This window comes from Spirosoma gilvum, assembly GCF_054776815.1.
Genome location: NZ_BAAHBH010000001.1, coordinates 288358 through 346028, shown reverse-complemented (window position 1 = coordinate 346028; position 57671 = coordinate 288358). Strand labels below are relative to the sequence as shown.

42 protein-coding genes (2 of these 42 only partly in view) are annotated in these 57671 nt (G+C 50.0%); 30 read left to right on the top strand and 12 right to left on the bottom strand.

The features are described 5' to 3' along the window. The 3 genes from ppsA to ACYVFD_RS01280 form a co-directional block, all read left to right on the top strand. Positions 1 to 2254, top strand: partial view of a phosphoenolpyruvate synthase gene (ppsA, locus tag ACYVFD_RS01290; RefSeq protein ID WP_461087738.1) — the 3' portion only. 377 nt of this gene lie to the left of the window's left edge; the window shows 2254 of its 2631 coding nt (coding positions 378-2631); the start codon falls outside the window, past its left edge; its stop codon occupies positions 2252 to 2254. A 245-nt stretch (positions 2255 to 2499) separates the two neighbouring features. Further along, positions 2500 to 4260 carry a CocE/NonD family hydrolase gene (locus ACYVFD_RS01285; RefSeq protein ID WP_461087736.1) on the top strand — a complete coding sequence of 587 codons (1761 nt, stop codon included), beginning with the start codon at positions 2500 to 2502 and terminating at the stop codon, positions 4258 to 4260. A 157-nt stretch (positions 4261 to 4417) separates the two neighbouring features. Continuing rightward, a complete protein-coding gene (locus ACYVFD_RS01280; RefSeq protein WP_461087734.1) occupies positions 4418 to 5638 on the top strand; it encodes a dipeptidase in 1221 nt (406 codons plus the stop codon). A 62-nt stretch (positions 5639 to 5700) separates the two neighbouring features. Here ACYVFD_RS01280 and ACYVFD_RS01275 read toward each other — a convergent pair whose 3' ends face one another. After that, on the bottom strand, positions 5701 to 6135 hold the full coding sequence (locus ACYVFD_RS01275) for a putative toxin-antitoxin system toxin component, PIN family (RefSeq protein ID WP_461087732.1): 435 nt from the start codon (positions 6133 to 6135) through the stop codon (positions 5701 to 5703). Next, on the bottom strand, positions 6132 to 6386 hold the full coding sequence (locus ACYVFD_RS01270; protein ID WP_461087730.1) for a hypothetical protein: 255 nt from the start codon (positions 6384 to 6386) through the stop codon (positions 6132 to 6134). Before ACYVFD_RS01270 ends, ACYVFD_RS01275 begins: the two co-directional genes overlap by 4 nt. Before the next feature lie 330 nt (positions 6387 to 6716). On the opposite strand from ACYVFD_RS01270, the gene ACYVFD_RS01265 reads away from it, so the two are divergent. From ACYVFD_RS01265 to ACYVFD_RS01245, 5 genes are read left to right on the top strand one after another with little or no spacing between them, the layout of a single operon-like run. Continuing rightward, positions 6717 to 7040 (top strand): ArsR/SmtB family transcription factor, encoded by a 324-nt coding sequence (locus ACYVFD_RS01265; protein WP_461087728.1) that lies wholly within the window; start codon positions 6717 to 6719, stop codon positions 7038 to 7040. Positions 7041 to 7046: 6 nt separating this feature from the next. After that, on the top strand, positions 7047 to 7529 hold the full coding sequence (locus ACYVFD_RS01260) for an SRPBCC domain-containing protein (protein WP_461087726.1): 483 nt from the start codon (positions 7047 to 7049) through the stop codon (positions 7527 to 7529). Next, on the top strand, positions 7513 to 7905 hold the full coding sequence (locus ACYVFD_RS01255; protein WP_461087724.1) for a DoxX family protein: 393 nt from the start codon (positions 7513 to 7515) through the stop codon (positions 7903 to 7905). The genes ACYVFD_RS01260 and ACYVFD_RS01255 overlap by 17 nt, the downstream gene beginning before the upstream one ends. A 9-nt stretch (positions 7906 to 7914) precedes the next feature. Continuing rightward, positions 7915 to 8493: a YdeI/OmpD-associated family protein gene (locus tag ACYVFD_RS01250; RefSeq protein WP_461087722.1), complete on the top strand. Its 579-nt coding sequence runs from the start codon at positions 7915 to 7917 to the stop codon at positions 8491 to 8493. Between the two features lie 35 nt (positions 8494 to 8528). Further along, the gene (locus tag ACYVFD_RS01245) at positions 8529 to 9095 is read left to right on the top strand and encodes a DUF4256 domain-containing protein (protein ID WP_461087720.1); all 567 of its coding nucleotides are present in this window, start codon (positions 8529 to 8531) and stop codon (positions 9093 to 9095) included. 211 nt (positions 9096 to 9306) lie between these two features. Here the strand turns inward: ACYVFD_RS01245 and ACYVFD_RS01240 are convergent, their stop codons facing one another. The 3 genes from ACYVFD_RS01240 to ACYVFD_RS01230 form a co-directional block, all read right to left on the bottom strand. After that, positions 9307 to 9513, bottom strand: a complete 207-nt coding sequence (locus tag ACYVFD_RS01240; RefSeq protein WP_461087719.1) for a hypothetical protein — start codon at positions 9511 to 9513, stop codon at positions 9307 to 9309. A 29-nt stretch (positions 9514 to 9542) separates the two neighbouring features. Continuing rightward, positions 9543 to 9833 (bottom strand): hypothetical protein, encoded by a 291-nt coding sequence (locus ACYVFD_RS01235; protein ID WP_461087717.1) that lies wholly within the window; start codon positions 9831 to 9833, stop codon positions 9543 to 9545. Between the two features lie 130 nt (positions 9834 to 9963). After that, entirely contained in the window at positions 9964 to 10767 is an 804-nt protein-coding gene (locus tag ACYVFD_RS01230) for an RpnC/YadD family protein (protein ID WP_461087715.1), read from the bottom strand. 149 nt (positions 10768 to 10916) lie between these two features. Here ACYVFD_RS01230 and ACYVFD_RS01225 point away from each other — a divergent pair, with 149 nt between their 5' ends. From ACYVFD_RS01225 to ACYVFD_RS01200, 6 genes are all read left to right on the top strand, one after another. Then, positions 10917 to 12953 carry an aceric acid hydrolase gene (locus ACYVFD_RS01225; protein WP_461087713.1) on the top strand — a complete coding sequence of 679 codons (2037 nt, stop codon included), beginning with the start codon at positions 10917 to 10919 and terminating at the stop codon, positions 12951 to 12953. A 6-nt stretch (positions 12954 to 12959) separates the two neighbouring features. Next, on the top strand, positions 12960 to 14276 hold the full coding sequence (locus ACYVFD_RS01220) for a ribulose-bisphosphate carboxylase large subunit family protein (protein WP_461088600.1): 1317 nt from the start codon (positions 12960 to 12962) through the stop codon (positions 14274 to 14276). Between the two features lie 59 nt (positions 14277 to 14335). Next, the gene (locus tag ACYVFD_RS01215) at positions 14336 to 15670 is read left to right on the top strand and encodes a four-carbon acid sugar kinase family protein (protein WP_461087711.1); all 1335 of its coding nucleotides are present in this window, start codon (positions 14336 to 14338) and stop codon (positions 15668 to 15670) included. A 162-nt stretch (positions 15671 to 15832) separates the two neighbouring features. Beyond that, a complete protein-coding gene (locus tag ACYVFD_RS01210; RefSeq protein WP_461087709.1) occupies positions 15833 to 16495 on the top strand; it encodes an aspartate/glutamate racemase family protein in 663 nt (220 codons plus the stop codon). Positions 16496 to 16518: 23 nt separating this feature from the next. Continuing rightward, complete coding sequence (locus ACYVFD_RS01205) at positions 16519 to 17829, top strand: bile acid:sodium symporter family protein (protein ID WP_461087707.1); 1311 nt, start codon at positions 16519 to 16521, stop codon at positions 17827 to 17829. 140 nt (positions 17830 to 17969) lie between these two features. Beyond that, the gene (locus tag ACYVFD_RS01200) at positions 17970 to 18650 is read left to right on the top strand and encodes a GNAT family N-acetyltransferase (RefSeq protein WP_461087705.1); all 681 of its coding nucleotides are present in this window, start codon (positions 17970 to 17972) and stop codon (positions 18648 to 18650) included. A gap of 175 nt (positions 18651 to 18825) precedes the next feature. Here the strand turns inward: ACYVFD_RS01200 and ACYVFD_RS01195 are convergent, their stop codons facing one another. Further along, positions 18826 to 19908, bottom strand: coding sequence for an endonuclease/exonuclease/phosphatase family protein (locus ACYVFD_RS01195; protein WP_461087703.1), 1083 nt, complete (start codon positions 19906 to 19908; stop codon positions 18826 to 18828). 384 nt (positions 19909 to 20292) lie between these two features. Between ACYVFD_RS01195 and ACYVFD_RS01190 the strand changes: the two genes are divergently transcribed. The 3 genes from ACYVFD_RS01190 (at position 20293) to ACYVFD_RS01180 (ending at position 28092) form a co-directional block, all read left to right on the top strand. After that, positions 20293 to 23373: a SusC/RagA family TonB-linked outer membrane protein gene (locus ACYVFD_RS01190; RefSeq protein ID WP_461087701.1), complete on the top strand. Its 3081-nt coding sequence runs from the start codon at positions 20293 to 20295 to the stop codon at positions 23371 to 23373. A 99-nt stretch (positions 23374 to 23472) separates the two neighbouring features. After that, positions 23473 to 25113: a RagB/SusD family nutrient uptake outer membrane protein gene (locus ACYVFD_RS01185; RefSeq protein ID WP_461087699.1), complete on the top strand. Its 1641-nt coding sequence runs from the start codon at positions 23473 to 23475 to the stop codon at positions 25111 to 25113. A 234-nt stretch (positions 25114 to 25347) separates the two neighbouring features. Then, positions 25348 to 28092, top strand: a complete 2745-nt coding sequence (locus tag ACYVFD_RS01180; protein WP_461087697.1) for an alpha-d-galacturonidase — start codon at positions 25348 to 25350, stop codon at positions 28090 to 28092. Between the two features lie 110 nt (positions 28093 to 28202). On the opposite strand, the gene ACYVFD_RS01175 is transcribed toward ACYVFD_RS01180, so the two are convergent. Then, the gene (locus ACYVFD_RS01175; protein ID WP_461088599.1) at positions 28203 to 28967 is read right to left on the bottom strand and encodes a DeoR/GlpR family DNA-binding transcription regulator; all 765 of its coding nucleotides are present in this window, start codon (positions 28965 to 28967) and stop codon (positions 28203 to 28205) included. A 383-nt stretch (positions 28968 to 29350) separates the two neighbouring features. Between ACYVFD_RS01175 and ACYVFD_RS01170 the strand changes: the two genes are divergently transcribed. The 9 genes from ACYVFD_RS01170 to ACYVFD_RS01130 all read left to right on the top strand — a co-directional run bounded on the left by ACYVFD_RS01170 (position 29351) and on the right by ACYVFD_RS01130 (position 48212). Beyond that, positions 29351 to 32518 carry a SusC/RagA family TonB-linked outer membrane protein gene (locus ACYVFD_RS01170; protein ID WP_461087695.1) on the top strand — a complete coding sequence of 1056 codons (3168 nt, stop codon included), beginning with the start codon at positions 29351 to 29353 and terminating at the stop codon, positions 32516 to 32518. 225 nt (positions 32519 to 32743) lie between these two features. Beyond that, the gene (locus tag ACYVFD_RS01165; RefSeq protein ID WP_461087693.1) at positions 32744 to 34159 is read left to right on the top strand and encodes a RagB/SusD family nutrient uptake outer membrane protein; all 1416 of its coding nucleotides are present in this window, start codon (positions 32744 to 32746) and stop codon (positions 34157 to 34159) included. Between the two features lie 180 nt (positions 34160 to 34339). After that, the gene (locus ACYVFD_RS01160) at positions 34340 to 35752 is read left to right on the top strand and encodes a glycoside hydrolase family 140 protein (RefSeq protein WP_461087691.1); all 1413 of its coding nucleotides are present in this window, start codon (positions 34340 to 34342) and stop codon (positions 35750 to 35752) included. Then, positions 35749 to 36756, top strand: a complete 1008-nt coding sequence (locus ACYVFD_RS01155) for a glycoside hydrolase family 43 protein (RefSeq protein ID WP_461087689.1) — start codon at positions 35749 to 35751, stop codon at positions 36754 to 36756. The genes ACYVFD_RS01160 and ACYVFD_RS01155 overlap by 4 nt, the downstream gene beginning before the upstream one ends. Before the next feature lie 106 nt (positions 36757 to 36862). Continuing rightward, the gene (locus ACYVFD_RS01150; RefSeq protein ID WP_461087687.1) at positions 36863 to 39640 is read left to right on the top strand and encodes a glycoside hydrolase family 2 protein; all 2778 of its coding nucleotides are present in this window, start codon (positions 36863 to 36865) and stop codon (positions 39638 to 39640) included. A gap of 143 nt (positions 39641 to 39783) precedes the next feature. Then, complete coding sequence (locus ACYVFD_RS01145; protein WP_461087685.1) at positions 39784 to 42294, top strand: L-rhamnose mutarotase; 2511 nt, start codon at positions 39784 to 39786, stop codon at positions 42292 to 42294. A gap of 102 nt (positions 42295 to 42396) precedes the next feature. Further along, on the top strand, positions 42397 to 43458 hold the full coding sequence (locus ACYVFD_RS01140) for a Gfo/Idh/MocA family protein (RefSeq protein ID WP_461087683.1): 1062 nt from the start codon (positions 42397 to 42399) through the stop codon (positions 43456 to 43458). A 131-nt stretch (positions 43459 to 43589) separates the two neighbouring features. After that, on the top strand, positions 43590 to 45173 hold the full coding sequence (locus ACYVFD_RS01135; RefSeq protein ID WP_461087681.1) for a sodium:solute symporter family transporter: 1584 nt from the start codon (positions 43590 to 43592) through the stop codon (positions 45171 to 45173). 180 nt (positions 45174 to 45353) lie between these two features. Beyond that, the gene (locus ACYVFD_RS01130; RefSeq protein ID WP_461087679.1) at positions 45354 to 48212 is read left to right on the top strand and encodes a glycoside hydrolase family 95 protein; all 2859 of its coding nucleotides are present in this window, start codon (positions 45354 to 45356) and stop codon (positions 48210 to 48212) included. A 115-nt stretch (positions 48213 to 48327) separates the two neighbouring features. On the opposite strand, the gene ACYVFD_RS01125 is transcribed toward ACYVFD_RS01130, so the two are convergent. Next, positions 48328 to 49056, bottom strand: coding sequence for a 3-keto-disaccharide hydrolase (locus tag ACYVFD_RS01125; protein WP_461087677.1), 729 nt, complete (start codon positions 49054 to 49056; stop codon positions 48328 to 48330). A gap of 242 nt (positions 49057 to 49298) precedes the next feature. Here ACYVFD_RS01125 and ACYVFD_RS01120 point away from each other — a divergent pair, with 242 nt between their 5' ends. Further along, complete coding sequence (locus tag ACYVFD_RS01120) at positions 49299 to 49769, top strand: DoxX family protein (RefSeq protein WP_461087675.1); 471 nt, start codon at positions 49299 to 49301, stop codon at positions 49767 to 49769. Positions 49770 to 49903: 134 nt separating this feature from the next. Here the strand turns inward: ACYVFD_RS01120 and ACYVFD_RS01115 are convergent, their stop codons facing one another. Next, positions 49904 to 51190, bottom strand: coding sequence for an aspartyl protease family protein (locus ACYVFD_RS01115; protein WP_461087673.1), 1287 nt, complete (start codon positions 51188 to 51190; stop codon positions 49904 to 49906). A 135-nt stretch (positions 51191 to 51325) separates the two neighbouring features. Next, positions 51326 to 51856, bottom strand: a complete 531-nt coding sequence (locus ACYVFD_RS01110; RefSeq protein ID WP_461087671.1) for a GNAT family N-acetyltransferase — start codon at positions 51854 to 51856, stop codon at positions 51326 to 51328. A 516-nt stretch (positions 51857 to 52372) separates the two neighbouring features. Here ACYVFD_RS01110 and ACYVFD_RS01105 point away from each other — a divergent pair. After that, positions 52373 to 52915, top strand: coding sequence for an NADH-quinone oxidoreductase subunit B (locus tag ACYVFD_RS01105; RefSeq protein ID WP_461087669.1), 543 nt, complete (start codon positions 52373 to 52375; stop codon positions 52913 to 52915). A gap of 93 nt (positions 52916 to 53008) precedes the next feature. Here the strand turns inward: ACYVFD_RS01105 and tpx are convergent, their stop codons facing one another. Continuing rightward, on the bottom strand, positions 53009 to 53602 hold the full coding sequence (gene tpx / locus ACYVFD_RS01100) for a thiol peroxidase (RefSeq protein ID WP_461087667.1): 594 nt from the start codon (positions 53600 to 53602) through the stop codon (positions 53009 to 53011). 450 nt (positions 53603 to 54052) lie between these two features. Between tpx and ACYVFD_RS01095 the strand changes: the two genes are divergently transcribed. Together ACYVFD_RS01095 and ACYVFD_RS01090 are read left to right on the top strand one after the other, a co-directional pair. Continuing rightward, on the top strand, positions 54053 to 56035 hold the full coding sequence (locus ACYVFD_RS01095) for a PAS domain-containing sensor histidine kinase (protein ID WP_461087665.1): 1983 nt from the start codon (positions 54053 to 54055) through the stop codon (positions 56033 to 56035). Between the two features lie 18 nt (positions 56036 to 56053). Continuing rightward, entirely contained in the window at positions 56054 to 56440 is a 387-nt protein-coding gene (locus ACYVFD_RS01090; protein ID WP_461087663.1) for a response regulator, read from the top strand. Between the two features lie 336 nt (positions 56441 to 56776). Here ACYVFD_RS01090 and ACYVFD_RS01085 read toward each other — a convergent pair whose 3' ends face one another. Next, positions 56777 to 57671, bottom strand: partial view of a sulfatase family protein gene (locus tag ACYVFD_RS01085; protein ID WP_461087661.1) — the 3' portion only. The gene runs 506 nt beyond the window's last position; only the last 895 of its 1401 coding nucleotides appear in the window; its start codon lies beyond the right edge, outside the window; the stop codon is at positions 56777 to 56779.

Genomic DNA, 57671 nt, shown 5'->3' with positions numbered 1-57671 from the left:
GGCTTCCTTTGCCGGTCAGCAGGATACGTATCTGAACGTCGTCGGACCAGAAGCCATTCTACAGCACATCAGTAAGTGCTGGGCATCGCTGTTTACCGAGCGGGCCGTAATTTATCGTATCCAAAATCGCTTCGACCATCGTAGGGTACGGCTGGCAGTGGTGGTTCAGAAAATGGTGTTTCCGCAGGTAGCAGGTATTTTGTTCACGGCCGATCCCATCACAGGTAACCGAAAGGTGGTGTCTATTGATGCCAGCTTTGGGCTAGGTGAGGCTCTGGTTTCGGGGCTGGTCAATGCCGATACCTATAAAGTCCGGAATGGCGCAATAATCGATAAGAAGATTTCTGCCAAGAAACTGGCTATTTATGCCGTCAAAGCGGGCGGTACGGTGGAACAGGCCATTGGACCTGAACAGCAGAACACGCAGGCCCTGATGGATAAGCAGATTTTGCAACTGGAACGCATCGGCCGGACAATCGAAGCGCATTTCGGCCAGCCGCAGGACATCGAATGGTGTCTGGCCGACGATACACTATACATTGTCCAGAGTCGCCCCATTACGACCTTGTTTCCGATTCCAGAAGCGGCCGATGGAGAACCCCACGTTTATGTATCGGTTGGTCACCAGCAAATGATGACCGATGCCATGAAGCCCCTGGGTATAGCGATGTGGCAGCTAACGGCGGGCCGCCCCATGCCCACGGCGGGCGGACGGATATTTGTGGATGTCGCCGATGATCTGGCTTCACCCATTAAACGACACATGCTCATCAATGTGCTGGGTAAATCGGACCCGCTCATTCGAGACGCATTTACCACCATTTTAGAACGTGGAGATTTTATCAAATCGTTACCGGATGATCAGCCGGAACCAACTCCCGGCAAAAGTAGCCAGGGGCCTCCGCCGGTCGATTATCAAATCCTGGCCGACTATGATCCGGCTATCGTTTCGGAATTGATCGAGCGGAGTGAAACGTCGATAGCGGAGTTAAAACAGGCCATCGAGTCGAAATCAGGCATCGACCTGATTGATTTTATCCGGGAAGCGACTCAACAATCAAAAAGAGGAGCTGGTGATCCACAAAGTTTCGGTGTCATTATGACGGGCATGAATGCGGCCTCATGGCTCAACGAACACATAGAGCAGTGGCTGGGCGAAAAGGCCATGGCCGACACGCTTACGCAATCAGTGCCTAACAACATAACCTCGGAAATGGGGCTGGCATTGCTGGATGTTGCCGATGCGATTCGTCCTTATCCGGAAGTGGTGGCGTTGTTACAACAGGGCGGTCTTTCGCAGGAAAAAGAGGGTAACTTTTTGGACAAACTGACTACGGTCAACGGCGGGCAGAAAGCCCGCGAGGCTATCGAAGCTTTTCTGGCCAAATACGGCATGCGTTGTGCCGGAGAAATCGACATCACCAGAACCCGTTGGAGCGAAAATCCGGCTACGCTAATCCCCATCATTCTGACCAACATTAAAAATTTTGAACCCGGCGAAAGTGCTCGAAAATTTAATCGGGGGTTGCAGGAAGCACTGGCGAAGAAACAGGAGATTTTAGCCCGTTTGCGGCAACGGCCGGGTGGCGACGAAAAAGCACAAGAAACGAACCGAATGATCGACCTGGTTCGTAACCTCGCCGGTTATCGCGAGTATCCCAAATACGGCATCGTTAGCCGCTACTTCATCTATAAGCAGGCACTACTGGCTGAAGCGGAACGGCTCGTTCAGGCCGCTGTTATTTGCGAAAAAGAAGATATGTACTACCTCACGTTCGACGAACTACGCGAAGTTATCCGTACTCATACACTGGATTACGACCTGATCAGCCGCCGAAAAGAGGAGTACAAACGATTTGAAAAATTAACTCCACCCCGTGTGATGACATCAGACGGTGAAATTATTACGGGTCAATATAAACGGGAAAATCTCCCGGCTGGGGCTATTGTTGGTCTGCCCGTTTCGGCGGGTGTTGTTGAAGGACGGGCGCGGGTCATTCTGAACATGGCAGACGCCGATCTGGAAGAAGGCGATATATTGGTCACCTCCTTTACCGACCCTAGCTGGACACCCTTGTTTGTCGCCATAAAAGGGCTGATCACCGAAGTTGGTGGACTGATGACGCACGGAGCCGTTATCGCCCGTGAATATGGTTTGCCAGCCGTTGTCGGCGTAGACAAGGCAACGAAGTTGATCAAAGACGGGCAGCGAATCCGGGTGAACGGAACGGACGGGTATGTCGAAATCCTGTAAACCAGAAATAGTATAAGTTTTTTCGTCATCCCGACGCAGGAGGGATCTTCGGAAGTAAATAGGCTTTTTAAGGCATCTACCGAAGATCCCTCCTGCGTCGGGATGACAAAAAGGCGATTGATGCAAATATTTTAGCGGCTTCATTCCTTTTGCCCGTGCTTGCAGCTTGTTATCAGAAAAATGCGTCCTTGTTTGGTGGAATTGGCTGGCAGCGGCCAATTCCACCAAACAACTGATCGCCAATTATGCTCACAATAAGTAAACGCATTTTCTATCTCTCGCTTCTGTTTCTATCGTCACTTACCAGCTATGCCCAACAAACTGCCAGTACAAAAGCTGCCGACGCAACCAGCCCTTACAACATACAGGACAGTGTACTGATTACAACTCAGGATGGAGCCACCTTATCGGCTATAGTAGTCCGAAAGAAAGGCGAAACGAAACCGCTGCCCGTCATTCTACAGTTTACCATTTATGTACGCGACAAAGGGCGAGATTTAAAGTCATTGAAAGAATCGGCCGACAACGGGTATGTGGGTGTTATTGTCTATACACGAGGAAAACGGTTTAGTCCTAACGCGATCTATCCCTATGAACATGAAGCAACCGACACCTATGATGTGATCGACTGGATCAGCAAACAACCGTGGTGCAATGGAAGCGTTGGGATGTTTGGCGGAAGCTATAATGGTTTCTCACAATGGGCTGCCTGTAAAAAGCTTCATCCTGCCCTTAAAACCATCGTGCCGTATGTAGCCAACCGGCCAGGCATGGGGTTGCCCATGGAGAACAACGTGTTTGTCAATCCGAATTACGAATGGTCGTTCTATGTCGGCAACAACAAATACCTCGATACCCTTGTCGGCAATGACCGGAAGCGGTTCCGAAAACTAATGTTCGACTGGTGGCAAAGTGGAGTTGCTTACAACAAGATGGACAGCCTCGACGGAACGCCCAACCCGTGGTTTCAGCGCTGGATCAGCCACCCCAACTTCGACCGGTACTGGCAGAAGATGGCTCCTTACGAACAGGACTTTGCCCAGATCAATATTCCTCTTCTGGCTTTTGACGGCTATTACAACGACTCTCAAAATTCGAGCCTGTATTACCTCAGAGAGTTGCAGAAGTATAGTCCCAAAACGCCCTGGTTTCTGGTGATTGGCCCATACGGGCACTTTGGAACGCAGATTGGTGGCGAACGCGTGATCAATGGGTATTCAGTCGATTCGGTTGCCCTGTTCGACATCAAAAAAATAACCTATCAATGGTTTGATTATATCCTGAAGGCTGGTAAAAAACCTGATATTCTGAAAGATAAAATCAATTACGAAGTTATGGGAGCCAATAGATGGCGCAGCGCCCCATCGCTTGATAACATGCATAATGGCTATTTAACGTTTTACCTGACCGACCAAAAAATAGACACGGTTTATGCGTTAAGTTCTAAAAAGCCATCCAAAACAGGCTATTTATCGCAACAGGTCGATTTCGCAGACCGACAAACCAGCAATAACAACTACTATCCTGACCCCATCGCGCGAAAAGAGATTGACACCAGCAATGGCTTTGTCTTCATCAGCGAACCCCTGTCCGAATCGATGCTCGTGAACGGTTCTTTTCTGGGCCAACTGACCATCAGCATCAATAAAAAAGATGTTGACCTTGGCGTCACGCTCTACGAACTGACACCAGCCGGCGATTATTTTCACCTCTCTTACTACATCGGCCGGGCGAGCTATGCGAACGACATCACGAAACGAACCCTACTGAAGCCGGACGAACGGACGACCATAAATTTTTCAAATACACATCTGGTCAGTAAACAGCTTAGTAAAGGCAGTCGGCTGGTGGTAGCTGTTAACGTCAATAAAAACCCGTTCTCCCAACTGAATTATGGAACCGGTAACGACGTAAGTAATGAATCCATCCTGGATGCCAGCCTACCCCTGCAATTAAGATGGTACACAAACAGCTACATCCGTGTACCCGTTTGGCGCTACCGGTAGCATGCCCAATCCGCACTTTTTAATACTCGGTGAGTCCGAAGGCATTACGTTGGTTCTCTTTAGTAGAGCATTGCCACATTAGGAAGCAAACAGACGTATTCGTAGTAACTTACATTCATCTGCCTCTTTCATTGGCAACTCACCTAACTAATTACGCATGAACACATCTTACCTGGCATGGTCGCGCCGGAAATTTATTACAACCTTAACCGGAGCCGGGGCAGGCATTTTATTGAACCCGCAATTATCGTGGGCTCTTGACGATATTGATCCTCGTGTGGCGGCTATCGTAGCGAACACCATTGGAGTCGATACGCACAACCATATTGATGTTCCGATCAGGGAAGCCGAGTTACCCGGCCCCACCGTCGACCTTGCTGGCGAGATGAAGAAATCAGGCTTATCGGCTATCTGTATGACCTTCGCCGTCGACTATCAACGGCTTGTTAATCCGGGTGATGCCTATGAGCGGTTCATAAACGGCCTGAAGGCCATGGACAAGGTACTGGAAAAGAACAACATGAAGCGCTCGTTGAACATGGCTGACCTGCGTGCAGCTCATAAAAAACACCAGCCAACCGTTATTCAGTCGGTAGAAGGCGGCCACTTTCTGGAAGGGCAACTGGACCGACTTACCGAAGCCTATACTCGAGGATTACGGCACCTCGGACTCCTCCACGACAACGACGCGGCCACTCCTCTGGGCGATGTCTATACCAGCCAACCCAAATTCGGAGGACTGACTGAATTCGGAGCAAACGTCATCAAAGAGTGCAATCGGCTCGGCATTCTGATCGATCTTACCCATGCGAGCAATACAACGATTGATGCGGCCCTGAAAATCACCACCAAGCCCGTTCTGATTACCCACACCGGTCTGGATACCCAATTAGGCATGAATCAGATGATGGCCAAAATGATGCGCCCAAGACTGATTAGCAAGGAGCAGGCTAAAATCGTTGCCGACGCGGGGGGCGTTATTGGCGTATGGACTCATCTGGCAGACTCGCCACTGGAATACGCCCAGAATATTAAGGTCATGGCAGATATTGTCGGCGTTGACCATGTTTGTATCGGCACTGATACAAAATTAACCCCATCTTACCGATCACCTAACGCCGGACCTCGACCGGGCGGTCCCGGACCACAACCCGGTGGTAATCCGCAGGGAGGCCCTCCCCGCGATACTAACGATCCCGGCCCTAACCGCCCTAGAGTGGGAGAGCGCACCAACGATGCCTGGCAAGACCAGAAGGTCGGTTTCTATTTCGCCGTTGTGGATGCGCTGCTAAAGACTGGTTTTACAGAAGCTGAAATTGGCAAGATCGGCAGCGGTAATTTTTGTCGGGTATTCGATACTGCCACAACCGGCCATTAAATGGTTCGAGCTAATGTTCGTCCGCGATTGTATCGCGGACGAACATTAGCTCGAAGTTGCCTCTAAAAATCGTTTCGGCGAATTGATGCTAATAAGTTGCGGAACTCGGCCGGATTAAGTATTGGCAAAGGAGGAAAAAGATTCTTGATTTTTCTGAGATCAAGAATATGTTTGTCAGCCGTTACGAGGCAATCAACATTTGCACCAATGGCGCAGTCCACAAACTTGTTATCATCAGGATCAGCTTCAATTAGCTGGTACTTGTACGTTGGTTCAAAGCGTCGTGTATTTTCTGCAATCAGGAGTACAGATGTGACGATTTCAGCAGTTCGTTCGCTATACTTCCAACAGAGCATCTCCGTGTATTCTGTCAAGATTTCGTTACTGAATACCCAACTGAATTCTTCATTAGCGAAGCTATCGTAAACCCAGCGGGTTTCACCAACTTTTGCAATGGAAGACAGCAACACATTGGTGTCAATGACCGCCTGAATCATGAATTAGTACGAAGCTGTTGACGGTGCTCTGTCCGATTTTCAAAGTGGGCGTCTAAAGTTACATCATTAGCTGTTATTCCTTTCTCCTCAACTACCTTGTTTACTTCACTATCTAACTCCGCGTTCAGGTGCCGAACCAACGTTCTTTTTAGCGACGATAATTCCTCGGGGCTCATCGTGCGATGCTGGAAAAGCTCCAGTAACGCCATTTGGGCTTCGTTTAGTTTAGCTGGCTGTTTTGCTGTTTGCATAGTACCTAATAATTAGAGGGGCGGTATTCAAAGATTCACCATTTGTTACAATTTACAAAAAACGTTGCAACAAACCGTCCTGAACGTCATCCTGATTCTCTGAAAACCATACCAGCTCGTCCGCGATTGTATCGCGGATGCGCGAGGTCCGCGTCTGTGACGCGATAAAAACTCTATTGATTTTCGTTTCTTGGATGGCTTATTTCTGCGCGTAGCAGACGCAGTTCTCAGTCATCCGCAATGCAATCGCGGACGAGTCGTGTAAAATATTGCCTGAAAATTTGCGTAGTCAAATAACTACACGTATATTTGTAGTCAAATAGCTACATAATGAATTTACGACGAGATGTATTTCAGGCTATAGCCGATCCAACCCGACGGGCTATCCTGCTATTGGTAGCTTCGCAAGCCATGACAGCCGGAGCCATAGCCGCCAACTTCGACACCGCCCGACCGACCGTTTCCAAACACCTGCACATCCTCACCGAGTGTGAATTGCTGAAACAGGAGCAGACCGGTCGGGAGATCTACTATCACATCAATGCCCAAAAGATGAAGGAAGTCGCCGACTTTATCGAGCCATTCCGCCAGATGTGGGATGACCGGTTCAATAAACTGGAAGCCATCATGAAGAACTATCAAGCCAAACAGTAGAACCACATGGAACGGAAAACCAGAGTCCATGCCGAAGATGGAAAGCAGGATTTAGTAATCACGCGGGAGTTCGACCTGCCGCTGGACCTGCTGTTTAAAGCGTATGTGGAGCCCGACATTGTGGAGCAGTGGATGGGCACAAAAGTGTTGAAACTCGAAAACCAAAAGCACGGTAGCTGGCAATTTGAAACTACCGATCCGAAGGGAAATAAGCACGGGTTCAACGGGGTTATCCATGAGTTTGTTCCGAACCAAAAAATCACCCGGACCTTCGAAATGGAGAATGCCTCCTTTGGTGTTCAGCTTGAGTTTCTGGAGTTTGAACCCCTCACCGACAACACCAGCAAACTGACGATGCAAGTCGTATATCGGTCCATCAGTATCAGAGATCAGGTGTTGCAACTACCCTTTGCCAAAGGCATCAATATGGCTCATAATCGTTTGCAGGAAACCGTAAGAAACTTATTTCATCATGACAAAGCGCAATAAAATCATTTACTGGATTGCCACCCTATGGCTCGCTCTGGGGATGCTGTCGACTGGAGTGGCTCAGTTAGTAAAAGCGAAAGATGGGCAGGGCGGTGTCGATATGATCACGCATGAGGGCTATCCGGTGTATCTGCTGTCTTTGCTGGGCGTTTGCAAAGTTCTGGGTGTTGTTGCCATACTTATTCCCAACTTCCCTCTGGTAAAAGAATGGGCGTATGCCGGTTTTTTCTTCCTCATGTCGGGGGCTATATTTTCGCACATCGCGTCAGGGGATTCGATCAGTTCAGCACTGCCTGCCTTGTTACTTCTTGTCCTGACGGTGGTATCCTGGTATTTCAGACCCGCTGACAGAAAAATTAGTTTCGCTCACTCCTAAACGAATAGCATGAATCCTACGGTTGACTGGTACTTTACGAAAGCTGAAAAGTGGCAGAAAGAAGTCGAACAATTGCGAACTATCCTTCTCTACTGTGGACTAACGGAAGAGTTGAAATGGGGTTGTCCCTGTTACACATTTCAGAAACGTAACATTGTTCTCATTCATCATTTTAAAGAATACTGTGCACTTCTGTTCTTCAAAGGTGCCTTACTACACGATACGCATGGTATTCTCATTCAGCAAACCGAAAATGTGCAGGCTGCTCGTCAGGTTCGGTTTACTAATGTTCGCCAAATTGTCGAGATGATCCCTACATTAAGGGCCTATATCTACGAAGCCATCGAAGTAGAAAAAGCGGGTTTGAAAGTTCCGCTCAAAACAACGGCAGACTTTGCAATTCCTGACGAGTTTCAACACAAACTAGACGAAAACCCAACCTTAAAAACGGCTTTCGATGCATTAACTCCTGGGCGACAACGAGCCTATCTATTTCATTTTTCCCAGCCCAAACAAGCCAAAACCCGCGAGGCCCGTATTGAAAAATATAGCCAGCAAATTCTCGATGGTAAAGGCTTAACTGATTAGTCTATTCAACAGACCCCAGAAAATAGATAAACAACATGAACAACATTAGAAAGCAACTGTCGCCCGAGCAGCAGGCCGACCTACTCAGCATATTGAAAGTTCGTTTCGAGAAAAACAGCAACCGGCACACCGGTATTGACTGGGCAGCTGTGCAGGCCCGGCTGGAAGCGAATCCGGAAAAAATCTGGTCGCTTCAGGAAATGGAAGGCACAGGTGGAGAACCCGATGTGGTTGGTCACGATGCCAGTACGGGCGAATACTTGTTTTACGATTGTTCGGCCGAAACGCCTAAAGGCCGTCGAAGTATTTGCTTCGACCGGGAAGCGTTGGAGTCCCGAAAAGAAAACAAACCGGCCAATAACGCCCTGGATATGGCGGCTGCTATGGGCGTTGAGCTGCTGACGGAAGAACAGTATCGGGAGCTACAGACACTTGGAAAATTCGATCTGAAAACGTCGAGCTGGATTAGTACTCCTTCGGCCATCCGTAAGCTAGGTGGCGCCCTCTACTGCGACCGGCGCTACGACACGGTTTTTGTGTACCACAACGGCGCCGAATCCTACTATGGCGTCAGGGGGTTCCGTGGCGCACTTAGGGTATAAGTCAAGAGTAAACTTTTCCTCATAGGAAATAGTAGTCTGCTTTTGTCATTTCGACGCAGGAGAAATCTCAAGCTTGATTAATGAGTAATCTTGAGATTTCTCCTGCGTCGAAATGACAAACAAACGATGAGTCTTAGCTGAATTTAGAAAGTTTAAACAGGTTCTTTACATGCTTAGCTTCGGGCAATCGGACTACTGATGTAGTTACCCGTCAGTATTTCTGCTTTTGGCTATAATTCTGCAATAGATTTCCCAAATACGCAAAGAATAACCCACTCAGGATTGACATAATGACTACTATTCCCGGAGCGAGTTCATCTTCGGGAGGAGTCGTATCGAGAATGAGCAGTTTAAATAGATACAGGAAGCCAGTCAGGCCCAGAACAAAACCAATGAGTTTACCTAGTATGTTTTTCATGCTGGATCTGTTTAATGTCTCCACGCCTTCTAGCTTCCGGCAATCGGACTACCGAAAATACCGACGGCCAGTTCTATCCAGATCAGAACCAGCGCCAGCAGAATAGCGCCTACGAGCGCAATTCGGTATTCTCTTTTACGCACTATTCTGAGAACAAACTCACACATCAGACCTGTACCGAGCAGCAAGGTGCCCGCTACGACAAAATCAAACAAGCTCCAGTTCACTTCAGTGGTGAACTGCATGGCTATAAATGGAATCGATAAGAGGATGGCAACTGCCAGCAAAATACCCGTAAGTCGTGTGTTCTGAGTGATCATACTTGTGCTGTTTAGATTGTGATGGCAAAATTATCAAAGAACTTTGTATTACAAAGTAAATAGATAAAAAAATAATTATCCAGCCCCGAAGCACATAAAACGTTGGTGATAAGGGCAAGGCTCCGTCTTGCTATTTAGCATCTTTAAGTTTTTGCTGCACATCCCTTACAAATTCGACGGAAACTCCTGCAACGTTGGCTATTTCCTCAGCCGTCCAGGATAACTTGGTAAGCAAATTTTTTACGATCCGCTCTTCGCCCTTATCGAATCCTCGCAGATAAAGCACATCTCTTTCTTCGCTGATAAATTTGGCAATACTATCCATGGTGTTCTTTAATGTCAGCTCTAAATTACGCAATTGGGCTAATACCCGCAATTGCCGGAAGTATCTCATTAACGAAAAATCGCCTTCCGTCGTTTCTTCAATTCGTTCAATGATCCTTTTTAAGACCTTTTCTGGATTAGTATTGTTAAAGTCAGCTAACACCGCTAAAAGAATTTCTTCCGGTTTACTCGCTTTAAGAAAAAGTTGGTAATCGAGCTGGTTAAATGAAATCAGAGGAAAACGGAACCGAAGAAAGTCGACATCAATTTGGGTTGGCATTTGTGGTTGATTTGCACCAAGAAAGATTACGAACTGGCGAACCGGGGTTTTATGCTTTCTTACCAGCATGATGAAATATTCAGCCATGCGGTAAACCATTTCTGGCTCATCCACTAACTGAAACTCGATGTGGAGTACGAATGTGGCTCCCTGTGCATCAGTGATTTTCTTTAATAAATCAGGCTTTCGTTCTTTAGTGTGCTGAACATCATCTGGTAACTCCTCCGACTCAATAGCCGTAATGCCCAGAATATTCTGCATCAAAATTGGCAGAACAGCTTCTATATTCTCTTTAAAAATTTTGTCATACTGACTAGCCTGTTTACTCATGTGACAAAATTAAGCAAAAAGAATAATTAGCTTTCTCTGAATAAGGTGCTATTTGCCCATATGCTAACATCCTACAATCAACGGAGAAAATTGCAGAGTTTGTAGGGGATTATTGCTATTAATTTTGACTTTTATGCTATTCGTTTGTCATGAACCTTGGCCGAACCCTCATCCGATATATCGTACTGGCCTCTGCCCTGACCTCATTCTCAACGGTTTGGGGCCAGACGAACGCCCTTGTCAATACCTCGAAAAGTAAGTATGCCCGGCTGGAGAGCACCGATCTGAACGCCGTTACATGGACGACCGGCTTCTGGGCCGACCGTTTTGCCGTTTGCCGCGATTCGATGGTACCGCACCTGTGGGACACCTACACCGATCCGAACGTAAGTCATGCCTTCCGTAACTTTGAGATAGCCGCCGGTCTGGAATCGGGAAATTTCAAAGGGCCTTCCTTTCACGATGGCGATTTCTACAAAACGCTGGAGTCGGTGGCGAGTATGTATGCGCTCACGAAAGATAAAAAGCTGGATGAGCAGATGGATAAAGCCATTGCGGTGATCGCCAAAGCGCAGGCTCCCGATGGCTACGTATACACAAAGGCGATCATCCAGCAGAAAAAAACGGGTGAGAAAAAAATGTTCGATGATAAGCTCAGCTTTGAAGCTTATAATTTCGGGCATTTGATGACGGCAGCCTGTGTGCATTACCGGGCAACGGGCAAAACATCCTTGCTGAACATCGCAAAAAAAGCCACCGATTTCCTGATTGGTTTTTATAACGCGGCTAGCCCTGAGCAGGCACGTAACGCCATCTGTCCGTCGCACTACATGGGCATTACGGAAATGTACCGCACGACCCACGATCCGAAATACCTGGCGCTGGCCCAAAAACTGATCGACATACGCGGGCTCTCGGAAGGGACAGATGACAACTCGGATCGCGTACCATTCCGGCAGATGAAAAAAGTGATTGGCCATGCAGTACGGGCGAATTACCTGTTTGCCGGTGCCGCCGATGTCTTTGCCGAAACCGGCGACAGTACACTATTGGCCACGCTCGATCTGATGTGGGATGACGTAATCAACCGCAAAATGTACGTGACGGGTGGCTGCGGTGCGTTGTACGATGGTGTTTCGCCGGAAGGGACGTCGTACAAACCCGATACGGTGCAGAAAATCCATCAGGCGTATGGCAAGGCGTATCAATTGCCCAATCATTCGGCCCATAACGAAACCTGCGCCAACATCGGCAACCTGCTCTGGAATTACCGAATGCTCCAGATTACGGGTCAGGCCAAATACGCCGACGTGATGGAGCTGGAATTGTACAATGCTATCCTGTCGGGCGTGAATCTGGGCGGCACGAAGTTTTTCTACACAAATCCGCTCAGCGCTTCCAACGATTACCCGTATCAGATGCGCTGGATGGGTGGCCGACAACCCTACATCCGGCTCTCGAACTGCTGCCCACCGAATACCGTACGGACGATGGCTGAGGTCAGCAGTTATGCGTATAGTATTTCGGATAAAGGGTTGTGGGTGAATCTGTTTGGTGGCAGTCAGTTGACTACCACACTCAAAGATGGCTCACCCGTTCGCCTGACACAAACGACAAATTATCCCTGGGATGGTGCCATTAGTCTTCAACTGGAACAGGCTCCGGCAAAACCTTTCTCGGTTTTTGTACGCATTCCGGGCTGGTGTCAGGGCGCAACAATCAAAGTAAATGGCGCGGCTGTATCGGCTCCTGTCCGGTCGGGTGAATATGTCGAAATCAATCGTACATGGAAGACAGGGGATAAGGTCGACATCAATCTGCCAATGCCCGTAAAATTGATCGAATCGAATCCGCTGGTCGAGGAAAATCGTAATCAGGTAGCCGTTAAACGCGGACCCCTTGTGTACTGTCTGGAATCGGTCGATAATCCGAAAACGAAGCTGACCAACGTGGCGCTATCGTCGAAAAACGACTTAAAACCTACGGCCGTTACGATTGATAACAGTTCATTGATGGCGCTGGAAGGTGACGCCAAACTGCTCAACGAGGGCAACTGGACCAACCAGCTTTACCGGGAAGTATCGGATAAAGCCCCAGCGTCAACGCGCGTGCGGCTGATTCCCTATTACGCCTGGGCCAACCGTGGGCATTCAGAAATGGAAGTCTGGATTCCGTTTATTCGATAAGAAGTTATCCGCTCAACTTCCCAAAGGCTACGCGCCCCAGCTCAAAGCTTTCGGGAAGTTAACTTAATCCATTCAATGGAACGCATCACTGCCACTTACTACATCGAAACCCCTTTTGATCCTGAATCGGCGGCTGCCGTACTGGCGGGCGAGCAGTCGTCCGGTACGTTCGTTGCGGTGCCGGGCGAAACAGAGGAACTGAAGCACCGTTTTGCCGCCCGCGTCGAGCATGTGGAACATCTGGAAACGGTTACCGAACCTGCTATTCCCGGGGCCGTCAGCGCATCAGGACAATACCACCGGGCCAGGGTAACGGTATCGTGGTCGGTTGAAAACTTCGGCTATAACCTGCCGGTTTTGATTTCAACCCTACAAGGTAACCTGTACGAAATTCGCCAGTTCACGGGGCTAAAACTCCTTGATATTCAGCTACCTCCCTCCTATGCCGATCACTACAAAGGGCCAGCGTTTGGGATTCCCGGCTGTCGCGAACTGACGGGTGTTCAGGGCCGACCGCTCATCGGAACCATCATTAAACCGAGTGTTGGACTGTCCCCCGAACAAACGGCGGATCTGGTCAAAACGCTGGCCGAAGCAGGAATTGATTTCGTGAAAGACGATGAGTTGATGGGATCAACGGCCAATTCTCCCTTCGAAAAACGGGTAGATGCGGTGATGGACGTCATCAATCGACACGCGGATAAAACAGGCAAAAAAGTAATGTATGCCTTCAACATCAGCGGAGAGATTGACGACATGATGCAACGCTACGAAAAGGTAGTAAACAGTGGCGGCACCTGCGCCATGGTTAGCCTGAACAGCGTAGGTATTTCGGCTACAAAGAAAATATGCGACCAGCGGGCTTTGGCGATTCACGGCCACCGGAATGGCTGGGGCATGATGACGCGCCACCCACTGCTCGGGATTGAGTTTCCAGCCTATCAAAAATTGTGGCGACTGGCGGGTGTCGATCAGATTCACGTGAATGGCATTCAGAATAAATTTTGGGAGTCTGACGACAGCGTCGTGCAATCCATTGAAGCCTGCCTGACTCCCTTATTTGGTGGCTACTCCATCTTGCCGGTGGTCTCATCGGGGCAGTGGGGTGGACAAGCTCCCGAGACCTACCGACGGACAAAAACCGTTGATTTACTGTACATGGCGGGGGGCGGTATTCTGGCTCACCCAATGGGTCCATCGGCGGGCGTCACGGCCTTGCAACAAGCCTGGCAAGCGGCCGTCGATGGCCTGACTGTGGCCGAAGCCGCTATCAAATACCCCGAGTTCGGGAAGTCAGTAGAGAAATTCGGCGGGAAAAATTAGTGTAGTACATTTTTGTCATCCCGACGAAGGAGGGATGACAAAAATACTTCAGCATTCTCATGAACAAGTCCCTTTTGCTGGCCTATTACGGCGATGATTTTACGGGTTCGACGGATGCGCTGGAATTTTTGAGTCGGGCGGGGGCGAAAACGGCGTTGTTTATCGAACCGCCAACGCCCGAGCGGCTGGCTACCTATGCCGACCTCGACGCCCTCGGTGTAGCCGGTTTAACCCGTTCGATGCCGCCCGATGCTATGGAAACTACGCTACGAGCTGCATTTACCGAATTGCGGAAGCTTGGCACCCGGCATGTGCATTACAAAGTGTGCTCCACCTTCGATTCGTCGCCAACCGTCGGTAGTATCGGCCGGGCGATTGATGTGGGGCAAGAGATTTTTCAAAAGAGCTTTATACCGCTGCTGGTAGCCGCTCCGTCGCTGGGTCGGTATTGCGTATTTGGCAACCTCTTTGCCCGTATGGGAATTGGCAGCCAGGGGACCATTTACCGACTCGACCGGCACCCGTCCATGAGCCAACACCCCGTTACTCCTGCTGACGAGAGCGATTTGCGGCTGCATCTGGCCAAACAGACAGCGAAGAAAATCGGCCTACTGGATATTCTGCAAGTGGCTAAAAGTCAAGAGGCTATTCAGAACAGCCTGACGGCTCTTCTTCAGGACAACGCTGAAATTGTTCTGTTCGATGCCCTGTACGAAGCACACCTGTTGCCCCTTGGCGAATTGATGGACTCATATGCGCATCCCGAACATCCCCTGTTCTCAGTCGGATCGTCGGGCGTTGAGATGGCCTTAGGAAACTACTGGAATCAGTATAAGGTACTGGAGCCGGTAACGGCATGGTCGGAACCGGGCCGGTCAGCGCCTTTGCTGGTTTTATCGGGAAGCTGTTCGCCCGTCACCTCCGGGCAAATTGCCTGGGCCAAAGCAAACGGATTTGCTGAAATCATACTCGATGCCCGCCAGATTCACGAACATGGGTTGGGCGCGTCGATGCTGACGGATGCGGTTGAGCAGACGCTGGTAGAAATTACTCAGCACCGAAGTGTGATTGTGCAGACGGGCGGCAATGCGGCCTCTGGCACGTCGTTGTCATCCGAAAAACTGGGAACGGCATTGGGGCAACTGGCGAAAGCGGTTGTCCGTCAGGTAGCCCTAAAACGGGTTGTTGTGGCGGGTGGTGATACGTCCAGCTATGCCGTCCGGGCAATGGGCATCGAGGCTGTCGAAATGATTGCCCCGCTGGTTCCCGGAGCCCCGTTGTGCCGAGCCACCGCACCCGGCTCACCATTCGACGGGGTTGAGGTGAACTTTAAAGGCGGGCAGGTAGGCTCCGAAAACTATTTCGGCGTACTGCTCGAAGGCAAGATTTTTTAAACGAAAGCAATTTGATTTTTTGTGAATAGATCAACTATGAGCGCTTTTGTCATGCTGAGAAACAAAGCATCTTAGAGATTAATAGCCTGAGCGTTAAGAAAACATAAGATGCTTCGTTCCTCATCATGACAAAAAACGGCTCATCGATTTTAAACTACAACTATGACTCCCAAAATCTTAGGACTAATTCATACGTCGGCCACGTTAGTACCTGTATTTCAGCAACTTTGCAGCGAATACCTGCCGGGTGTACAAACGTTCAATATTGTGGACGATAGCCTGATCAAGAACGTGATTAAATGTGGTGAACTGACCCCTGATACCGCTCGTCGGGTTGTCAACTACGTCGGTTCGGCCGATGCCGCCGGTGCCGATTACATCCTGGTTACCTGCTCGTCAATCGGCGCGGCTGTTGAAGCATCGGCGGCTCTTACCAAAGTACCCGTTCTGCGCGTCGATCAGCCGATGGCCGATCAGGCCGTTCGGACCGGCAAACGCATTGGTGTGATTGCTACCCTGCCCACAACCCTCGGCCCCACCAGCGATCTGGTACAGCGCCGGGCCGCCGTTGCCGGTAAAGAAATTGAACTGACATCGGTATTGTGCGAAGGCGCATTCGATGCGCTCATGAGTGGCAATGCGGCAAAGCATGACGGGATGGTGGCCTCGGCGCTGAAGGAGTTAAGCACCAAAGTCGATGTGATTTTACTGGCTCAGGCGTCGATGGCGCGGGTCGTAGATACGCTCGATGAGGCCGACAAAAAAGTACCCATACTGGCGAGTCCGCCCATTGCCATTCAGCACCTGGCCGAGCAGTTGTTGTAATTTTTTTGTCATCCCGAACCCTCATGAAACGACTTTCCTTACTCATTGCCGGCTTAGCGTTTATCGGATTGCTGATTGGCTTACTGCTGCAAAACCCGTCGATCTGGCAACCGACGGCGGTTGTGGCTGTGGTCAGTTTTGCGCTGGGCATGAAAGCCATTCCGGCCTTACGGACGTACCAGTACACCGCCTGGATTATTGTTGCTGTGGTGGCAGCAATGATCTACCCGGCTGCGTTTACCAGATGGGGAAGTTTCGATTTGCGGAATAAGTGGCTCATTCTACTGATTATCCAGTCGGTTATGTTCGGCATGGGAATTCAGATGAGTATTCGGGATTTTTCGGGACTGGGAAGTACGGGCAAAGGAGTGGCTATTGGGCTATTCTGTCATTTCACCGTCATGCCGCTCATGGGTTTGCTCCTGACAAAACTCTTTCAGTTCGATCCCGAAATTGCCGCCGGGGTAATTCTGATCGGCTCCTGTTCGAGCGGACTGGCGTCCAATGTCATGGTTTATCTGGCGAAGGCGAATCTGGTGCTGTCAGTTGTCGTAACGGCTATGGCCACGCTGGCGGCTCCGTTTCTTACCCCTTTACTCCTGAAACTGCTGGCCGGTACGCTCATCGACATCAAGTTCGTGACCATGATGATGGAGATTATCAAGATTGTGATCGTCCCTATTTTTGCGGCTCTCCTACACGACTACCTGAAAACAGCTTCCGCCACGGGCAAACGAATCGTTACGATCCTGGCTGTGCTTTCGCTGGGCTGGCTGGCCGGATTAGCGGCTGGAGGATGGTCCGTTCTTGAATCAGCCATATCCAACCCTGAAGCATTACAGGCGCTGGAGATTTTCAGCTTTTTGCTGGCGGCTCTGGTCGTAGGATGTATCTATCATGTACTCGCCACCCAAAATCCGAAACTGGACGAATGGATGCCGTATCTGTCTATGTTCGGCATCATCTATTTCACCGCCGTCACCACCGCAGCCGGACGCGATAACCTGCTGAAAGTGGGCTTTCTGCTGTTCCTCTGTTCGGTACTTCACAACGGAGCCGGGTACTTTTTTGGCTATTGGCTAAGTCGGCTGTTTGGTCTCGATAAGAATTCGGCCCGTACCGTGGCGTTTGAAGTAGGTTTGCAAAACGGTGGTATGGCGTCGGGACTGGCGGGTAGCATGGGCAAGCTCGGTACGGTGGGGCTACCTGCTGCCGTGTTTAGCCCGTGGATGAATATTTCAGGGTCGATTCTGGCCAATTACTGGCGTCGGCGGCCGGTAGAAGATGCTCCTGCACATGAGCCCATTGATCAACTAAGCACTGAAGCCAGCTAATCGTTCATCGTCTGAGGCTGGCTCGTCCGCGATACAATCGCGGACGAGCGACAGTGTGAAGAACTTCTGGCGAATTAATGCCTATCGGGAACATGTTGACGACTAAAATTGCTTAGCTCCTTACACAGCCGTAGCCATTGATGGAGCATATACTGGACAATCCAGCCTGGAACGCCTTCTTATCGGGCAACCAACAATTAAGTAATGGTACCGACAAGGTAAAGTATTTTATGCCGGAGGTATCTCCGTTCGTGGCACTACACGAAAACACAGACTATACCCTTCAGTTGCTTGATCAGGTTATTCCCTTTGACAGTCCGATTGGCGTAATTACGACCGTCCCCTTGTCCATTCCTGATCCCTGGACGCTTTTACAGCGGGTCGATGGGATTCAAATGGTCTACGAAGCCATCGCCGAGCAACCCTCCGATAATCTGGCCATCAAGCCGTTAACGAACGAACACATCCCCGAAATGGTTACGTTAACCCAATTGACCCGACCGGGGCCGTTTTCAACCAGAACAATAGAATTTGGGCATTACGAAGGCATATTTGATGACAACAAGCTGGTGGCCATGACGGGGCAGCGACTGCATGCCTCTCCTTATGCTGAAATCAGTGCCGTTTGTACGCATCCCGATCATCTCGGCAAAGGCTATGCCCGACAACTTATCGCCAATCAACTCTACCGAATCCAGCAGGCAGCCGGTATTCCTTTTCTGCATGTACGCTCCGATAACAAGCGGGCTATCCAGATTTATGAAGCAATGGACTTTAAGATCAGGACCGAAATCTATTTCTATTTCATCAAAAGAAAGTAACTTCTCAGATGAATCGCTGGCTCGTCCGCGATTGCATCGCGGATGATTGAGGCCCGCGTCTGCGACGCGAAACAATGGGCTATTTACTACCGAGATTATCGCTTCCTATTGTCGCGTCACAGACGCGAACCTCAGACATCCGCGATACAATCGCGGACGAGCGAGTCTGAAGACTTCATTTCGATTCGTTGATTTTTTCGTTGGCTTCTTCCAGGTCATTGCCCTCTGGCTGAGGTATTTCTACACCGTTTTTCGTCTGGTCACCTACGTAGCTGAGTGTTACCAGCATTGGAAAATGATCGGAGCCGCAGTTGGGCAATCGCCGGATGGTCTGTAACTGAAAATGATGGGAAACGAAGATGTGATCTAAGGGCCAGCGCAGGAAAAAATAGCGTGCATGAAATGTATTGTAAAGGCCCCGGCCAACACGAGGGTCTAACAAACCGCTGATCCGCTGGAACAAGCGCGTCGTGTGCGACCAGGCTACATCGTTCAGATCACCTGCGACAATGACCGGGCCGGATTGGGTCCGGGCTTCTTTTCCCACCAGAATCAGTTCGGCATCCCGTTCCGTCGAACGATAGTGCTCGGTAGGGCTTGGCGGCATCGGATGTACTCCGTAAAAATGGATCAACTGACCACTAGGCAATTCGAGCTGCGCATAGATTGAGGGAATATCATCCTGAATCAGAAATCGCAGTTCGTGAAAACGCATCGGAAAGCGGGAATAGAACAGTAATCCATACGTATTTTCCAGTGGATACAGGATTCTGTACGGATACGATTTCTCCAGATCGGCCAGCGCATCCTGCCATTTCTGATTGGCTTCCAGCACTAACACAATATCCGGTTTATGTTTCTCTGCCAGCGCTTTTACTTTAGGCATCTGTGTATTTTCCATGAAAACATTCGCTGTCAGTAGCCGAATCGTGTTACTGTTTTCTGACTTACCGCTCGCGCTAGTAGACCGGGAAAAGGAAAGGACCTGTTTTTTATGTAACGGAGTGAAGGGATAAATCAGCCAGAACTGATACATCAGCGTAGTCAGCAACCCAACAGGTATTATAAGCAAGATGCCATCCATGTGATGTCCCAGGACCAGCCAGCCCAGCAGTCCAAGCGCAGCCAGCACGGTCAGTTGCAAATGTGGAAAGTCCCACATACGAATCCACCAGTAATCGAGCCGGATCAGGTTAATAAACGAAGCAAATATGATACTGATCGAAGCAGTCAACAGCACTAAATCAAATGTAGGCATAGGTGAATGAGAAAAGGGATTGATTAGCTAACCGGAAAAAAGGGATGAGGGTTATAATAGCCCGTAGATAGCGTCAAATGCCAGCTGTTGGTACTGAAATAAGCTTGTCAATATCAGCTATTGATTCATTTACCTTCTATCAAAAGTTCAATAATTTCGAAAAGTTGTACCATGATAATATTGTATAATTTTTAGAGAAAATGATGCAAATTCAGGCTATTTTAATCCGCTAAGTTTGTCTATTCATTCAATTTGTTATACGTGCGGTTTTCAGAACATCGCTGAATACAATTATTTACCTTTAGCCGTCAAGCATCGCAAACCCCTATAAAACAGAGGGTTATGCGTAGCTATTCCTCAATCACCTTACTCACACTCATTCGTATGAAACACATTCATGCCTGGTCCTGGGGTATCCTGGGAATGATTCAGGTGGGCTTTTCAAGTGTAGCTTTCTCGCAAAGTCTGGTCAGCAATGAGACTAATCCGAATAAGCCTTCGGAAAGCTGGTTTGCTACAGTAACTCCCAAGTCTGTAGCTGCTGAATCAATAAGCCATAATTTCCTTGTCGACAGAGCCATTCGGGGTACGGTTAAGGACGAAACTGGGCAGGGATTGCCGGGGGTTAGTGTGGTTATTAAAAACTCGGGCAAAGGCACCACGACCGATGCCAACGGTAGTTATCAACTGACCGTGCCGGATGGAGCCGCAACGCTGGTTTTTAGTTTTGTGGGGTATCTGAATCAGGAAGTAGCGCTCGCCAGTCAAACCGAAGTAAATGTTACCATGCAGGTTGACAGCAAACAGCTCAACGAAGTTGTTGTCGTCGGCTATGGTACGGTACGCAAACGCGATCTGACCGGTTCGGTCGTAGCCATCAAAGGCGATGAGGTCACCAAAGTACCTGTTACCTCGCCCGTTGAAGCCCTTCAGGGGAAGATTCCGGGAGCCGATATTACCCGAACGAATGGGTATGCCGGGCAGGGTGCTTCGATCCGTATTCGGGGCAACCGTTCGATCGCTAACCCAAGCAACTCGAACAACGTGCTGTACATTGTGGATGGGGTTCAGGGCGTAGCCGCATCGGACATTAACCCCAATGATATTGCTACCATTGACGTACTGAAAGATGCCTCGTCGACGGCCATTTACGGGTCACGTGGGGCCAACGGGGTTATCATCATTACCACCAAACGCGGTTCTACCGGCAAAGCGAAACTGACTCTGAACTCCTATGCCGGTATCTCGGAAGTGGCGGGGTATGGTGCGTTTATGACCGGGCCCGAATACATCGCTTTCCGGCGCGAAGCCTACCGGGCGTCGGGCACCTGGAGCAGCCCGGCCGATGACCCAAAAATCTTCAATGCCCCTCAATTGGATGCCATTCAGAAGCAACAGTTCCCGGTCTGGCCCGATCTGCTGCTGCACAACGGATTTCAGCAAAACCACCAGATCGGTATTACGGGCGGTACCGATAAAACCAAGATTTATTTCTCGGCCGAATATTTCAACGAAAAGGGCCTGATGAAACTGGATGAGTACAACCGCTATTCAGCCCGGATCAACGTCGATCAGACCATCAACGACTGGGTGAAAGTCGGTATCCAAACCCAACTGGCTTATATCGACAACGACATCCGCCGGGACCCGTTCAACCGGGCATCGAGTATTCTGCCGCTCGGAACACCATACGACGAAAACGGAAATTTTATCCCGTTTCCACTAGGTGGCAGCATCATCAATCCACTGGCCGATGAGCAACCGAATGCCTACAAACGTAACACCAAAACCAATCGCGGAACACTATCGACCTACCTCGAACTGACGCCCTTCAATGGCTTTACATTCCGGTCGACGCTGGGCGCTATTTTCGCAACTTCTGAAGCAGGCAGTTATTATGGGGTGAACACCATCGACGGGGCTGGCAGCCGTTCGCAGGCATCCATCACCAACAACCAGAGCCGAAACCTGAGTTGGGAGAACGTCTTTACCTACAAACGCGCCATTCAGGATCACTCGTTTACCGTTACGGCCGTAAACAGCTACCTGACGTTCACGAACACGTCGAGCTTTGCGGGTGGCAATAACCAGTTGATCCCGGCACAGTATTTTTATAACCTGACTGCCGCCAATCAGAACCCGTTCTACGGCAGTGGTTACAGCCAGAATAAGCTCATTTCGTTTACCGGACGGATCAATTACAGCTTCAAAGACAAGTATCTGCTCACGGTTACGGGACGCTCTGATGGGTCGTCTAAGTTGGGCGAAGGTCACAAATGGGCCTTTTTCCCGTCGGTCGGGCTGGGCTGGCGCATCAGCGACGAAGCCTTTATGAAGAATCAGAACCTGGTGACCGATCTTAAACTACGGGCCAGCTACGGGAAGTCGGGCAACGACGTGATCAACCCCTATGCTACGCAAAATTCGCTATCGACGGTTTCGTTTTCGTACAACGACGCCAATGCCGCCAATGCCTATCTGATCAACCAGACCATTGGCAATCAGGATTTGCAATGGGAGCTGACCACCACGGCCGACGTGGGGCTAGACGTTGGCTTATGGAACAACCGCATTACTGCCAACATTGATTACTACGATGCGCGTACCAACGATCTGATTTTTCCGTACACGCTACCGCTGCTTACGGGCGTAACGACCGTAAACCGCAACATTGGCAAAACCCGCAACCGGGGACTTGAAATCGGCATCACCACGCAGAACATCAATAAAAAGGGGTTTAGCTGGTCGACCAACTTAACGTTTGCCCGCAACAAAGAGATGATAGTATCATTGCCCAACGGCAACGTTATCGCCGACGATTACCGCAACTCGCTCATCGAAGGGCAACCTTCGCAGGTTTATTACGACTACAAAAAACTGGGCATCTGGCAGTTGGGCGAAGAGTCGGAAGCGGCTAAGTACAACGCCATTCCGGGCGACATCAAGATTGCGGACCTGAACAACGATGGCAAAATCGACGGAACCGACAGGACGATTATCGGTTCGCGCGTACCGTCGTGGACAGGTGGTTTGAGCAACGACATTCGGTACAAAGGCTTCGACCTGAACGTGTTATTGATCGCTCGGGCAGGTCAGTGGATCAGCTCCGATTATTACGCCAAATATACCCGCAACGCCAGCAGCAACGGCGCCAGCATCGACTACTGGACACCCGAAAACCCAACCAACGATTACCCCCGCCCGAATGCGACCCGTAGTTCAACCTACGTCACGACGCTGACCGAACGGCAGGCTTCGTTTGCCAAAATTCGGAATATCACGCTGGGTTATACGATTCCCAAAGCCATCACCAGCAAAATCAAAGTAGACAACCTGCGGGTGTATGTATCGGGTAAAAACCTGCACACGTTCAGCAACTTGAAAGACTTCGATCCCGAAGGCGAGGGCGTCATCGACCGCCCGCTCAACCGGCTATATGTGTTCGGACTAAATCTAGGTTTTTAAAGAGCGAAAGAGTGAATGACCGGGCCGCCGGTGCGGTGAAAGAGCGGCTTACGCATCTTTTTTCGCTCATTCACTCTTTCACTCATTCACTCTTTGAACATGAAATCATACGTAAAATATATTTCATTCATCGCCCTGGCTGCTACGTTTCTGTCCTGCGAAAAACAGTTGGAGGAATACAACCCGGCGGGGTCTACAGCGCAAAGTTTGTTTACAACCCCTGAAGGTATTGAAGCGGGCGTAAACGGACTATATACCTACAACCGCTATTTCTACGGCAAGGAAGAAGGTCAGGCCCTGATGGAAATGGGTACCGACATCTGGACCAATGCAGCCAATGCCGGTAATTCGGGTAGCAACGGCGTGTTTCCGCAACCACCGCTAATGACGTATCAGGGTTTGACGACGGACAACGTCTGGGTAAAAAGCCGGATGTGGCAGCAATGCTACGCGGCTGTCAACCTCGCCAATAATGTCATGAAATACCTGCCTACTTCGGGCGCTACGGCAGCCCGGCAGAAAGAACTGGATGGGCAGGCCCGTTTTATGCGGGCATGGTACTACTATCATTTAGTTGAAAGTTTTGGCGCAATCCCTCTCCTACTGGAGCCCACGGAAACTATCGAAACCACCGCAACCCGCACGCCTGTTGATGCCGTATATGAGCAGATTCTGGCCGATTTACAGGTGGCCGTTACGACCATTCCGATCACAACTACGGATTACGGACGCATCACGCGACCAGCCGCCGAAGCGTTTCTGGCGAAAGTCTATCTGACACGGGGTAAAAATCAGGAAGCCAGTAACTATGCGAAAAAAGTAATTACGGGCTACACGTATAAACTGCTCCCCTCCTACGCCGACTTGTGGAAGACCACCAACCAGCAAAATTCGGAAATCCTGTGGGCCGTGAATTATTCGTCTAACCTGACCTTCAATGCGGGCAGCAACATCAACCACACACTGTTTCTGATGGAGTACAACACCCAGCCTGGCCTGAAGCGTGACGTGGCCAACGGTTTTCCGAATGTTCGTTACATGCCGACGCTGTTCCTGCTCGACCTGTTCAACGAACAGAATGACTCACGCTATGATGCGTCGTTTAAATCGGCCTGGTTTGCGAACGAAACGGATGCAACGAAACGGCCAGCCGGTATGAACGTGGGCGATACAGCCGTGCTAACCACCAAATACTCCGTTACAACCGCGTTCCGGCAATCGAAAAAATACCGGATTTACGATCGAAACGATATGTACAAAGCCGACGGGACGCCCAACGACCGCTTTCACTACGTATCGCTCCGCAAATTCGATGACCCCACCCGCGCAACGGATGCCACTACCGAAAGCTCAAGGGATGCATACATTCTGCGGCTTGGCGAGGTCTATCTGCTGGCGGCTGAAGCGCAGTTAAATCTGGGCAAGAAGGACTCAGCAGCGTACTACCTGAATGAGATACGCACACGTGCCGCTCAGCCAGGCAAACAGGCGAACATGCGCATAACCGCTGGCGACATTACCCTCGACTTTATTCTGGACGAACGGGCTCGTGAACTGGCGGGCGAACAGGTACGCTGGTTCGATCTGAAACGGACAAACAAGCTGATCGAGCGGGTGAAAGCGCATAACCCGGATGCCGCTCCCTATATTCAGCCGTATCACATGCTGCGTCCAATTCCGCAAAGTGAAATCGATGCAGTTACGAACAAAGCCGACTTCAAGCAGAATCCGGGGTATTAGCACGCTAACATGCTATAATTTTCAGAAAAAATGGTGGAGGTAGGCAAGTATCCGAATCAGTAAATTTGTCTGATTTCTGTTTGTTTTCACGATAGTTAACTTCCCGAAAGCTTCAAGCTTTCGGGAAGTTTTGTAAATGGGTCAGTGCGGGCGCGTGTTCAAAAGCAAACGTAATGTACCGTTTCTCCGTCAGATTGAAGAATCTGACAGCACCGAAAAGCATCCTAAGCTCCTATGAATCGATACAACACCCTCTTTCTTTTACAGGTATTGACCTTGCCTTCGATAGCGCAAACGCCCGGATCAAAGGGCCCGTCAATATCGCTTGTTATTCCTAAAGCGGCCCATGCCCGTATCGCGTTCGGTGCCGAAAAGTTGAAACAGGCGCTGACTAAAACGGGTTATCAGGCTACCATTGCTCAGGGGACACCAGCCAAAGATGGTCAGCAGATTGTCATCGGGCAATGGGCGGATAGCGGGGTGAAACAGGCTGCGGCTGTTTATGCACTTACAGGGCAGAAAGAAGCGGCAAAGGAAAGTTTTTTGATTCGGAAAGAGGGACCGAAACCCCTGCTTATTGTCGGAGCCGATCCGTCGGGGGCATTGTATGGCTGTCTGGAACTGGTAGATAAAGTAACCGAAACCGGTAAACTTCCCGAAGCGATCAACCTCAGTGACAAGCCGGAAATGGTGCTGCGGGGTACGTGCGTGGGCGTTCAAAAACCAACCTATCTACCCGGACGGCATGTGTATGAATACCCGTACACACCCGAAACGTTTCCGTGGTTGTACGATAAAGCGCTGTGGATCCGGTACCTGGACATGATGGTCGAGAATCGCTACAACTCGCTGTATTTGTGGAATGGACATCCGTTTGCCTCGCTGGTTCGGTTGAAGGAGTATCCGTATGCGGTAGAGGTCGATGATGTGACCTTTAAAAAGAACGAGGAGATGTTTCGGTTTCTGACCGAAGAAGCCGATAAACGCGGTATCTGGGTCATTCAGATGTTCTATAACATCATCGTCTCGAAACCCTTTGCCGAGCACCACAACATCAAAACGCAGGACCGAAACCGGCCGATCATTCCGCTCATCGCCGATTATACCCAAAAATCCATTGCGGCATTCGTGCAGAAATACCCCAACGTCGGTCTGCTCATTACACTGGGAGAAGCGATGGAGGGTGTCGGTCAGGACGATGTCGACTGGTTTACCAAAACGATTATACCCGGTGTCAAAGATGGGTTGAAAGCGCTGGGACAAACCACAGAACCGCCCATCGTGCTGCGCGCCCACGATACCGACGCTCCCCGTGTGATGAAAGCAGCTTTACCGCTGTACAAAAATTTGTACACCATGGCGAAGTTCAACGGTGAAGCCCTAACTACCTACACACCTCGTGGCAAATGGGCCGATCTGCACCGCACCCTCAGCAACATTGGTACGGTTCACGTAGAGAATGTGCATATTCTGGCTAATCTGGAGCCCTTCCGCTACGGTTCCGCCAATTTTATTCAGAAGTCGGTTCAGGCTATGCACAGCATCTATGGGGCCAACGGACTGCATCTCTACCCGGAAGCCTCCTACTGGGACTGGCCCTATACCGCCGACAAAACCAGTCCTCGCCAGCTCCAGCTCGACCGCGACTGGATGTGGTATAAAACCTGGGCTCGTTATGCCTGGAAAGCGAATCGAAATCGTTCGGAAGAAATCACCTACTGGGGAACCCAACTGGCCAATCAATACGGTTTGCCAGTAGACAAAGGCAAAGAGGTGCTGGAAGCCTATGAGCAAGCCGGGGAAATAGAGCCGAAACTATTGCGACGCTACGGCATCACCGATGGCAACCGCCAGACACTGACCCTGGGTATGCTCATGACGCAGCTGATTAACCCGTTCCGGTACGGTCTATTTACGCTCATGTACGAATCCGAAGCACCTGAAGGCGAGATGATTATCGACTACGCCGAAAAAGACTGGAAGCATGAAAAGCACATTGGTGAAACGCCCAATCAGGTAGCTGATGAGGTGATTGAGCATGGCAAAAAAGCCGTAGCCGCCATCCGCAAAGCGGCTGGTACTGTCACAAAAGACAAAGCCGAGTTCGACCGGCTGAAAAACGACGTGTACTGTCAGAATGCATTGGCCAATTTCTACGCGCAGAAAGCCCGAGCCGCTATTGCTGTACTGCGTTACAAATACTCGAACGATGTTCGCGATCTGGAAAAAGCTGTGCCACTGCTCGAAAGTAGCGTGAAGCATTTTACCGACCTGACCAATCTAACCAAAGATACCTATCTGTATGCCAATAGTATGCAGACCCAACAGCGTAAAATTCCGATGCGGGGTGTTGATGGGACGTATAAGACGTGGGAAGAGATGCTGCCCGTTTATCAGAAAGAGCTAACCCGTTTTAAACACGTGATCGACTCCCTAAAGTCCGCTCCGGCTGCCGCAGCTAAACAACCCATTCTGCTAAAACCGGCCACCGTAACCATTCAAAGTCCCAACGTGGAAACGTACGCCATCGAAAAAGGCCAGCGTGTGTTTGCCGATACAGCCGTTACCATCAGCGACGTTGCGCCGGAACTGAAGCAGTTGAAAGGCTTGAAGATGATAAAAGCTAAACAGCAATCAGAGCGGACCAGCCTGACGTTTACAGCCTCGCAATCGGTAAAGCTACTGGTTGGCTTTTTCAACGAGAAGAGTTCGAAATACCTGCCCGTTCCTGAACTGGAAACCGATGCCAGCGCCAACGATTACGGTCAGTCGGAAATCAAAATATCGAACGCAATTCTGGTCGATGGGTTGCCGCCGGTCAACGTACATACCTACTCGTTCAAAGCAGGTCAGCACACACTGAATTTTGGCAAAGGCACCTGCCTGCTTCTCGGCTTCATGGACGGCAATCAGGAAATCCCCCCTTTCGATGCTGGTCTTGCCGGAAATAGGAAGAATATCGACTGGCTGTTTGAATAGTCATTTGCTTCGCGTCATTAAGTGGTCATTTACATTGTGTCATTGATTGTAATAACTACAACCGAATGACAATCAATGACAATCAATGGCGTGAAGCGAAAGACAATTTATTACGTAGCAATGATCAGTTCGATCTCATTGTCGTGGAAAACCTGCTTGTGTTTTTCTTCGATACCTGCATCCGTAATGATGTAGTCGATCAGCGACAGGGCTCCCAGACTGGCAAAGGCGCTTCTGCCAATTTTGGTTGAATCAGCGACCAGATAGGTTGTATCTGCGGCATCGATCATGGCTTTTTTGACGACCAGATCGCTGATACTTGGGTAGGTTAAGCCCGATTTGAGGGATATGCCTGCCGTGGCCAGAAAAAGTTTCTGCACATTGATTCCCTTGAAGAAATCAGCCGCTTTCTGACCAGTTAGCGACAACGTTGGCGGTTTAAACTCGCCACCCGTCATGATCACTTCTATTCCGGGTTCCGCTCCCAAAATCAGCGCGATATTCAGCGCATTGGTAATGACAGTCAGGTTTTTATAGCCTCGCAGTTTTTTGGCTATTTCGGTGGTAGTTGAACCAGAATCCAGAATGATGCTGTCGCCACTTTCGATAAAATCCAGACATTTGGTGGCAATGACTTCTTTCTTGTCAATGTTCTCCTGATTCCCCAGGGAAAACGTACGAACCTGATCTTCAACGTTTTTCAGATAAGCGCCACCATGTTCTTTGATGACCAGCCCGTCTTTCTCCAGTTTTTCCAGGTCCTGACGAATGGTCACTTCCGTCACTTTAAAGATTCGGGCCAGATCGATGACTTTCGCAGATCCATCCTCCTTTAATAATTCGAGTATTTTATCCCGGCGTTGATTCGGCAGCATACTGACTTCTTTCATGTCGAAAACAGTCAAAAGTAAAGAAAAGAATCATTTACTCCTGAAATACTTAGGTTATTCAACCAGTGTTGTACTACAATTGGTAAAAGTGTCATGAAGTGCCGTGCTAGTGCCGTTCCAAAGGGAGAAAGCTATAAGTAAAATAAACAGAGCTATCTATTTACAATAAATAAATTTAGAAAGTATAGATCCTTGTTTTTTCGATAAAAAGTGTCATAAAAACAAAATAAAAGTAAAAAATAAAAAGTAAAAGAATGATTTTACAGGAGGGTACAGGAGAGTGGCACGCCCCCGTCTTGCTACTTTCACCATCATTTTTTGTAAGTATTCGACGATCGAATTGACTTATTACTGATAACGCTACTTATATGACTCCCATTCTACTCCAACGACGGGCAAGGCGAACATATCTGTTCTTTGCTTTTCTTTGTTTTTCTTTTGTGCACGCATTTGGGCAAAATAAGTCCATCACCGGTAAGATTACGGATGAAACCGGCAAACCCTTACCAGGCACGTCCGTTCTGGTAAAATCGACGAAAAACGGAACCATCTCCAATCAGGATGGAGCGTTTTCGATTTCAGCCGATGGCAATGCTGTTCTGGTGTTCAGCTCGATCAGTTTTGAAACGCAGGAAATTCCAGTCAACAACCGCTCGGTGATCGATGTATCGATGCTTCCGTCGAATAAGACGCTGAATGAAGTGGTGGTGGTGGGGTATGGTACGCAGAGTAAGCGAGCCATTACGGGGGCCGTTGCGTCGGTTCCGTTCAAGCAATTTCAGGATCGTTCGTTCAGCAACATTACCCAGTCGCTGGCGGGTCAGGTAGCGGGGGTAAACATCACCCAGTCGCAGGGGGCACCGGGTGTTTCGCCGATCATTCGAATTCGGGGCATTAGCTCGATTACGGCAGGGACAAACCCGCTCTTCGTAGTCGATGGTGTTCCGCTCGAAAACTTCAACCTCAACATGATCAACCCGCAGGATATTGAGTCGGTCGATGTGCTGAAAGATGCGTCGTCGGCAGCCATTTACGGATCGCGGGGAGCCAGTGGGGTTATTATTATCACGACCAAGCTGGGCAAAGCTGGAAAAACCAACATCAGCGCGGGTTATGAATATGGCACCCAACAGGTAGTCCGAAAAATTGACATGATGAATGCTCAGCAATGGATTAACTATTATGTCGATGCGCACAACAACGCCTGGGTCGATCTGAACCCAGCCACCAACAAAGCAACTGATCCGAACAGTGCCCGGCCGGTTACTTACCGTATTCCCGACGATTTTATTACCAATCCGCAGCAGTTCGGCAACGGCACCGACTGGCAGTCTGTCATGTTCCGGGTTGCCCCGATGCACAATGCGCAGCTTTCAGTTTCTGGTGGTACCGAAAAAACCCAGTTTCTGTTCTCGGGCGCTTATCTCGATCAGCAGGCTATTCTGGACCAGAACTACTACAAACGGCTCACACTCCGCTCCAACATAAAGCATAAAGTGTCTGACAAGATTACGCTGGGTCTGAATTTAGGCGCTACAACCGTGTTCGACCGTACGGACGGGACCCAAGGCAAAAGCGACGTCGTGAGCCTTGGCCTGCAAAGCGACCCTATCTTCCCGGTCTTTAACGAAAACGGCAATCTGGGCTACCGCGACCCTAATTCTACATGGAATAAGTACCTGCCCTACAACGACTTAAACCTCTGGCACCCCTACTCGCTAACCCGCTATATTGACAAGCAGAACAAGTCGTTCAACACGCTGGGAACCGCGTTTGCCGAGTATTACATTCTGGACAACCTCAAATTCCGGACAAGTATCAACGGCAACCTATCCAACATACGCTACAACTCGTATCGCTTTAAAAATCAAGGTTATGGATACTCCAGTTTATTAGCGGCTGAAGGCAATTCACAAACCAGTTATTCGCTCAACTGGCTATCGGAAAACACACTAACGTTCGACAAACAGGTTGGCGACCACAGCCTGAACCTGCTGGCGGGTTACAGTGTCCAGAAGCAGCGCGATGAATTTGCCAGTGTTACGTCGGGCAGCTTCCCCAACGACCTGGTCGAAACACTGAATGCCGGGGTGGTCACCAGTGGCTCAACAACCGCGACCGAATGGGCCATCATTTCGTATCTGGCGCGGGCACAATACAACTTCCAGAACAAATATTTCTTTACGGCGGCCATTCGTCGGGATGGTAGCTCCCGCTTCGGAGCCGAAACCCGCTGGGGGTATTTCCCATCCGTTTCGGCCGGCTGGCTCATTTCCGACGAGAAATTCATGCAGAACCTGAAGGCGGTGAATCTCCTGAAATTACGCGCCAGCTACGGGGTAGCCGGAAACAATCAGATTCCTAACTATGGTTCCGTCAGCCTGTTAGGCACGTCCAACTATGTAGCGGGAGCTAATCTGGCATCGGGTCTGGCCATTACCAACATTGCCAATACGAACCTGAAATGGGAACGGACAAATCAGTTGAACATCGGTCTGGACCTTCGGATGCTAAACGACCGGATCGGCCTGTCGGCGGAGTTTTATAACTCGATCACCAACGACATGCTGTTGAACGTTCCGGTTCCCGACATTTCTGGTTTCTCAACCCAGTTGACCAACATCGGCAAAATGCAGAACCGGGGTATCGAACTGAATTTAAACACGAAAAACGTGGTCGGCAAATTCAACTGGAGCACCGATTTCAACTTCAGCGCGAACCGCAACAAAGTGCTGCAACTCGGTCCGGGTAATGCGCCCATCATTTACACCGACTTCCTGGTATCGGTCAAAACCGAAGTGGGGCAACCGATCTCGAACTTCTTTGGCTATCAGGTCGATGGCATCTTCAAAAATCAGGCGGCTGTCGATGCGTACCCGCACTATAGCACCACCAAGCCCGGTGACCCGATCATCCGCGACGTAAACGGCGATGGTAAAATCGATGCCAACGACCGCACTACACTAGGTAACTACCAGCCCAATTTTATCGCGGGTATCACCAACAACTTCTCCTACAAAGGTTTCGATCTGTCGTTCCTGTTTCAGGGTTCGTTTGGCGGAAAAATCGTAAACCAGATGTACCGCTACTCGGGCTTCTGGAACAACGGCCGGAATATGTTCTCGGGGGTTGATAAGCGCTGGCGTTCGGAAGCCGATCCCGGCGATGGACAGCACTTCCGGGCAACGCTGAACCTGACCGGTTTGGAAGATCAGTTCACTAGCCTGTGGGTTGAAGATGCGTCGTTTGTCCGGCTGAAAAATATCCGGCTGTCGTACACCCTGCCGACTTCGTTCATCCCCAAATCGCCGTTGAAAAATACGCGCGTCTATGTCAACGCCGACAATGTGTATCTGTGGAGCAAATACCTTGGTTATGACCCAGAGAATACGACGTACAACGCAACCAGCTTTTCGGGCAGCAGCAATGGGTTGAATGCATCGGGCAATGCTCCCAATGGTGCGTTCATCGGTGTCGACTACGGCTCCTACCCTATCCCACGCGTCATCACGATCGGCCTCAAAACAGATTTTTAACCATATTCTCAACACTAGTTACTCTACTCCTACTCCCGTGTCGGTGTCCTCACAGACACCTTAGCGTCAGCAATAGCTACCATCTGGACAAGTGTCTGTGAGGACACCGACACGGGAGTAAGGTATCAATTCAAATTTTTCATAACGGGCGAAGCAGAAAGGCTATCTCAATCAGCCAACGGCAGTATCACTCTTTCGCTCATTCGCTCTATCATTCTTTATCAAATGAAAACGATCAAACATATTCTAACCATCGTCTGCCTGTGTCTGGCAGCAACGGGTTGCAAGGAGTCGTTTCTGGATCTAAAACCGATTTCCAACCCTACGGCGGACAACTTCAAAACGACCGACGACTTCGAACTGGCCGTCAACGCAGCATACTCTTCGCTCTATACGATCTATCACCCCGAAGGGGCCATGTCGTACGTCAACGAGCAGATGAGCGACAACGCCATCGTGTACAACATTGCGGGTATTCAGGCCGATAAATGGCAGTTTAAGGATCTGACCCTGTCGATCACCAATACGATGGTCTACCAGTTCTGGCAGGATTATTACAAAGCGTTATTCAATGCCAACATCGTCCTGAACAAAATTGAAGGGGCCAGTCTGGACGCGACCTATAAGGACGGTGTAAAGGCCCAGATGTTGTTTCTGCGGGCACTCTATTATTTCGATATGGTGCAGACCTGGGGCGATCTGCCGATTGTAACGGCTCCCCTGACCGGCGAAGAAAGCTATGCGGTAGTACGATCTCCCCAAAGCGCTGTTTACGACCAGATCAAGAAAGACCTCGCCTTTGCTATTGAAAAACTGCCCTTGGCCTCTGCTGTTACCATTACGGGTAGAGCTTCGAAAGGAGCGGCTCAAACACTACTTGGCAAAGTCTATTTAGCACTTGGCGATAAATCGGCCGCAGCTACCGTACTGAAAGAGGTAGTAGCCAGCAATCAGTATTCCCTGCTTCCTACGTTTGCGAGCCTGTGGGGGCCGACCGTCAAAAACACGAAAGAGTCCATCTTCGAAATTCAGTATCTGGGTGGAAGTGCTTCAGCACCGTATAGTCGGTATTACCAGACCTACTACCCTGTTACGGCAGGGCTTGGCTTTATCGGTACGGGTATGAACCAGATCACGGACGATTTGTATAACGAATACGAAACGGGCGATCCGCGTCGGGACATTACCATTTCGCTGGGCTACACCAGTGCGGGCGTTTTTACTCCGCAGAAGTTCCCAACTAAATGGACACATACCGGTGCTACCATCGTGAACGGCGTGTCGCTGGCCAACAATAACTTCATGGTGTTGCGCTATGCCGATGTACTGCTGATGCTGGCCGAAGCAACTGGCGACGTCAGTTACCTCAATCAGGTTCGGACACGGGCTGGACTGCCGAAGTATGGCGACGCGGGCTATCCATCGGCCAAGTATTCGACACTTGATCTGGCCATCGAACACGAGCGCCGTATGGAACTGGCCGTTGAATTCAACCGCTTCTTCGATCTGAAACGGACTAACCGGGCTGTCACCGTCCTGAGTGCCAAAGGCAAATCCATCACGCAAAACAAACTGCTCTTACCCATTCCGCAAACCGTCCGTCTACAGAATGACGCCGTTACACAGAACGCAGGATACTAAATAGGCTCGTCCGCGATTGTATCGCGGATGCCTGAGGTCGAGCCTGGTACTGACTACCAACTTCCCGAAAGTTTTGAACTTTCGGGAAGTTCATTTTAGGCAAATCATGATTGATAAAATCATACAGAGCGTCGAAAAAATCATACATAGAAGCTCGGCGAAAAACTACATTCTTTGTGCATGCTAAACCCGACGTTCAAAAGCACTTTACTGTTAATCCCTATACTGGTAACTGTTCTGGCCTGTAGCACTGAAAAAAAAGCGTTAGAGACTGATCCTAACCAACTCTCGGTATCAAAAAACAGGCGATTTCTGGCCATCGGCGATAACAAACCCTTTTTCTGGCTGGGTGATACCGGCTGGCTGTTGTTCTCCCGACTGACGCGCGAGGAAGCCGATAACTACCTCGAAAACCGGAAGCAAAAAGGTTTCAATGTTGTTCAGGTGATGGTGTTGCATACCCTCGCAGCCACTAACATTTATGGCGACTCGGCGCTCATCGGTAAAAACATTGCCACGCCAAAGATTACCGATGGCTCTTCTTTTAGCGATTCAGCGCAGTATGACTTCTGGGACCATGTAGATTATGTGGTTGATAAAGCCGCCGAAAAAGGGATTTATATGGCGCTGGTTCCGCTCTGGGGCAACAACGTAAAGAGCAAACACGTCAATCAGCAGCGGGCGAAAACCTACGCCGAATTTCTGGCGAATCGCTATAAAAACCGGCCCAACATTGTCTGGCTGGATGGGGGCGACATCAAAGGCAGTGATTCACTGGAGGTCTGGAAAACCATTAGCCGTACCATTAATCAAATCGATTCTACCCACCTGATTACGTTCCATCCGCGCGGCCGGGCGTCCTCGTCGGAGTGGTTTCACAACGAGCCCTGGCTGGATTTCAACATGGTGCAGTCGGGACACAAGTCGTATGCGCAGGATACCTCGGCGAAAGATAAACAGCATTACGGTGAAGATAACTGGCGGTATATGCAGGCGGATCTGGCGCTAAAACCGACCAAGCCCGTAATTGATGGTGAGCCATCGTATGAGCAGATTCCACATGGCTTGCACAATCCGGAAGACCCGCGCTGGACGGCCGACGATGTCCGCCGGTACGGATACTGGTCGGTGCTGGCGGGTGCGTTTGGCTATACGTATGGGCATAATTCGGTGATGCAGATGTACAAGAAGACCGATAAGGAAACCTCGTTCGGCCCGATCGATACCTGGGACAAAGCCCTTGATGCGCCCGGAGCCAGTCAGATGATTCACCTTAAAAATCTGCTGCTCGAGCATTCGTTTTTCGACCGTGTTCCCGATCAGTCACTCATTGCCAACCAGGGCAATCGATACGATTATCTGGTTGCCAGTCGTGGGCCCGATTATGCGCTGGTGTATACGTACACAGGCCGGAACATCAGGCTGAACATGGGTAAGATTTCCGGCGATACCGTAACGGCTTCGTGGTATAGCCCGCGCGATGGTCAAACAACGGCCATCGGCGACGTAGCGAATACGGGTGTTCAGGAATTTAACCCACCTGCCGACCCCAAAAACGGAAACGACTGGGTATTAGTCATTCAAAAGAAATGAAGACGCATCATAGAGCTCCCCAAACCCCTAAATCCCCTAAAGGGGACTTAATCCGAGTTCGAGCAAAGTCCCCTTTAGGGGATTTAGGGGTTTTTAAACTGAAGAATAAGTTTGTTGTACTTATTCTTCTCCCTTTTATCTTAAGCTCCTGCTCAAAAGACGTCTATTTATTCAGCTCGTTTCATGAACCGGCGAATGAGGGACTGCGCTTTTTGTATAGCTACGACGGCTACAAATGGACCGATCTGAACCGTACGTTTTTGAAACCCGAAATCGGCAATCAGAAAGTCATGCGCGACCCGTCTATTGCGCAGGGTAGAGACGGTACGTTTCATCTGGTCTGGACGAGTAGCTGGCGGGATGATAAAGGGTTTGGCTATGCCAGCTCAAAAGACCTGATTCACTGGTCGCCGGAGCGCTTTATTCCGGTGATGGAACACGAACCAACGACGGTGAACGTATGGGCCCCCGAACTCTTTTACGACGACGAAGCCAAGGAGTTTGTGATCATCTGGGCGTCCACGATTCCCGGTCGATTTGAGCGGGGGGAAGAAGAGGAGAAAAACAATCACCGGATGTATTATACCACCACGAAAGACTTTCAGACGTTTTCGCCTACAAAACTCTTTATGGACCCGAAATTCAGTGTCATTGATGCCGTAATTGTGAAGCGCAAACCATCGGATTACGTGCTGGTGCTGAAAGACAACACCCGTCCCGAACGGAACATCAAAGTTGCTTTTGGTACTAAACCGACGGGGCCATTTACGAACGTATCGAAAGCCTTTACGGAAAAATTCACCGAAGGTCCATCGGTAGCCAAAGTAGGCGACGACTGGCTGATTTATTTCGATTCATATCAGGCGAAGACCTACGATGCCGTCCGCACGCGCGATTTCAAAACGTTTACGAATGTGAAATCTGATGTATCAGTACCTGAAGGGCATAAGCACGGTACAGTTTTTAAAGTGAAAAAGAAGATTTTGAACGGGTTATTGAAGTGAATTTGTCATTCCGACGCAGGAGGAATCTCAAGCTTCAGTAATAGTCAAGCTTAAGATGCTTCCTTCGTCAGCATGACAAAAAAGCTGTTGAAATTCTGAATCCTGAATGAAATACCATTTTTTAATCCTTTTCCTCCTCACCCTTGGTCAGTTCGCCACGGCCCAGCCGACCGAACGGCGCTACCTGTCGGGGACAGGGAATGACCATACCGTAAACTGGCAATTCTACTGCACGGCCGGGCAAAATTCGGGGAAGTGGACGACCATTCCGGTACCCTCGAACTGGGAGTTGCAGGGGTTTGGGAAATACAATTATGGCTTCAACAAAGACAGTGCAAAAGGCAAGGAACAGGGACTTTACAAATACGAATTTCAGGCTCCGGCAGCGTGGAAAGGCAAGCGCGTGAACCTGGTATTCGAGGGCGTAATGACCGATGCGGATGTCAAGCTCAACGGTAAATCGGCCGGGCCAATTCATCAGGGTTCTTACTACGCGTTCAAATACGACGTAACGGAGTTACTAAATTACGGGTCCGGCAATTTGCTCGAAGCTACCATCTCGAAACACTCGGCCAATGCATCCGTCAACGAAGCCGAACGGAAAGGCGATTTCTGGATTTTTGGCGGCATTTTTCGGCCCGTTTATCTGGAAATCCTTCCCGCCGAACACATCGGCCACGTAGCCATCGACGCCAAAGCAGACGGTACGTTCACCGCACAACTTCAACTGACTACGACCAATAAACCCGCCAGTGTTTCCGGGCAACTCTACACGATGGCTGGGCAGAAAGTAGGTACGCCATTTAGCCAAAACGTGGCAGCGGGAAGCTCGTCCGTCACGCTGATCAAAACCATCGCCAATCCGTTGCTGTGGACATCCGAAACGCCGAACCGCTACAAAGTTGAATTTCGGTTATTACAGGCGGGAAAGCCCGTTCATGTCATTAGTCAGCCCTTTGGCTTTCGAACCGTTGAGATTCGGCAACGGGATGGCATCTATGTCAACGGCACCAAAATCAAGTTGAAGGGAGTAAACCGGCACTCGTTCTGGCCGGAATCAGGGCGGGCGCTGAGCCGAAATATCAGTATTCTGGACGTCAACCTGATGAAGGACATGAACATGAACGCCGTCCGGATGTCGCATTACCCGCCCGACGATCATTTTCTGGATGTCTGCGATTCGCTCGGGCTATTTGTGTTCGATGAACTGGCGGGCTGGCATGGACACTACGATACCCCGACCGGCACCAAACTGCTGCACGAACTGATCCGGCACGACGTCAACCACCCGTCGGTCATTCTCTGGATCAACGGCAACGAAGGAGGCCATAACCGCGAGCTTGACCCACTTTTTGCCAAAGAAGACATCCAAAAACGGCACGTACTACATGCCTGGGAAGATTTTAACGGCTTCGATACGCAGCACTACCGCGAATTCAACTACGGCATTGGCAACTACAATCTCGGTCATTCGATTACGCTGCCGACCGAATTTTTGCATGGTTTATACGATGGCGGCCACGGGGCGGGGCTTGAGGATTACTGGGAAGCCATGTGGCATGAACCGCTGGCGGCTGGTGGTTTCCTGTGGGACTTTGCTGATCAGGGCGTTGTTCGTACCGACCGGAATGGCGGCAAAGGCCCGCTTGATACTGACGGCAATCGCGGGGCCGATGGCATTGTGGGGCCGTATCGTGAAAAGGAAGGAAGCTTTTTTACAATCAAAGAAGTCTGGTCGCCAATCCGTCTGGAACGTCGGGAGATTACGCCTACGTTCGATGGTACGTTCCCGATTGAAAATCGCTACCATTTTACCAATACAGCTCAGTGTTCGTTTACCGGGAAGTTAGTTAAAGTAGGCGGCTCGTACGGAGCGGGCCGACCATTTTCGGTTGTGGCGCCAAACCTGAAACCGCTCGAAAAGGGCGTCCTGAAAGCGGCCCTTCCCGCCGACTGGACGGGCTACGATCTATTGTACATCACGGCTACCGACCCGTTCAAACGCGAGCTGTTTACCTGGAGCTTTTCGATTACGTTACCGGATAAGTTTGCGGCCACCATGGTCAAAACCGAAGGAGCAGGCGACGTAACGCTCACCGAAACCGATTCGCTGTATAACGTAACGGCCAACGGGATTCAGCTGTCGATCAGCAAACGTAACGGGGTTCTGCGTCAGGTTGCGAACGCCAAAGGGGCCGTACTGCTGACGAATGGCCCGATTTTGCAGGAAGCCGTTACGAACTTCAGCAAATTCACCCAACGTAGCGAGGGCAAAACCAGTATCATCGAATCGACCTTCGACCGAAAAACCGCCTACAACACCCTGCAATGGACCATTTATCCGTCGGGCTGGGTAAAAATGCGGGTGCGTTATTTCCCCAATGCCTATTTCACGTTTATGAACGGGGTTAATTTTTCCTTTCCGGAAGCGAAAATGAAGGCCGTCAAGTGGATGGGGAAAGGGCCGTACCGCGTCTGGAAAAACCGGTTAAAGGGCGGTACGCTGGGCGTCTGGAGCAAAGCCTATAACAACTCCGAGACGGGTGAGCAGCCGCTGGTTTATCCCGAGTTTAAAGGCTATCACGCCAATATGTACTGGTGCCGGTTCGAAGCCGACAATCCGTTTATCGTTGCGACCGAGAATGAAGATGTGTTTTTTCGGCTGTTTACACCCGCCTGGAAAACCGACCAGTGGCACAACTATGAACCGATCTTCCCATCGGGCGACATTTCGTTTATGCAGGGTATTCCCAGCATCGGTACCAAAACACAACGTAACGAAACCACCGGACCGATGGGCCAGAAATACGCATTTTATGATTACGAAAAAGAGCCCGCCCGCGCCAAAGAACTGACACTGTACTTTGACTTTTCGGGACGGTAATAGTATATGATAATAAGTCAGGTTTTAACCGCAAAGAGCGCGAAGATTATCGCGAAGCACGCTAAGAGTTGCCCGGCGACCTTTGCGACAACCTTTGCGCCCTTTGCGGTTAAAACCTATTCCTTGACCCGAAAATTGCTTTCATGAAACGTTATTCAGTCGCTCTCTTTTTTTTCGTATTTCCTTCGCTCACTTTCGCACAGGAGGCTGAAATCTGGATTGCGCCGGACGGGTCGAATGCCAATGCTGGAACGAAGGAGAAACCACTGGCGAGTTTGCAGATGGGACTTCGGAAGGTTCGCGAACTCCGGCGGATGAATGATCAGGCCATTTCGCCGGGAGCGCATATCTATCTGAAAAATGGCTTGTACGCGCTGAGTGAGCCTATTTTTGTTCGCCCAGAAGATTCGGGTACGCTCACTAGTCCAACGATTATTGAAGCCGCTCCGGGTGAGCAGCCGATTTTGAGCGGTGGGGTAGCTATCAAAAACTGGCAGAAGCTGAAAGGCAACGTACCGGGTTTGCCCAAAGAAGCGATTGGTAAAGTCTGGGTGGCCGATGCGCCAAACGTGGGTGGTCGTCCGCTGGAGTTTCGGCAGTTGTGGGTCAACGGCGAGAAAGCAATACGGGCCAAAGACACCCCCTATCCGCTCATGAACCGGATTCTGTCGTGGAACAAACAGGAACAAACCTGCTGGATTCCGGCGCCGAAAGCTGGCGATTTATCGAAAGCCGACGGGCTCGAAATGCTTATTCATCAGTGGTGGGCCATTGCCAATCTACGCGTCAAACGAATTGAGGTACAGGGCGATAGCGCCAAGCTCTGGTTTCATCAACCCGAAAGTCGTATTCAGTCGGAACACCCGTGGCCTGCGCCCTGGATTTCGAAAGAAACAGGTAATTCGGCCTTTTATCTGACGAATGCCATTCAATTTCTGAACCAGCCCGGCGAGTGGTTTCTGGACACTAATGCCGAAAAAATCTACTATATACCCCGTCCAAACGAAAACCTCGCCACGGCACAGGTCATTGCGCCAGCCCTCGAAACGCTGGTACGGATTGCCGGAACGATTGACCATCCAGTGTCGAACGTACTGTTCAAAGGTATTGCGTTTCAGCATACCAGTTGGCTACGTCCATCGCAGCAGGGCCACGTACCACATCAGGCAGGACTGTACATGCTCGATGCCTACAAGCTGAAAATTCCGGGTACACCCGACAAAAAATCGCTCGAAAATCAGGCATGGGTGGGTCGTCCGGCTGCGGCTGTTGACATCAATTTCGCCAATCAAACAGGTTTCGAAAATTGTCGATTTGAGCACATGGCAGCTACCGGGCTGGATTATCACAAAGGTGTTCAGAACAATACGATTCGAGGGAATCTGTTTAAAGACATTGGCGGAACGGGCATTATGGCGGGTGTATTTGCCGACGAAGCCACGGAAATTCATGTGCCGTATAACCCCACTGACGAGCGGGACGTGTGCGCCAACATGACCATCAGCAACAACCTGATTACCAACGTAACGAACGAAGATTGGGGCTGCGTGGGCATCGGTGCGGGTTACGTGCGGGGCATCGTCATCGAGCATAACGACATTAGCGAAGTGGGCTACAGCGGTATTAGCTTAGGCTGGGGCTGGACACGGACCATCAACGCCATGCGCAACAATCGGGTGGTGGCGAACCGGATTCATCACTATGCCAAGCATATGTACGATGCTGCGGCTATCTATACATTATCAGCGCAACCCGGTTCGATGATTGCCGAAAACTACATCGACAGTGTGTACAAAGCGCCGTACGCCCACCTGCCTGCCCATTGGTTTTATCTGTATACCGATGAAGGTTCATCGTATTTCACGGTAAAAGATAACTGGACACCATCCGAAAAATACCTGCAAAACGCCAACGGTCCGAACAATGTCTGGGAGCATAACGGCCCGCAGGTGGCTGACAGCATCAAAACGAAGTCGGGTCTTGAAGCATCCTATCAATTTCTGCTTCGCGAAAAAGCGCCCGCCGATCCACAGTGGCGTATCAACAGGGAGAATCCGGTTATTGTCGAACTAACGGTGCCTGATGGTCAATCGATTGATCGTGAGCAGCTAAAGAAAGTAATGGCGCGCAATAAGGTTCGGCCCGAAGCGCTGTATCAGTGGCAAAATCACTACGTCATTTTCGATAAAGTGCAGGATGTTTTTGTACTGAGCGAGCGGTTGAAATCCGCTTTTCCAGCGGTCAGGGTCAAAACGTATTACGACCTGTTCTACGAATTTAACCGGAGTCGCTGCTCGGCAGGACCCGTTTCGGGCGAGTGGGACCATACAATTCTGACAGCCAATATGGTCGCTGATCCGAAGTTGCAGGCTGAATACCTGGACTACCACGCCACACAGTTTGAGAAATGGCCGGAGGTGTCGAACGGGTTCTGTAATGCGCAATTTCAGCAACTGCTATTGTACCGAAACGGTCGACAACTGATGCTGGTCATCAGCGTTCCCAAAGGCGAAAGTCTGGATAAACTCAATCCCAAAACGACCGAAAACAACCCGCGCGTCGATGAATGGAACGCCCGTATGAAAAAATATCAGGAAGGCATTCCGGGCACCAAGCCGGGCGAGGTGTGGGTGGAGTTGAAAGAGGCTAAATAATTTGTTACGTGTTTTTGTCATCCCGACGCAGGAGGGATCTCAAGCCTAAGGAAATATGAGATCCCTCCTGCGTCGGGATGACAAAAAAGAATTAAGAAAACCATGTTACGATTAGGTATTTTAGGATTAGGCGAAGGGCGCAGCACGATGTCAGCTGCCCTATCGAGCCCGAATTATGAATTGGTGAAAGTCTGCGATCAGAAGCTGGAACTGTGCCAGCAGCGGGCCAAAGAATTTGATTTTCATCAGTACACGACGAATTACCAGGAACTGCTCGACGACCCGACGATTGACGTCATTGCCATTTACACCCCCGATCATCTTCACGCCGAGCATACCAAACAGGCCATGCTTCACAGCAAGCACGTGGTCTGTACCAAGCCGTTTATTGATGATCTGTCGAAAGCGAAAGAACTGATCGACATCAGCGGGAAAACCGGCAAAAAAGTGTTTGTTGGGCAAAGTTCACGGTTTTTCGAGCCGATGAAAAAACAGCGAGCCGATTTTGACGCGGGTCTAATTGGCGAGTTAATCACCATTGAAGGCTATTACCACGCCGACCACCGCTGGTTTCTGGCCAAAGGTTGGTCACTGGAAAATGCGTTCAAGTGGCTATATGGCGGACTCAGTCATCCGGTCGATTTTATCCGGTGGTACCTGCCGAATATTGAGGAAGTGATGGGCTACGGTATGCTGAGCGCGAACGGACGGAAAGGCGGCCTGAAAAACGCCGATACCATGCACTTCATTTTCAAAGCTACCGACGGACGTATCGCCCGCGTGAGTGGGGCATACACCGGACCCGTTCAACCCGTTGTGCGTGATTCTGAAATGAGCTGTATTCTGCGCGGTACGGAAGGCTGTAGCCAGGCCGACTATATGGACTTACGATACGCCATTACGACCAATACGGGTGAAGAAATTGTGCAGACCTGGGAGCACAAACTAAAGCATTATTTCCGGTTTGAGGGCAAAAGCCACCACGCCGGTGAGTACCAGAATTATCTCGACTATTTCGCTACCTGTCTACAAAATGGGCAAACGGCTTATCCTGATATCCGGGAGGGCATTGGTACGGTAGCCCTGCTTCAGGCAATGGACAAGTCCCTGCAAACCGGCCAGCCCGTGAACGTTCGCGAAGTATTGAGTGAGTATGGGTTGTGAGGTGATGTCGGGTTCTTAAACCCGACATTGGGCAGTTTCTCAAAACCGTCTGAGTAACATGCGGTTTCTCAAAACCGCACTCGTCAGGTTTGAGAACCTGACATCACTGATAGTCATTCAATTAGCTCTACATGAATAACATTACAGATCGCTTAACCCCACTGGATTACGCTATCGTGCTGGCTTATCTGATTATTCTTGCGGTGATTGGCTACAAAGCCAGCCGACCGAAAAAAGGGCAGCCCGACGAAACGCTGTTTCTGGCGAATAAATCGCTGGGATGGGCGAGTATTGGGTTCAACATGTGGGGCACCAACGTCGGGCCGTCCATGCTGCTGGCGTTTGCGAGTATTGGGTACAGTACGGGTGTCGTGGCGATCAACTTCGACTGGTATGCCTTTGTGTTCCTGTTTCTGCTGGCCATTGTGTTTGCCCCTAAATACCTGGCCGCCAACGTAATGACCATGCCTGAGTTTATGGGAAAACGCTACGGGGAATCCACACAAACGATTCTGGCCTGGTATGCGCTGATTAAAATGCTGATTTCATGGTTATCGCTGGGGCTGTTTGCGGGTGGGTTTCTTGTTCGGCAGATTCTGGGGATTCCCATGTGGCAGTCGGTTATTGTGCTGGTGTTGTTTGCCGGTCTGTTCGCCTATACAGGTGGTCTGAAAGCCATTGCGCGCGTCAATGTGTTCCAGATGCTGCTGCTCATTGGCGTATCGCTGACGCTCACCGTTATCGGCATCAACAAAGTGGGTGGACTGGAAGCGGTTTATCAGAAAGCGCCGGCTGAGTACTGGAGTCTGATTCATCCCGCCAGTGATACAAAATACCCATGGCCTGCCATTCTGCTCGGCTATCCGGTAGCGGCTGTAGCGTTCTTCTGCACCGATCAGGCCATGGTACAATCCGTGCTGGGCGCTCGCAATCTGGAGCAGGGCCAGCTGGGCGTCAATTTTATTGGCTGGTTAAAAATTCTGTCGTTGCCACTGTTCATATTGCCGGGCATCCTTTGCTTTATCCTGTATCCGAACCTCAAAGATCCGGCCGAAGCGTACATGACCATGGTAACCAACCTGTTTCCGCCGGGCATGAACGGGCTGGTGATTGTGGTGCTGATTGCGGTACTCGTAGGTACGATTGGCTCATCGCTAAACTCGCTCAGTACGGTGTTTACGATGGATGTGTACGTAAAGAAAATTAATACGAATGCCAGTAATCAGGATATCATTCGCGTTGGCCGGTTGACCGTAATTGCAGGCTGTGTGTTTGCCGTTGGGATGGCGCTGGCGATCGACAGCATCAAAGGGCTGAACCTGTTCGATGTGTTCCAGTCGGTGCTGGGGTTCATTGCGCCCCCGTTATCGGTCGTCTTTCTGCTGACTGTATTCTGGAAGCGGACCACCCGAACTGCCGTAAATACCGTTCTATCAGTTGGTTCCGCCTTCAGTTTAGGTGTAGGCGTGTTGTATCTATGGGTTTTCCCACCGGACCGGTACGCGTTTTGGCCCCATTACCTGCTGCTGTCTTTTTCCATTTTCATGATCCTGTTGCTCAAAGCTATCCTGATTTCGCTGCTCGATAAAAATCCATCGGTTTACATCGCCAATCCATTAGAAAACGAACCGATTAGCAGACCAACCCGCCGGGTTTGGGTGGCCTGGGTAGCATTGGCCACTATGATGGTGGGGCTCTATCTCTTTTTTGATTGAACAAGCCACATACATCCAATGGGTGTCAGGTTTGAGAACCTGACGCCACCGCACCACTCGACCGCGATTATATCGCGGTCGAGCATTGGAGCATCGTGCATCATACGTGAATTTTGTAGAGTTATTTGCTAAAAACCTATAAGTTCATAAAAGGCTTATAGGTTTATTTTTGTCATACTTATGGAAATTTCCCGCTTCCTGCTCCCGGCTCTTTTTTTGTTTCTCAAAACACAGGCACAACCGGCTGCTCGCCAGCCTCTTATGCTCTGGTATAAGCAACCGGCGAAGCAGTGGGTTGAAGCCTTGCCGATTGGTAATGGCCGATTGGGCGGTATGGTGTTTGGGGGCGTTGCAACCGACCATATTCAGTTCAATGAACAAACACTCTGGACGGGTGGGCCGCGTGAATACCAACGCGAAGGAGCGGCTCGGTATTTACCTCAGATTCGCCAATTGCTCGCTGACGGAAATCAGGCAGAAGCAGAAAAACTGGCGCAGGAGCATTTCATGGGCCGCCAAAGCGACGAAGAAGACTATCCACAAAAGAAGTTTAGCTGGTTTGCCAGCGTTCGGGCGCTGGCCGATAGTAAAGCGAGCCCGGCGTCCGTCGGTTTCGATGACCGGAACTGGAAAAACATGCAGGTACCAACCGCTGAAGGATGGGAGAAAGCGGGGTTGGAAGGACTGGATGGCGCGGTCTGGTTTCGTACGACGTTTGAGTTGCCCGAAGCCTGGGCGGGTAAAGACGTAGTGCTGGATATGGGTCGCATCCGCGATCAGGATTTTACGTATCTCAACGGCGAGCTGGTTGGTTCTGATGAAGGCATTGCCAAAAATCGGCGCTACAAAATCCCAGCGGCCAAACTACGTACCGGTAAAAACCAGCTGGCCATTCAGGTTATCAACCTGTTCGATAAAGGTGGGTTTATTGGTATCAAAACCAGCCAGCCAACGTTTGTGGTTTACCCCGTTGGTCAGCAGCCCACCGATGGTGTGCCGCTTAGTCGTTCCTTCCACTACTGGATTCAGGACGAAAACCCACCAGCAGCCCCCCATTATCAGGCCGATTATCAGCCCTTTGGCGATCTGTGGCTCAATTTTAAAGGACAGGAACAGGCGACCAACTACCGACGGGAACTGGACCTGACAACGGCACTTTCACGCGTTACCTATTCAGCCAATGGCGTGAGTTTTACGCGTGAGTATCTGTCCAGCGCGCCCGATCAGGTCATGGCTATTCATCTGACCGCCAGCAGGCCGGGCAAAATCAGCTTCGAGGCTTCGCTGGATAGCCCCCACAAAGGATCGTCGGTTCGGCAGATTGATAAACAGACAATTGCTCTGTCTGTTCAGGTTAAAAATGGGGCGCTGCGTGGCGAAAGTCTGTTACGTATCCAAACCCAGAAAGGCCAGGTTCGCGTGACGGACGGCAAACTAATTATTTCGGGGGCCGACGAAGCCACCCTGTACCTGACAGCGGGTACCAATTTCAAAAACTATAAAGACGTTTCGGGCGACCCGGCCAACATGAGCCAGCAACCCTTGCAGGCGTTACGTACCAAACGGTTCGAAGCGGTCAAAGCCGACCATATCCGCGAATACCAATCCTATTTCAAGACCCTTTCACTTGATCTGGGGCAGTCGCCCAACGAACGATTGCCTACCGACGAACGGTTACAACGTTTCGATAAAGAATCCGACGCGGCCTTAGCGGCTCTGTACGTGCAATACGGCCGGTATCTGTTGATTTCGAGTTCGCGACAGGGAACAGGGCCCGCTAATTTACAGGGGATCTGGAACGATTTGCAGACCCCTCCCTGGGGCAGCAAGTATACGACGAACATCAATCTCGAAATGAATTACTGGCCCGCCGGAAGGCTGAATCTGTCGGCCTGCCATGAACCGCTGTTCGCGGCAATCGACGAGCTGGTTGAATCGGGGCGAAAAACAGCAAAGGCGCATTACAATGCCCGTGGCTGGGTGCTGCATCACAATACCGATCTCTGGCGGGGTACGGCGCCCATCAACGCATCGAATCATGGCATTTGGGTGAGCGGGGGCGCGTGGCTATCGCATCACCTCTGGGAGCATTACTGCTACACGCAGGACCGTGCGTTTCTGCAAAAACGAGCCTATCCGATCATGAAAGAGGCCGCTCAGTTTTTTGTCGATTTTCTGGTCAAAGATCCCAAAACTGGCTGGCTCATCAGCACGCCGTCGAACTCCCCCGAACATGGTGGGCTGGTTGCTGGCCCAACGATGGATCATCAGCTTATCCGCGATCTATTCAAAAACTGCATGGCTGCCAGTGCGCTTCTTGGCACGGATGCCGCCTTTCGGGATACGCTCAAAACCATGTACAGCCAGATTGCCCCGAACCAGATCGGTAAACATGGACAGTTGCAGGAATGGCTTCAGGACGTCGACGATCCGAAAGACACGCACCGGCACGTATCGCACCTGTGGGGCGTTCATCCCGGCACCGACATTACCTGGGACGAAACGCCTGAGCTAATGAAGGCGGCCCGGCAATCGCTGCTGGAGCGGGGCGACGAAGGAACGGGTTGGAGTCTGGCCTGGAAAATCAACTTCTGGGCGCGTTTCCGCGATGGTAATCATGCCTATACCATGCTCAAACTACTGCTCCGACCCGCTATTTCGCCCGAAGGCACAACGGGTGGGGGCTCGTATCCCAACCTGTTCGACGCGCATCCGCCGTTCCAGATTGATGGCAATTTTGGTGGAGCGAGTGGTATTGCCGAAATGCTGCTGCAAAGTCAGGGCCAGCGGGGTGCCGCTCAAGTACTTGATCTGCTTCCGGCGCTACCCTCTACGTGGCCAACGGGATACATCAACGGCATCTGTGCGCAGGGCGGATTCGTGCTGAACATTCGCTGGCAAAATGGCCATCTGACGGGCGTCGAGATTACGTCCAAAGCTGGTCAGCCCTGCGTTCTCCGCTATGGCGACAAACAGGTGAGTCTGACAACCGAGAACGGGAAAACGTATCGGCTCAATGGCGATTTGAAAGTGATGTAGAGTCAATCAATTGGGTAATCACCGACTGGTTCTTTCCATTCCCCAAAGCCAATCCCCGAAAGTTCATCGCTTTGAGGGATTGGCTTAGCCTGTTTCCAATGATGACAGGCTACTGCTACAGGGATTTCAACTTAATATTTCGGAACCAGACACTAGTGTTCCAGTCCTGTAAGCCAATCCGGCCCAAAAATTTACCCTTAGCGAAAGGAGCCTCTTTTAATTTGCTGGCACTCACGCGTTTTTTCCAATCGGCGCTGGTTACATCGTGTTCCTGTACAGTATAGCCGTTAATCATAACGGTTAGCTTATTCTTTTTCAGCGTAACCTCAACTTTGTTCCAGCTCCCGAGCGGCTGGGGCTCCTGAATACGGACATCCGCGATACCAAACAGGTCGCCGGAGTTATGCGGATGCTCCACTTCTTTCTGGTACAGCACATCGTCGCCTACCTGAACCTCCAGACCCGTATTATAAATCTTCTCATTTTTAGGCGCTTCCTCAACAAAGAAAAAGAAACCGCTATTGGTGTATTTTTCAATCTTAAACTCCGCTTTAAAGTCAAAATCCCCGGAGAAGCTGGCATCGGTCACTAAATCGCCACCGTCGCGAACCGTACCAGTTGCTGTTTTGGGTACATCCAGATGCAAAACGCCCTGTTCCACTTTCCAGGAAGACGGTACGCCTTTGCCATTGTATTTATGCCACCCTTTGAGGTCTTGCCCGTCAAACAGCAATTTCCAGCCTTCTTTCTTTTCCTGAGCCGATAACGTATTAAGCGACTGGGCCTGCGCACCGGCAAAAGCCAGCCCCATGAGCAAACTGAAAACAGATCGTTTTAAAAACATAGTGATTAGGATTGAATCACTATAAGCGAGCTACTCTGATAAACTCCTCATTACCCCCTATTTCCTGCGAATCTACCCCTACATTCAGTCCGAAACCATGTGATCAAATCAGCCTGCTACGAATTGACTTTTCGTCGAAAATAATGCCGCAAATGACCCGTTTTTTGCCGTTTCCGCCCCCTATTGCTCCGACCAAAAGGTTGTAAATTTGAGCTATCAAATCAACCAAACAACAGCTACAAATGACACAGATCCAAGTTGAAACCGCGAATCGTAAAGCCACGAAAAAGGTGAACATTACGTATTGGATATTGACCGGTTTATTTGCGTTTGTGATGGTCGGCTCGGCCATTCCCAACATTATGGTCAACCCCATGTCGGTGCAGGGATTTCATGAAATGGGGTATCCAACCTACATCATTCCGTTTTTGGGTTGGGCGAAACTACTGGGTGTGGTGGCGATCCTGGTTCCTGGCTTTCCGAGGCTTAAGGAATGGGCATATGCCGGGCTTATATTTGATTTGCTGGGCGCTACGTATTCCGTCGCGAATAGTGGTAAAGAGCTCGTTCAGTTGGCGCCTATTTTTATCTTTGTGGCGCTGGGGTTTGGTTCGTATTTTTTCTATCACAAAAAGCGCAAAGCAACGGCGATCAGCAGTCCGGCAACGGCTCAAAACGGCTTTCAATTTAACGGTCCTACTCAGGTAGCGTAAATTCGATATAATTTTCAACTAGCAATGCCCGTAACCAATCACGTTTATGGGCATTGCTGTTTTTGTATTACCCTGAACCAGCTTGACACTAACCGTATAGAGTTATGAAAGTTGGGATGGCCCTTAACTTCTGTTCACTGAAAAGAAAGAGACATGTCCTTAAAATTCAAGGTCATTTCCTGAAACTGATTAATCACATCCTGACCAATGTTGCCAAAATACGCTTGACCTTTATACGTCGGAGTTTTATGGACAGCAATAGCCTTGAGAACTGCCTTTTTTGAACCGATATAAAGATTGACGGTTGGTAGGATGTAAACTTCTCTCTCGACTACACCGCCTGCCCCGCCAGACTCAATTCGCTGGAGAACACTCCTTTGCAGGACTCTCGTTTTGTATTTGTTGAAATAGTTACTGTAAAACTCCGTTCCGGTGGCACCCGTATCAAAATGAAAGCTGAGCGTGTCTTCGTCACTTTTAAGCCAAACAACGGTTGTTGATCCATCAAAAGCCAGGTTATGAAGCGGCTTTTTGGAGGATTGCCTCCCAAGGATCAGGCGCCCATCACTAATAAATCGAACCTGGTTCAAGGCCGTTATGACCGGAAAGCCTAGAATCCCCTGCATCTGATAGCGTATGGGTGGAAAATAGAGTATTTCATCGGGAACCACCTGGAATACGACATGCCTAAATAGAATATGACCAATGTACAGACTGTCGGCGATGCCCAACCCCGTCGTAAAGCTCTTGCCGGTAATCCCACTTGATTCTTGATAGGTTACGGGTAAGATCCTTAAGCCAATTTGTTTCGCAAAACTTTGGGTTACCGTAGATAAATGAGCCCGAGTATCAACAATAATCTTTCGGGGTGTATGGTTTATCTGGATGGGGATTTCAAGCAGGCCGATCTGGTTTCGTTTCCAGCGGATGCTATCCGGCCGAATGCTGACTTGTTGAGCAGGAATAGCGGCAAGTGCCTGGTGGATAAGTAACGTATTTTGAACAGCGTCACGCTGAAGGCCTAACTGGTGTTGATACTTGTTCAGGAGCTCTTTTCCAATAAAAGCCGCTTTTTGGTATTGAAATGTTTTGAAATAATTATCTCTCAGTAGCAGGAGTAAATCCACGCGCATTGAATCATCAACGAAGGAGGAATTGGCGGCCAGCAGTTGGTTGGTTTGGGCAATGGATACCGAGGGTTGATTAAAGGCACTGGCCACAAAGGCCGAATAGTACGTTCGTTTATCCGGGCTAATTCCGTCTTTCTTATTGAGCAGTTGACGTACTTTAAAATAGTCCTTTTCTTTTAAACTGGCCTGCAATTGTTTCTCCAGCAAGCCAGTGTCTGACTGGGTTGTGGACCTACAGCCGATCTGGTTGATGTAGCACACTCCAATAAGCATGAAAGCTAATAGTCTCATAACAGGGCTAGATGAATGCTTAGTGAAAGATAGCGTATACGATCGGGTTCTGAAGCTGCCGAGAATACGCTTATTCTCAAAAACGCTCCCTCCTATGGCTCAGGAGGCTGTGTAATTCTGCTTCTCAAAGGCAGCTTACTTGTTCAGGATACTGTACACAAGCGTCGTGCGCATCTTCCCTTTCTGCATAAAATCGTCCACCAGGGTTGACTCTAACCTAAACCCACTCTTTTCTAAAACGCGTATGGACGCTATGTTTTGAGCATCGCAGGTTGCCCGGATTAGTCGTAAGTCTAGCTGGGTAAACCCAAAGTGAAGTAACCCCCTACTGACCTCAGTAGCATAGCCCTGATGCCAAAACAGCGGGTTAAGGATATACCCCATTGTCGCCATCGAACTATCCTCTGAACTGATCGCCAATTCACAGCCGCCAATTAGCTGCCTATCTTCTTTTCGCTCAATACAAAGTTGGTAGCTCATACGGGGAGCAAGCGCTCGGTTGTTCTGAACTTCTTGTAAAAATTCCTGAGTATCCTCCAGGCTGTTAGGCCCCCAGTTTTGGTACTGAACCACGATGGGTTGACTAGCGTATTGATGAATGGAAAGCAAATCATCAGGTCGGTACTCCCGGATAAGTAGTCTACTGGTTTCGAAGGGAGACTCCATAAATTCGCGTAAGACGCGCGTTTAGCGCTTAACAACTTAGCCAATGTACGAAACGTCAGGCTAACTATTCCTGAATAATCCGGCTCGTCAAACCCTCTTTTTTTAATCCAGGTTCTATTGTTCATAGAGCCTTATAGGATGAAGCTGTTTAAACTTTTAAAGGAAATTCAAAAATGCGTGTTTTTGTCATGCTGACCGGGACGCGTAGTCGCAGGAAGCATGACAAAAAAAGCTACCCGGTTTTAATGAAATTTGAAAAGTTTAAACAGCTTCGATACAATAACTAATTAGCCTCCTGAATTTTACTACATCAAGCCATCCCTAGGTGGATTGACAAAGCCCTTACAACTCTATTTGATGATTACCCCTTTCGCACCAGCTAGTTCGGGCAGCACACTATTCATTTAGGCCTTTTGCCGGTTCAACAAAGGTCAATACCGTCTCATCGATTAGGGTGAAGGCCAGGCTAGTTAAGCACTAGACCTTTGTACTGTTCAACAGAGACTTACCTCTATCATGGCTACAGTAAAAACCGCACCACTACCCCACGGCCTTCAGGGAACAGGGTTCTTTGCTACCTCGTTTGAAGAGGTAATAACACTCGCCAGAAGTTATTCACTCTTTCCGCTCCCCTTTGCTACCTCCTGCTGCGGTCTTGAGTTTATGGCAACAATGGGTAGTCACTACGACGTATCTCGGTTTGGGGCTGAAATCCCCCGATTCTCACCCCGGCAAGCCGATTTACTCCTTGTGATGGGGACTATCTCCAAGAAGATGGGGCCGGTGCTCAAGCAAGTATACGTACAGATGACCGAACCCAAATGGGTTATAGCTGTGGGTGCCTGCGCCAGCAGCGGTGGCATTTTCGATACCTACGCCGTCTTGCAGGGTATCGACCGAATCATCCCCGTTGATGTCTACGTACCGGGCTGCCCACCCCGCCCCGAACAGATTCTGGACGGTATCATGCAGATTCAGGATATCGCCCGGAATGAATCCTTGCGACGGCGCAACGAACCTCAGTACGAAGCCCTGTTGCATTCGTATCAGATTCAATGAAAGTAGAAAACGCCCTGGCTGCTGCTCAGGGCGTTTTTGTAGTAAATAAGGCTCATCATGCTTTTGAAGCTGTTGATATGATCCCTCAAAACGTTACTTAATGGCCGCCAGGGCAGCAGCATAATCCGGCTCTTGCCCTATTTCTGGCACCTGCTGTTCGTAAATAATTTTCCCTTCAGGATTCACCACAATTACCGCCCGACTTAGCAGGCCTTTCATGGGGCCGTCGGCAATTTGCACCCCGTACGATTGGCCAAAATCAGTTCTGAAATCCGAAAGCATTACCACATTTTTAATGCCTTCTGCCCCACAAAACGCTTTCTGGGCAAACGGCAGATCTTTGGAAATACAGAGCACGGTGGCGTTTGTTAGACCAGCGGCATCCTCATTAAATTTCCGAACCGATTTAGAACAAACCCCCGTGTTCACACTCGGGAAAATATTCATGATCACGTATTTGCCTTTGTAATCAGCTAACGAATTATCCTTCAGATCAATACCGGTCAAGGTGACTTCTTTTAGCGGTGTTCCTACCGCAGGTAGTTTACCAACGGTATGGATTGTTTTCCCACCTAGCGTAATGGCCGTGCCGGAGGTTTGTCCTAGGGCAATATCTGTAATGAATAGGCCTGCTAGGCCCAGAAGAAAGAGTGTAAAGGTTTGTCTAGTGTTTTTGATACCGTTCATAAACTGCATTTTATTGATGGTCGTTCTTCAAATGTACTTAGAAATCATTGATGTTTATCGATTCGGTTGGCCGAACAGATTCGAAAGTCTCGATTTATTACACTGTACTTGAGTTTTGTAGTATTTTTCTGTCATTCCGACGAAGGAGGAATCTTCGGGTGCGGGTAAACAGCTATACTCATCCGAAGATTCCCGCTCCGGCGGAATGACAGAAAGCTTTTACAGGACTTTCGCATAGAGCCGTGCCACGGTTCTCTATTATCCATAAACAAACCGTGGCATGGCTCTATGCGAAAGTCCTGTTTTAACGTGAACTATTAGATTTAGCCATTGATTAGTAACTACTTAAGCGCTGCTACCGTCGCTACGCGGTCAAAAATCTCACAGTTCGCGTTAAATTAAAAAACGCTGGATCGTAATTGTAGTTTAGCCATTAACATCCTCATGATTATGGCTACTTCTCCTCTGGCAGACGACATTACCATCTATCGCGCCTTGCTCGATTCAATTGATGAGGGCTTTCATATTAGTGAGTTACTTTATGATCCGACTGGACAGCCCATCGACTGGCGCTATCTGGAAGTCAATCAAGTGTTTGAACGCCAGACAGGTCTGCTAAACGTAGTGGGTAAGTTGGGCAGTGAAGTGGCCCCCAATACCGAATCCTACTGGTTCCAGACTTATGATCAGGTTTTGCAAACGGGTCAGTCGCTCCGCTTTGAGAACTATAACCAGGCCACTGGACGGTGGTATTCTGCCTATGCCGCCCGCATTGGTCCGGAGGGTAGCCATTTATTTGCGGTAGTGTTCGATGACATTACCGAGCGTAAACAGACCGAAGAAGCCTTGCGAGTCAGCCAGGAGCGGCAGGCTTTTCTCCTCCAGCTCAGTGACGCCATTCGGCCGCTGACCGACGCCGTTGAGCTCCAGCAGACATCCATGCGGTTAGTTGCCCATCAACTGGATGTGATGCAGGCTACCTATTTTGAAGTAGCCCCCGACCAGGACACCTTCAACCTAACGGCTCGCTATGAACGGGATGCCGTTCCAATTCCGGCCCAGATGCGTCTGTCCGACTTTTCGCCGACGTTGGCCGCTGACTACCGCACGGGACGCACCTTGTTGGTTCAGGACACCGAGGCCGAAGCACAGCGGGAAGCCTACCGGGCGATTGGGGTCCGGGCCTGGGCAGCCGTGCCGCTGGTCAAAGGCGGGCAACTGATGGCCATCGTCGGTGTTCATACCAAAACCCCGCGCCATTGGACCAGTACCGACGTGCAGTTGCTGGAGGAGGTGGCCCAACGCACCTGGGCGGCCGTAGAAAAAGCAAAGGCCGAAGAAGCCTTGCACCAGAGTGAAGAGCGCTTTCGCCTGCTGGTTACGGCCAGTTCCGACTCGCTGTACCAGATGAGTGCCGACTGGAGCCAGATGCTCAATCTAAAAGGCATGAATTTTCTCACTAACACCAATCAGGCAAGCGCCCACTGGCTGATGGGTTACATTCCGGACGAAGACCAGTCTGAGGTCCAACGAGCCATCCAGCAGGCTATCGAAACCAAGCAGATGTTTGAACAAGAACACCGCGTTATCCAGGCGGATGGGACCGTTGGCTGGACGTTATCGCGAGCCATCCCGGTCCTGGATAAGCAGGGAGAGTTTTGCTACTGGTTTGGCGCGGCCAGCGACATCACCCCACGCAAACATATGGAAGAACACTTGCGTCAGACCGACCGACGCAAGGATGAGTTTCTGGCCATGCTGGCTCACGAACTTCGCAATCCGCTGACGCCCGTTCGTACTGGATTACAGGTGCTGAGTCTGACGGATAGCGATGATCCAACGCTAAATTCACTGCTACCAATCATGAATCGGCAGATGGATCATGTTATGCGGCTAGTGGACGATTTACTGGACGTGAGCCGCATCAGTCGGGGTAAGATCGACTTACAAAAAGAGCCCCTGGACCTGACTAGCGTTGTCGATCAAGCGGCTCAGGCCATCCGCCCCCTCTATGAGCAGGCCGGCCGTCTGTTGCACGTGGCCTTACCGACCAGCCCCTTACCGCTGAATGGTGACCCCACCCGTCTGCATCAGGTGGTGACCAACTTATTGACCAATGGTTTGCGTTATACGCATGAAAATCGCAACGGCGAACCGGGTCAGGTCTGGCTTTCGCTGGAGGAAATAGGATTTGAAGCGGTATTGCAGGTTCGAGACAACGGTATTGGCCTGGCTGCGGATCAACTTCAGGCGATCTTTGGCCTATTCGTGCAGGTGGACACCTCCCTGGCCCGCTCCAACAGTGGATTAGGATTAGGACTAACCCTGGTCCAGCAACTGATTGAGATGCATGGCGGTCGTATTGAAGCCTTTAGCCCTGGCCTGGATCAGGGGAGTGAATTTGTGATACACCTGCCTGTTTTCCAAGCTTGATCAACTCTAACCTCTATTATGAGTAACCAGACGAAACGGCTCCCAAACCGCATTTTAGCGGTAGACGACAATCAGGATGCACTGACGGTTTTGCGCATGCTTCTACAACTGAAAGGCTATCAAGTTCAGACCTGTACGAGTGGTCAGCAGGCCTTGCAAATGGGCGAACAAAACCCGCCTGAAGTGATCTTACTAGATATCAGCATGCCAGGCATGAATGGCTATGAAACCTGTCGCCGGATTCGTCAGCAGGCCTGGGGTCAACCGCTCCTCATCTTTGCCTTAACGGGGTATGGACAGCCAGAAGCTATTCAGGAGGCATACGAAGCCGGTTTTAACGGGCATTTGACGAAACCGGTCGATTTGGCAGCACTGACAAGCCTGCTCGAAATGGGCCAATCTTAACATTCCTTTCCGAAAAAAATAGGCTCAGTAAAACGCTAAATTACCTATCACGTGGCTGTCGATTGACGTCTAAACCGGACTTTCAAACACTCTCGATACCTTTGCGAATAAACGACGCCAGACTCACTCCATCTTCAACCAGTAATACCCTCATGTTTTATCGACGAATCACTTATGGCTTCCCAAATCGTATTAAGCCAAACCAAGTCAGGCCCCTTTTCGTAAAAAAATACCCACAGCGTAGGTACTTCTATCACTTTTAGTTAGTTCGTGAGGAATCAGGGTCGTTTTATAAAACGGGCGTACTCGTCAACTTGCCACTACCAGCCAGGTTCCTTAACGGATTGATTTTTCAGGCAACTGGGCTTTAATTCCTTCATCCAAGGGCATTTTATCAGGACTGGCCCCCGTCTGCCGTAGCAGGCTGGCTAATTCCGCTTTTAACTGATTCAGTTGGCGAGCATATCGACGGTCATTAATCAGGTTGTGATTTTCCTCCGGATCGTTCGCCAGATGGTATAATTCCGCCAGGTGCTTATCGGGTGTTCCGTCGCCAGTAGGGTAATGAATGTATTTCCACTGATCGGTTCGAATGCCCCGGACATTTGGCGTATAGGGAAATTGTTTCTCGTAATTATATTCATAAAACCACGCCTTTCGCCAGCCCGTTGGATCGCCCTGAACCAGCCGTTTGAACGATTGCCCATGAATAGATTGTAAGGCCGGGGCGCCACATAAATCCAGGATGCTGGGAGCAATATCGAGGGTGAGGACCTGCTGACCAACCACCACCGGCTTCGAAACAGGGGTCAATCCTGGAAACCGAACCAACAGTGGTATGTGGATACTGGGTTCGTGCATGGTTCGCTTGTCCACCATTCCGTGCTCTCCATTTAGCAGGCCATTATCTGAGGTAAATACGAAGATGGTGTTGTCTAACTCGCCCATGTCTTTCAGGGTACGGTATATTTCCCCGACGCTGTCGTCAACGGAAAGAATAGTACCCCAGTAGGCATGAATCATGGCTTCGAAATCCTTGACGGCTTCGGGGGATGTATCCGGAAACGTCTTTCGCCATTCGAACAGCGGACCATAGATGCCATGCCAGGTCGTTAATCGCTGTTCGATCCACTTCGGTTTGTCGGCCAGGGCAAAAGCACTTTGTGGATATGAAATCGGAACGCCATCAAACGCCCTGGCGTATTTGGGCTCAGGGGTATAAAAGCTATGG

Bases quoted from the DNA above. Each gene is read 5' to 3' on its own strand.
- ACYVFD_RS01170 (WP_461087695.1), top strand. From the start codon at position 29,351: ATGACTCCCATTCTACTCCAACGACGGGCAAGGCGAACATATCTGTTC.
- ACYVFD_RS01190 (WP_461087701.1), top strand. From the start codon at position 20,293: ATGAAACACATTCATGCCTGGTCCTGGGGTATCCTGGGAATGATTCAG.
- ACYVFD_RS01215 (WP_461087711.1), top strand. From the start codon at position 14,336: ATGAACAAGTCCCTTTTGCTGGCCTATTACGGCGATGATTTTACGGGT.
- ACYVFD_RS01240 (WP_461087719.1), bottom strand. From the start codon at position 9,513: ATGAAAAACATACTAGGTAAACTCATTGGTTTTGTTCTGGGCCTGACT.
- ACYVFD_RS01230 (WP_461087715.1), bottom strand. From the start codon at position 10,767: ATGAGTAAACAGGCTAGTCAGTATGACAAAATTTTTAAAGAGAATATA.
- ACYVFD_RS01270 (WP_461087730.1), bottom strand. From the start codon at position 6,386: ATGCAAACAGCAAAACAGCCAGCTAAACTAAACGAAGCCCAAATGGCG.
- ACYVFD_RS01160 (WP_461087691.1), top strand. From the start codon at position 34,340: ATGCTAAACCCGACGTTCAAAAGCACTTTACTGTTAATCCCTATACTG.
- ACYVFD_RS01125 (WP_461087677.1), bottom strand. From the start codon at position 49,056: ATGTTTTTAAAACGATCTGTTTTCAGTTTGCTCATGGGGCTGGCTTTT.
- ACYVFD_RS01090 (WP_461087663.1), top strand. From the start codon at position 56,054: ATGAGTAACCAGACGAAACGGCTCCCAAACCGCATTTTAGCGGTAGAC.
- ACYVFD_RS01265 (WP_461087728.1), top strand. From the start codon at position 6,717: ATGAATTTACGACGAGATGTATTTCAGGCTATAGCCGATCCAACCCGA.
- ACYVFD_RS01260 (WP_461087726.1), top strand. From the start codon at position 7,047: ATGGAACGGAAAACCAGAGTCCATGCCGAAGATGGAAAGCAGGATTTA.
- ACYVFD_RS01195 (WP_461087703.1), bottom strand. From the start codon at position 19,908: ATGCCTACATTTGATTTAGTGCTGTTGACTGCTTCGATCAGTATCATA.
- ACYVFD_RS01205 (WP_461087707.1), top strand. From the start codon at position 16,519: ATGAAACGACTTTCCTTACTCATTGCCGGCTTAGCGTTTATCGGATTG.
- ACYVFD_RS01165 (WP_461087693.1), top strand. From the start codon at position 32,744: ATGAAAACGATCAAACATATTCTAACCATCGTCTGCCTGTGTCTGGCA.
- ACYVFD_RS01120 (WP_461087675.1), top strand. From the start codon at position 49,299: ATGACACAGATCCAAGTTGAAACCGCGAATCGTAAAGCCACGAAAAAG.
- ACYVFD_RS01235 (WP_461087717.1), bottom strand. From the start codon at position 9,833: ATGATCACTCAGAACACACGACTTACGGGTATTTTGCTGGCAGTTGCC.
- tpx (WP_461087667.1), bottom strand. From the start codon at position 53,602: ATGAACGGTATCAAAAACACTAGACAAACCTTTACACTCTTTCTTCTG.
- ACYVFD_RS01185 (WP_461087699.1), top strand. From the start codon at position 23,473: ATGAAATCATACGTAAAATATATTTCATTCATCGCCCTGGCTGCTACG.
- ACYVFD_RS01210 (WP_461087709.1), top strand. From the start codon at position 15,833: ATGACTCCCAAAATCTTAGGACTAATTCATACGTCGGCCACGTTAGTA.
- ACYVFD_RS01130 (WP_461087679.1), top strand. From the start codon at position 45,354: ATGGAAATTTCCCGCTTCCTGCTCCCGGCTCTTTTTTTGTTTCTCAAA.
- ACYVFD_RS01095 (WP_461087665.1), top strand. From the start codon at position 54,053: ATGGCTACTTCTCCTCTGGCAGACGACATTACCATCTATCGCGCCTTG.
- ACYVFD_RS01155 (WP_461087689.1), top strand. From the start codon at position 35,749: ATGAAGACGCATCATAGAGCTCCCCAAACCCCTAAATCCCCTAAAGGG.
- ACYVFD_RS01280 (WP_461087734.1), top strand. From the start codon at position 4,418: ATGAACACATCTTACCTGGCATGGTCGCGCCGGAAATTTATTACAACC.
- ACYVFD_RS01115 (WP_461087673.1), bottom strand. From the start codon at position 51,190: ATGAGACTATTAGCTTTCATGCTTATTGGAGTGTGCTACATCAACCAG.
- ACYVFD_RS01200 (WP_461087705.1), top strand. From the start codon at position 17,970: ATGGAGCATATACTGGACAATCCAGCCTGGAACGCCTTCTTATCGGGC.
- ACYVFD_RS01145 (WP_461087685.1), top strand. From the start codon at position 39,784: ATGAAACGTTATTCAGTCGCTCTCTTTTTTTTCGTATTTCCTTCGCTC.
- ACYVFD_RS01175 (WP_461088599.1), bottom strand. From the start codon at position 28,967: ATGCTGCCGAATCAACGCCGGGATAAAATACTCGAATTATTAAAGGAG.
- ACYVFD_RS01225 (WP_461087713.1), top strand. From the start codon at position 10,917: ATGAACCTTGGCCGAACCCTCATCCGATATATCGTACTGGCCTCTGCC.
- ACYVFD_RS01250 (WP_461087722.1), top strand. From the start codon at position 7,915: ATGAATCCTACGGTTGACTGGTACTTTACGAAAGCTGAAAAGTGGCAG.
- ACYVFD_RS01180 (WP_461087697.1), top strand. From the start codon at position 25,348: ATGAATCGATACAACACCCTCTTTCTTTTACAGGTATTGACCTTGCCT.
- ACYVFD_RS01245 (WP_461087720.1), top strand. From the start codon at position 8,529: ATGAACAACATTAGAAAGCAACTGTCGCCCGAGCAGCAGGCCGACCTA.
- ACYVFD_RS01105 (WP_461087669.1), top strand. From the start codon at position 52,373: ATGGCTACAGTAAAAACCGCACCACTACCCCACGGCCTTCAGGGAACA.
- ACYVFD_RS01275 (WP_461087732.1), bottom strand. From the start codon at position 6,135: ATGATTCAGGCGGTCATTGACACCAATGTGTTGCTGTCTTCCATTGCA.
- ACYVFD_RS01150 (WP_461087687.1), top strand. From the start codon at position 36,863: ATGAAATACCATTTTTTAATCCTTTTCCTCCTCACCCTTGGTCAGTTC.
- ACYVFD_RS01135 (WP_461087681.1), top strand. From the start codon at position 43,590: ATGAATAACATTACAGATCGCTTAACCCCACTGGATTACGCTATCGTG.
- ACYVFD_RS01285 (WP_461087736.1), top strand. From the start codon at position 2,500: ATGCTCACAATAAGTAAACGCATTTTCTATCTCTCGCTTCTGTTTCTA.
- ACYVFD_RS01110 (WP_461087671.1), bottom strand. From the start codon at position 51,856: ATGGAGTCTCCCTTCGAAACCAGTAGACTACTTATCCGGGAGTACCGA.
- ACYVFD_RS01255 (WP_461087724.1), top strand. From the start codon at position 7,513: ATGACAAAGCGCAATAAAATCATTTACTGGATTGCCACCCTATGGCTC.
- ACYVFD_RS01140 (WP_461087683.1), top strand. From the start codon at position 42,397: ATGTTACGATTAGGTATTTTAGGATTAGGCGAAGGGCGCAGCACGATG.